Origin of the sequence: Knoellia remsis, assembly GCF_003002895.1 — a bacterium.
GTDB lineage: Bacteria > Actinomycetota > Actinomycetes > Actinomycetales > Dermatophilaceae > Knoellia > Knoellia remsis.
Genome location: NZ_PVTI01000001.1, coordinates 228,804 through 276,785, shown reverse-complemented (window position 1 = coordinate 276,785; position 47,982 = coordinate 228,804). Strand labels below are relative to the sequence as shown.

At 71.5% G+C, this 47,982-nt stretch carries 46 protein-coding genes (1 of these 46 cut by a window edge); 11 read left to right on the top strand and 35 right to left on the bottom strand.

Translation table 11 applies throughout. The features are described from left to right. The 3 genes from BCF74_RS01280 to BCF74_RS01270 form a co-directional block, all read left to right on the top strand. The coding region (locus tag BCF74_RS01280) for an HNH endonuclease signature motif containing protein (protein ID WP_218279172.1) at positions 1-575 on the top strand (575 nt) is incomplete at its 5' end. A 76-nt stretch (positions 576-651) separates the two neighbouring features. Then, a complete protein-coding gene (locus BCF74_RS01275; protein WP_245889148.1) occupies positions 652-978 on the top strand; it encodes a PadR family transcriptional regulator in 327 nt (108 codons plus the stop codon). Then, positions 975-1,355, top strand: a complete 381-nt coding sequence (locus BCF74_RS01270; protein ID WP_106296126.1) for a hypothetical protein — start codon at positions 975-977, stop codon at positions 1,353-1,355. Before BCF74_RS01275 ends, BCF74_RS01270 begins: the two co-directional genes overlap by 4 nt. Positions 1,356-1,365: 10 nt before the next feature. Here BCF74_RS01270 and BCF74_RS01265 read toward each other — a convergent pair whose 3' ends face one another. Then, a complete protein-coding gene (locus tag BCF74_RS01265) occupies positions 1,366-2,310 on the bottom strand; it encodes a sugar kinase (protein ID WP_218279171.1) in 945 nt (314 codons plus the stop codon). Between the two features lie 26 nt (positions 2,311-2,336). Continuing rightward, positions 2,337-2,993, bottom strand: a complete 657-nt coding sequence (locus BCF74_RS01260; protein ID WP_218279170.1) for a bifunctional 4-hydroxy-2-oxoglutarate aldolase/2-dehydro-3-deoxy-phosphogluconate aldolase — start codon at positions 2,991-2,993, stop codon at positions 2,337-2,339. Between the two features lie 107 nt (positions 2,994-3,100). On the opposite strand from BCF74_RS01260, the gene BCF74_RS01255 reads away from it, so the two are divergent. From BCF74_RS01255 to BCF74_RS01230, 6 genes are read left to right on the top strand one after another with little or no spacing between them, the layout of a single operon-like run. Next, positions 3,101-4,402 (top strand): sugar ABC transporter substrate-binding protein, encoded by a 1,302-nt coding sequence (locus BCF74_RS01255; protein ID WP_106296125.1) that lies wholly within the window; start codon positions 3,101-3,103, stop codon positions 4,400-4,402. After that, complete coding sequence (locus BCF74_RS01250) at positions 4,399-5,346, top strand: carbohydrate ABC transporter permease (protein ID WP_106296124.1); 948 nt, start codon at positions 4,399-4,401, stop codon at positions 5,344-5,346. Before BCF74_RS01255 ends, BCF74_RS01250 begins: the two co-directional genes overlap by 4 nt. Before the next feature lies 1 nt (position 5,347). Next, positions 5,348-6,271, top strand: coding sequence for a carbohydrate ABC transporter permease (locus BCF74_RS01245; RefSeq protein ID WP_106296123.1), 924 nt, complete (start codon positions 5,348-5,350; stop codon positions 6,269-6,271). Beyond that, positions 6,258-7,190, top strand: coding sequence for a dihydrodipicolinate synthase family protein (locus BCF74_RS01240; protein WP_106296122.1), 933 nt, complete (start codon positions 6,258-6,260; stop codon positions 7,188-7,190). Before BCF74_RS01245 ends, BCF74_RS01240 begins: the two co-directional genes overlap by 14 nt. Next, entirely contained in the window at positions 7,187-8,350 is a 1,164-nt protein-coding gene (locus BCF74_RS01235; protein ID WP_106296121.1) for a mandelate racemase/muconate lactonizing enzyme family protein, read from the top strand. The genes BCF74_RS01240 and BCF74_RS01235 overlap by 4 nt, the downstream gene beginning before the upstream one ends. 13 nt (positions 8,351-8,363) lie before the next feature. Continuing rightward, a complete protein-coding gene (locus BCF74_RS01230) occupies positions 8,364-9,173 on the top strand; it encodes an SDR family NAD(P)-dependent oxidoreductase (RefSeq protein WP_170070088.1) in 810 nt (269 codons plus the stop codon). Between the two features lie 12 nt (positions 9,174-9,185). Here the strand turns inward: BCF74_RS01230 and BCF74_RS01225 are convergent, their stop codons facing one another. From BCF74_RS01225 to BCF74_RS01200, 6 genes are all read right to left on the bottom strand, one after another. After that, positions 9,186-10,007, bottom strand: a complete 822-nt coding sequence (locus BCF74_RS01225; protein WP_106296119.1) for an SMP-30/gluconolactonase/LRE family protein — start codon at positions 10,005-10,007, stop codon at positions 9,186-9,188. Further along, positions 10,004-11,230 carry an ROK family transcriptional regulator gene (locus tag BCF74_RS01220; protein ID WP_106296118.1) on the bottom strand — a complete coding sequence of 409 codons (1,227 nt, stop codon included), beginning with the start codon at positions 11,228-11,230 and terminating at the stop codon, positions 10,004-10,006. The genes BCF74_RS01225 and BCF74_RS01220 overlap by 4 nt, the downstream gene beginning before the upstream one ends. 46 nt (positions 11,231-11,276) lie before the next feature. Then, on the bottom strand, positions 11,277-12,272 hold the full coding sequence (locus BCF74_RS01215; protein WP_146132842.1) for a LacI family DNA-binding transcriptional regulator: 996 nt from the start codon (positions 12,270-12,272) through the stop codon (positions 11,277-11,279). A gap of 31 nt (positions 12,273-12,303) precedes the next feature. After that, positions 12,304-13,740: a family 16 glycosylhydrolase gene (locus BCF74_RS01210; RefSeq protein WP_106296116.1), complete on the bottom strand. Its 1,437-nt coding sequence runs from the start codon at positions 13,738-13,740 to the stop codon at positions 12,304-12,306. Between the two features lie 68 nt (positions 13,741-13,808). Next, the gene (locus tag BCF74_RS01205) at positions 13,809-15,233 is read right to left on the bottom strand and encodes a family 16 glycosylhydrolase (RefSeq protein ID WP_106296115.1); all 1,425 of its coding nucleotides are present in this window, start codon (positions 15,231-15,233) and stop codon (positions 13,809-13,811) included. Between the two features lie 119 nt (positions 15,234-15,352). Next, positions 15,353-16,741, bottom strand: a complete 1,389-nt coding sequence (locus BCF74_RS01200) for a replication-associated recombination protein A (RefSeq protein ID WP_106296114.1) — start codon at positions 16,739-16,741, stop codon at positions 15,353-15,355. Positions 16,742-16,828: 87 nt separating this feature from the next. Here BCF74_RS01200 and BCF74_RS01195 point away from each other — a divergent pair, with 87 nt between their 5' ends. Further along, complete coding sequence (locus BCF74_RS01195) at positions 16,829-17,653, top strand: alpha/beta fold hydrolase (RefSeq protein ID WP_106296113.1); 825 nt, start codon at positions 16,829-16,831, stop codon at positions 17,651-17,653. After that, complete coding sequence (locus BCF74_RS01190; protein WP_106296112.1) at positions 17,650-18,417, top strand: GNAT family N-acetyltransferase; 768 nt, start codon at positions 17,650-17,652, stop codon at positions 18,415-18,417. Before BCF74_RS01195 ends, BCF74_RS01190 begins: the two co-directional genes overlap by 4 nt. 44 nt (positions 18,418-18,461) lie before the next feature. Here the strand turns inward: BCF74_RS01190 and BCF74_RS01185 are convergent, their stop codons facing one another. The 27 genes from BCF74_RS01185 to BCF74_RS01060 form a co-directional block, all read right to left on the bottom strand. Further along, positions 18,462-18,836, bottom strand: a complete 375-nt coding sequence (locus BCF74_RS01185) for a PH domain-containing protein (RefSeq protein ID WP_106296111.1) — start codon at positions 18,834-18,836, stop codon at positions 18,462-18,464. Positions 18,837-18,954: 118 nt separating this feature from the next. Continuing rightward, entirely contained in the window at positions 18,955-19,968 is a 1,014-nt protein-coding gene (locus BCF74_RS01180) for a GTP pyrophosphokinase (RefSeq protein ID WP_281257153.1), read from the bottom strand. Then, on the bottom strand, positions 19,965-20,627 hold the full coding sequence (locus tag BCF74_RS01175; protein WP_106296110.1) for an HAD family hydrolase: 663 nt from the start codon (positions 20,625-20,627) through the stop codon (positions 19,965-19,967). Before BCF74_RS01175 ends, BCF74_RS01180 begins: the two co-directional genes overlap by 4 nt. Position 20,628: 1 nt before the next feature. Continuing rightward, positions 20,629-22,422 carry an aspartate--tRNA ligase gene (gene aspS / locus BCF74_RS01170; protein WP_106296109.1) on the bottom strand — a complete coding sequence of 598 codons (1,794 nt, stop codon included), beginning with the start codon at positions 22,420-22,422 and terminating at the stop codon, positions 20,629-20,631. A 214-nt stretch (positions 22,423-22,636) separates the two neighbouring features. Continuing rightward, the gene (locus BCF74_RS01165; protein ID WP_106296108.1) at positions 22,637-23,122 is read right to left on the bottom strand and encodes a LysM peptidoglycan-binding domain-containing protein; all 486 of its coding nucleotides are present in this window, start codon (positions 23,120-23,122) and stop codon (positions 22,637-22,639) included. Positions 23,123-23,268: 146 nt separating this feature from the next. After that, entirely contained in the window at positions 23,269-23,697 is a 429-nt protein-coding gene (locus tag BCF74_RS01160; RefSeq protein ID WP_106296107.1) for a YchJ family protein, read from the bottom strand. Between the two features lie 4 nt (positions 23,698-23,701). After that, entirely contained in the window at positions 23,702-24,865 is a 1,164-nt protein-coding gene (locus BCF74_RS01155) for an acyl-CoA dehydrogenase family protein (protein ID WP_106296106.1), read from the bottom strand. Continuing rightward, on the bottom strand, positions 24,862-26,907 hold the full coding sequence (locus BCF74_RS01150) for an acetyl/propionyl/methylcrotonyl-CoA carboxylase subunit alpha (protein WP_106296105.1): 2,046 nt from the start codon (positions 26,905-26,907) through the stop codon (positions 24,862-24,864). The genes BCF74_RS01155 and BCF74_RS01150 overlap by 4 nt, the downstream gene beginning before the upstream one ends. Beyond that, positions 26,904-28,505 carry an acyl-CoA carboxylase subunit beta gene (locus BCF74_RS01145; RefSeq protein ID WP_106296104.1) on the bottom strand — a complete coding sequence of 534 codons (1,602 nt, stop codon included), beginning with the start codon at positions 28,503-28,505 and terminating at the stop codon, positions 26,904-26,906. Before BCF74_RS01145 ends, BCF74_RS01150 begins: the two co-directional genes overlap by 4 nt. A gap of 25 nt (positions 28,506-28,530) precedes the next feature. Continuing rightward, positions 28,531-29,670, bottom strand: a complete 1,140-nt coding sequence (locus BCF74_RS01140) for an acyl-CoA dehydrogenase family protein (protein WP_106296103.1) — start codon at positions 29,668-29,670, stop codon at positions 28,531-28,533. Further along, on the bottom strand, positions 29,667-31,478 hold the full coding sequence (locus BCF74_RS01135) for an acyclic terpene utilization AtuA family protein (RefSeq protein WP_106296102.1): 1,812 nt from the start codon (positions 31,476-31,478) through the stop codon (positions 29,667-29,669). Before BCF74_RS01135 ends, BCF74_RS01140 begins: the two co-directional genes overlap by 4 nt. Beyond that, positions 31,475-32,296: a TIGR03084 family metal-binding protein gene (locus BCF74_RS01130; protein ID WP_106296101.1), complete on the bottom strand. Its 822-nt coding sequence runs from the start codon at positions 32,294-32,296 to the stop codon at positions 31,475-31,477. Before BCF74_RS01130 ends, BCF74_RS01135 begins: the two co-directional genes overlap by 4 nt. Then, the gene (locus tag BCF74_RS01125) at positions 32,293-32,967 is read right to left on the bottom strand and encodes a TetR/AcrR family transcriptional regulator (protein ID WP_245889147.1); all 675 of its coding nucleotides are present in this window, start codon (positions 32,965-32,967) and stop codon (positions 32,293-32,295) included. Before BCF74_RS01125 ends, BCF74_RS01130 begins: the two co-directional genes overlap by 4 nt. A 188-nt stretch (positions 32,968-33,155) precedes the next feature. Further along, the gene (gene pip, locus BCF74_RS01120; RefSeq protein WP_245889146.1) at positions 33,156-34,157 is read right to left on the bottom strand and encodes a prolyl aminopeptidase; all 1,002 of its coding nucleotides are present in this window, start codon (positions 34,155-34,157) and stop codon (positions 33,156-33,158) included. Positions 34,158-34,171: 14 nt separating this feature from the next. Next, positions 34,172-34,834 (bottom strand): NUDIX domain-containing protein, encoded by a 663-nt coding sequence (locus BCF74_RS01115; protein ID WP_342747526.1) that lies wholly within the window; start codon positions 34,832-34,834, stop codon positions 34,172-34,174. Further along, positions 34,831-36,540: a CTP synthase gene (locus BCF74_RS01110; protein ID WP_106296100.1), complete on the bottom strand. Its 1,710-nt coding sequence runs from the start codon at positions 36,538-36,540 to the stop codon at positions 34,831-34,833. Before BCF74_RS01110 ends, BCF74_RS01115 begins: the two co-directional genes overlap by 4 nt. Positions 36,541-36,615: 75 nt before the next feature. Then, complete coding sequence (locus BCF74_RS01105; protein ID WP_218279169.1) at positions 36,616-37,698, bottom strand: glycosyltransferase family 4 protein; 1,083 nt, start codon at positions 37,696-37,698, stop codon at positions 36,616-36,618. Continuing rightward, a complete protein-coding gene (murJ, locus tag BCF74_RS01100; RefSeq protein ID WP_106296099.1) occupies positions 37,695-39,353 on the bottom strand; it encodes a murein biosynthesis integral membrane protein MurJ in 1,659 nt (552 codons plus the stop codon). The genes BCF74_RS01105 and murJ overlap by 4 nt, the downstream gene beginning before the upstream one ends. Then, positions 39,350-40,168, bottom strand: coding sequence for a hypothetical protein (locus tag BCF74_RS01095; protein WP_106296098.1), 819 nt, complete (start codon positions 40,166-40,168; stop codon positions 39,350-39,352). Before BCF74_RS01095 ends, murJ begins: the two co-directional genes overlap by 4 nt. Then, positions 40,165-41,118, bottom strand: coding sequence for a copper transporter (locus tag BCF74_RS01090; protein WP_106296097.1), 954 nt, complete (start codon positions 41,116-41,118; stop codon positions 40,165-40,167). Before BCF74_RS01090 ends, BCF74_RS01095 begins: the two co-directional genes overlap by 4 nt. Then, positions 41,115-42,296, bottom strand: a complete 1,182-nt coding sequence (steA, locus tag BCF74_RS01085) for a putative cytokinetic ring protein SteA (RefSeq protein WP_106296096.1) — start codon at positions 42,294-42,296, stop codon at positions 41,115-41,117. Before steA ends, BCF74_RS01090 begins: the two co-directional genes overlap by 4 nt. A 72-nt stretch (positions 42,297-42,368) precedes the next feature. Continuing rightward, positions 42,369-44,072, bottom strand: a complete 1,704-nt coding sequence (gene recN, locus BCF74_RS01080; RefSeq protein ID WP_106296095.1) for a DNA repair protein RecN — start codon at positions 44,070-44,072, stop codon at positions 42,369-42,371. Positions 44,073-44,083: 11 nt separating this feature from the next. After that, positions 44,084-45,016, bottom strand: coding sequence for an NAD kinase (locus tag BCF74_RS01075; RefSeq protein WP_106296094.1), 933 nt, complete (start codon positions 45,014-45,016; stop codon positions 44,084-44,086). Beyond that, positions 45,009-45,950, bottom strand: coding sequence for a TlyA family RNA methyltransferase (locus BCF74_RS01070; RefSeq protein WP_245889145.1), 942 nt, complete (start codon positions 45,948-45,950; stop codon positions 45,009-45,011). The genes BCF74_RS01075 and BCF74_RS01070 overlap by 8 nt, the downstream gene beginning before the upstream one ends. Beyond that, positions 45,847-46,329 (bottom strand): hypothetical protein, encoded by a 483-nt coding sequence (locus BCF74_RS17640; protein ID WP_245889144.1) that lies wholly within the window; start codon positions 46,327-46,329, stop codon positions 45,847-45,849. Before BCF74_RS17640 ends, BCF74_RS01070 begins: the two co-directional genes overlap by 104 nt. Then, the gene (locus tag BCF74_RS01065; RefSeq protein WP_106296092.1) at positions 46,326-47,183 is read right to left on the bottom strand and encodes a hypothetical protein; all 858 of its coding nucleotides are present in this window, start codon (positions 47,181-47,183) and stop codon (positions 46,326-46,328) included. The genes BCF74_RS17640 and BCF74_RS01065 overlap by 4 nt, the downstream gene beginning before the upstream one ends. A gap of 67 nt (positions 47,184-47,250) precedes the next feature. Beyond that, positions 47,251-47,982: the 3' portion of an HAD-IIA family hydrolase gene (locus BCF74_RS01060; protein ID WP_106296091.1), read on the bottom strand. 165 nt of this gene lie beyond the right edge of the window; the window shows 732 of its 897 coding nt (coding positions 166-897); its start codon lies beyond the right edge, outside the window; the stop codon is at positions 47,251-47,253.

The following is a 47,982-nucleotide window of genomic DNA, read 5'->3' as shown; positions in this document are numbered from 1 at the left end:
GCGTTCCGGCCGCGATGGCCCGCCTCGTGAGGCTGCGTGACGGCACCTGCCGGTTCCCCGGCTGCACCGCCTCCGCGAGACAGACCGACCTCGACCACGTCATCCCCTGGCCCCAAGGACCCACCCACCCGGGCAACCTCATCGCGCTCTGTCGACATCACCACCGCATCAAGCAACGCCACGACTGGCGCGTCCGACTCGACCCCGACGGCACCGCCACCTGGACCGACCCCACCGGCCGCGAGTTCACCACCCACCCCGTCGACCATTTGCGCCTCGCCACCGTGCACCCCAGCACGCCCGAAACCGAGAACACCAGCGACACCACGACAAGCGAGCAGCCCAGCACCCTCGAGACCCTGCTCGACGACCTCCTCGACACCGACCGCCGGACCCCCCACGGCCGCCACGCCCACCGCCGATACGCCGCCAGGAACTGCCGCACCTACGACCACCGCGGACAGCCCCTCTTCCACGACACCCGCACCGACCTGCACAACGGACTGCTCAAAGGCCGCACCGTGCTCGTCGACCTTCCGCCCCCAACACCGGAACCCGAGACGATCCCCTTCTGAAACAAGCTTTCTCGTCGCTGCGGTCCACGGGGCGCGGGGGCTTCCCTCCCGCGCCATACCTAGGTAGAGTTAGACCATGGTGGCATCGACGCCGCGGATGACCGGCCCCACGAGGGCCGTCCTCGACGTGCTTCTCGCCGCACCCGACGCCGATCACTACGGCCTCGCGATCGGTGCCGCAACCCGTCTGCCGAGCGGCACCATCCACCCGATCCTCGCGCGCCTCGAAAGCGCCGGCTGGCTCACCAGCTCATGGGAGGATATCGACCCATCCGAGGCAGGCCGCCCTCGGCGCCGGCTCTACCGGCTCACCCATGACGGCCGAGCCGAGGCTCGTGCCGCCCTCGCCGCCGCCGAGGCGCGCCGCGCCCGCCTCCCCTCACCGGCCCCGAGCACGCCATGACGCGGCTCGCGGCGGCCATCATCGCGATGGCCACACGGCTCCTCCCGCAGCAGGAGCGACGCCGCTACGCCGAGGAGCTCGACACCGACATGCGGTCGCTGCCACGGTCACGTCGAGTCACGTATGCCGTGTCGGTCCTGCTCGCTGCCCCTCGCCTGCGCTGGCACCTTCTCACCCGGCTCGCCGAAGGACCCGCGCCCGCCTGCTTCTTCGGCCTGCACGACGACCGGACGACCCACCCGAACCCGGAGTCCCACATCGTCATCTCGCGAGAGTGCCGACGGTGTCATCGCATCACCGACCCGCGCCAGTACGAACCACGCCGACGGGTCAACGACCTGCGCGCGTGGTACTCGGCGGGCAGCAGCCGCACCTGAACGAGGAACCTCACGGTTCATCAGCGGTCAACCTCCCCCGGGACCCCGGACGTAGCTCATCACGACGTGGCAGCCCCTCCCAGTCACCGCGCGTCGAGACCCCGACCGCCGCGACCGAGACCGCTCGCGCCAACGCATCCTCGACGGCCAACCCGTCCAGGTGTCCGGACAGGTAGCCGACGACGAAGGCGTCTCCGGCACCGAGCGGGTCGACCAGCGTGACAGCCGGCGGGGTGGCCTCGACAGTGCCCGCAGCCGTCGTCACCGTCGCGACACCACCGCCATCGGTGACAGCGACAACCGAGGGCCCCTGCTCGAGCAGCTCCTCCGCCGTGGTCACGCCGAGCAGCTCGACCTCGTCGGCCGAGGCGAAGACGATGTCGCACGACGCCACCACCCTCGAGAGCGCGGTGGCCGCGTCAGCGCGCGACCAGAGACCGTCGCGGTGGTTGACGTCGAGCGAGACCGTCGCGTTCACCTCACGGGCACGGGCGACGAGTCGCTCCACGGCCCCAGCGCAGGATGGCGACAGGGCAAGCGTGATGCCGGTGACGTGGACGAGCGAGACACCGTCGAAGTCGAGAGCGTCGACATCTCCGGTCGACAGCGCGGAAGCAGCCGAACCGGCGCGCCAGTACTCGCCGCGCACCCTTCCGCTCGTGCGCTGTTCACGCAGCATGAGTCCGGTCCGGCGCGACTCGTCCACCCGGGCGACGAGATCCAGGCCCTCACCGCGCAGGGTCGTGACGACGAGGCGCCCCAGCTCGTCGTCCCCGACGCGGGTGAGATAGGTGCAGTCGTGTCCGAGGCGGGTCAGCCCGATGGCCACGGTCGACTCCGCTCCGGCCGTGGACAGCTCGAGCAGGCCCGCATGCCGCAGCGGTCCGGGCCGGGTCGCTGACGCCGTCGCCATCGTCTCGCCGACGGTGATCGTGCGCCCTCTCTCGCGGTTCACCGTCGACGACTCTCCCACCCCGCCGCTCACGACTCGTCCTGCGGCACGCTCGCTCGAGTGCCGTCGACCCAGGCGCGGGCACGACTCCGCAACGCCTCCAGACCGCCGGTCTCGATGGCGTCGCCGACCAGAGGCGAGCCGACGCCGAATCCCACCGCTCCGGCCGCGATCCACTCGCCCACGTCGGTGAGGCCGATGCCACCGGTCGCGATGAACGGCACGTCCGGCAACGGAGCCCGCAGCGCCGACAGGTACCCAGGTCCGAGATGGCTCGCCGGGAAGAGCTTCACAGCCGTCGCACCCGCGTCCACCGCAGCCACGACCTCCGATGGCGTCATCGCCCCGGGAACAGCCTCCAGCCCCCGGTCCACCGCGGCCCGGATGAGGTCGACATCGGTGTGTGGGGACACAACGAATCGCGCACCGGCACCCACCGCCGTATCCAAGTCGGACACCGAACGCACGGTTCCCATCCCGACGTACGCACCCGGCATACGAGACAGGTCCTCGACGACGTCAGCACTTCCGGGCGTCGGGACCGTGACCTCGACACAGGTCACCCCGCACTCCACCAGCGCAGCGGCGGCGGAACCGAGATAGGCGCCCGTGCCCGACCGCAGGATCGCCAGGACGGGCATCGTGGCCAGCTGATCGAGCAGCGAGGACGTCACGACCGGGCCCACACGGACCGACCTCCTCCGCAACTCACCCAGACGAGGGCCTTGCGCTGCCCACACCCGCCAGTTATTTTCTTCATGTCAGCAAGTAAAGCACTTTCTCAGGAGCCGCAATGGTGCGTGCACGCAGAGCAGTTGGACTCACGATCGCGGTCGCCGCGGCCACCGCACTCACGGGGTGCGGTGCCAAGGTCGGCGACGACGCGCAGGACTCCGCAGCCAAGGACCAGCCCGTGGTCGTCTGGTCGTCGTGGGCCCAAGGCACCTCGCAGCAGAAGGTCTACGCCAAGGCTTTCGAGGACTTCACCAAGGACACCGGGATCAAGGTCGAGGCCCTCTTCCGCGGACCAGAGGTGTGGGCCACGCTCAAGACGGCCGTCCCCGCCGGACAAGGACCCGACGTCCTCCCCGCCGACGCCTCCCGCATCGGCGACTACGACTTCCTCACCGACGTCACACCCGTCCTCGACGCCAAGACGCCCGAAGGCGCGAACGTCGGTGACGGCATCTCCAAGAACCTCAAGACCGTCACGTCCGACCCCGACGGTGTGCCGCGCATGATCGCGGACGAGATCCTTGCCTACGGCATCTGGTTCAACGCCGCCAAGAACCCGGGCATCGCCTCCTCTCCCCCGAAGACCTGGGACGAGTTCGTCGCCGCAGCCCAGAAGTCCAAGGCCGCCGGCACGCCGGCGATCTCGCTCGACGGCACCCAGGCCCGTCAGACGTCCCGCTGGTTCTCGTGGGCGCTCCTCCGCCTCGCCGGCGCCGGCGCCTTCCGTGAGCTCGGTGCCGACAAGACCGGCGCCGCGTGGGACAAGCCCGAGGTCACGAAGGCCGCCGCGCTCGTCCAGGGCCTCGTCAAGGACGGCCTCTTCCAGCCCGGGTTCGAGGGTTCGAAGTCGCCGGCCGCCCAGAACGCCTGGGCCAAGAACGAAATGACCTTCCTCCTCCAGGGCAGCTGGGTCCCCGACGAGACCGGTGCCATGCAGGCTCCCGGCTTCGACGCCCGCTACTTCGCGTTCCCGACGATCGAGGGCGGGTCCGGCAACGAGCTCGTCCAGATGGGCGCCCTCGGCTGGTCGATCAGCAACAAGGCCAAGAACACCGAAGGAGCACAGCAGCTCCTCGCCTACCTCCAGGGTGAGAAGGTGCAGCAGGCCATCGCCGACGAGGCCAACAACATCCCCGCGCAAAGCACCGCCACTCCCCCGGAGCGGCTCGCCGACTTCCGCACCGCCATCGACGAGGCCGGGCAGGTCACCGTCACCGACGACAACGCCCCCGCCGTTGGACAGTGGTGGGACAAGGTCATGACCCCGCTCATCAGCGACCTCATGAACGCCAAGGTCACCCCCGAACAGTTCGCCAGCCGCGGCAAGGCCGAGACGGCCACCTTCTGGCGCAACTCGTGAGCATCCTCCCCTCGGGGCTGCGACGCCGCCGCGCGCCGCAGCCCCGAACCGGCGCTGCCGCCGTGCGGTCGACGGCGCCGTCACTGTGGCCGTTCGTCCTGCCTGCGCTCGCTGTCTACGTCGTGCTCTACCTCGGGCCGGCTCTCTTCGGCGTGTATGTCAGCTTCATGCGCTGGGAGGGCCTCGGGTCTCCGATGACCTTCGCCGGGCTGGCGAACTACCGCCGCATGCTCGCCGACTCGGGGATGCACACCGTGCTGCTCAACACCCTGCTGCTCATGGTCGTCGGCCTCGTCGGCATCGGGATCGTCACCCTCATCGCGATGCTCGTGCTGCAGCGCATGCGCGGCCGGCGCATCGTCCGGGTCGTCGTCTTCGTGCCATACCTCATCTCCCCCATCGCGATCGGTGTCGCGTTCGGCTTCCTCCTCGACCCGCAGGGGCTGCTCAACGTCAGCCTGTCCTCCCTCGGGCTGGACTCACTCCGCCAGTCCTGGCTCGGCCCCGACCTCGTCTTCAAGTGCGTCATGGCTGCCGTCACGTGGACCCTCTCCGGGCTCGCGATCGTGCTGCTCCTCGCCGTGATCGACTCCATCCCGGCCTCGCTCTACGAGTCCGCCGACCTCGCCGGCGCCACCGCTTGGCAACGGCTCTGGTACGTCACCCTGCCGATGTCACGCGGCGTCCTCGGCGTCGTCGTCACCCTCTGCCTCATCCAGCTCATGAAGGTCTTCGACATCGTCTACACCCTCACCGGCGCCAGCGGCACCCCGCCGTACAGCGCCCGCACCTTCGCCGTCGAGCAGTACGTCACGATGTCGCCCTTCGGTGGCCGACCGGACTTCGGCTACGGATCCGCGCTGGGTGTCGCGTTCGTCGTCCTCGTCACCATCCTCGTCGTCCTGCTGCGGCGGCTCCTGCGCTCCGAGCCGGTGGAGTACTGACATGGCCGAAACCACCACTGCCCCAAGGCCGCCCGCGAACTTCCGTGCCGGCCCGGGGCCTGCATCCCGCTTCTTCGGTGACGTCCTCCTGCCCGGCGGTGCCAAGGCGGTCCTCTGGCTCTGGGTGGGCTTCAACGTCCTGCTGCTTCTCTGGGTCCTCGTCACCTCGCTCAAAACGGACTCCGAGGTCTTCGACTTCCTCTCGGCCCCGAGCCGTCTCGCGTGGGAGAACTTCACGCGCGCCTGGGCCGACTCCGGCTTCGGCCGCGCCTTCGCGAACACCGTCGTGTATGCCGTGGCCACCGCGGCGACGTCGGTCCTGTTCGCTGCCCCCGCGGCATACGGAATCGCGCGGTCCGGCCGCAAGGCCGGTGGCTGGCTGCTCGTGTTCTTCTCGCTCGGTATGACGATCCCGCACCAGATCGTCCTCGTCCCCTACGTCGTCATGAACGCCCAGCTCGACACGCTCATGGTCGACTGGGTGACGGGCTGGTGGGACCAGCGGATCTTCGTCGTCGCGGTCTCCGTCGCGTGGCAGATCCCGTTCAGCGTCTTCGTGCTCGAGGGCTACTTCCGCAGCCTGCCGAGCGAGCTCGAGGAGGCCGCGACGATCGACGGCGCATCCCGGTGGACGACGTTCCGCGAGGTGATGCTGCCGCTCGCCGGGCCGGCCGTGCGCACGGTGTTCGTGCTCAACCTCATCACGGCGTGGAACGAGACCCTGCTCGTCCTCGTGCTCATCAACGACCCCGCCAAGTCGACTCTCGGCCCCACCCTGCTCAACACGTTCGGGTCGCTGCAGAACCAGAGCAGCTGGGGTGTGCTCTTCGCCGGTGTGGCGGTCGTGACCCTGCCCATCCTCGCCGTCTTCGTCTGGACGGCGGGACGCATCCTCGAAGGAGTGACCGCCGGTGTCGACAAGTAGGAGCCCACGCGGACTCGTCCCCGTCCTCCAGCTGCCCTTCCACGCCGACCAGAGCATCGACCTGACGAGCTTCGACCGGCTCGTCGACGACACCCTGTCGCACGGCGTGGGCGGAGTCTTCTTCCCCGGCATCGCCTCGGAGTTCTACACCCTCGACGACAGCGAGCGCGCGCTGCTCACCCAGCGGCTCGTCACCCGCACCCGTGACCTCGACGACGTCCTGGCCGTCGTGAGCATCACCGACCAGTCGACCGTGACCGTCCTACGGCGCGCCCACGAGGCGCTCGAGTGGGGTGCGGACCTCGTCAACATCATGACGCCGCGGTTCTGGCCACTGCCCGCGAGTGCCGTGGAGGACTTCGTCGACGAGGTGCTCGCCGACCTCGCCCCGGCTCCAGTGATGATCCAGCACGCCTCCGACGTGTCCACCGTGAGCCTCGGCCCCGCACGGCTGCAGGAATGGGCGCGACGGCACCCGAACCTCGTCAGCGTCAAGGTCGAGGTCGACCGTCCGGGGCCGTTCATCGGCGCGCTCGTGCACGGTGACCCGCCCCTCGATGCGCTCGTCGGCCGTTCCGGGCTGCACCTCATGGATGCGCTCGACCACGACACCTCGGGGGTGCAGCCCGTGACGGGGTTCGTTGAGGTCTACGCCGCGATCCTGCGCGCCTGGCACGACGGCCGCCGCGGTGAGGCGCGCGACCTCTACCAGCGACTGCTGCCCTACATCATCGTGTGGGAGTCCGAGCCCGGGCTGATGATCAGTGTCGCGAAGGAGGTCGCCTTCCGTCGTGGTCTCCTCGACACGGCCGTATGCCGTTCTCCCGCACCGCAGCTCACGCCCGACCTGCACGCGTCGGTCGAGGCGTTCCTCGACGAGTTCACGGATCTCCTCGCTCCCGTGGGGGCACGCCGATGAGCAGCATCGTGGACATCACCATGCATCGCGTCCCGGTCACGTGGCGCACGACGTGGGTCTTCGTCGAGGTCACCCTCGACGACGGCCGCACCGGCTGGGGCGAGGCCTCGGACGCGCACGCCGTCGAGATCGCCGTGCCGCGGTGGGACGAGCTGACCGCGGCCTACCTCGGCCTCGGCCTCGGCGACGCCCTGGCCCGACTCGCCACCGAGGTCACGGCAGCCGGCCTGGCGATGGGAGCCTCGCGCGCCCTGCCCGCCGACTCCACGCTGCTCGGCGGGCTCGACCAGGCGCTGTGCGACCTCGACGCGCAGCTGGCCGGCGTCCCGCTGGCCGCGCACCTCGGCGGCCCGACCGGGCCGTCGTCGATCCCGCTCTACGCCAACATCAACCGTGGGGTTCGCGAGCGCACACCACGGGAGTTCGCCCGGGTCGCGCGCGATGCGGTCCAGGCCGGTTTCGCGGCGATCAAGTGTGCCCCGTTCGACTTCCTCGTCGGTGACCGTCGCGTCGACACCGGGCTCCGTCTGGTCGAGGCCGTCCGTGAGGAGATCGGCGGCGACGTCGACCTCATGCTCGACGCCCACCACTTCGTCAGCCACGACGAGCTGCGGGCCGTGCGGTCCCGCGTGCTCGACCTCGACCTGCGATGGATCGAGGACATCGCATTCATCGACGATGCCGACTCGGTCAAGCGCGCCAAGGACATCCTCGACATCCCCCAGGCCGCGGGCGAGTTCGCCACGCGCCCCGACCAGGTCGTCACCGCCATCGAGTCAGGAGCACTCGACGTGTTCATGCCGGATGTGAAGCACTCCGGCGGTGACCGCCGCGCCGTGGAGCTGGGACGACTCGCCGCGGAGCGAGGCCTCGAGGTGTCGATCCACAACCCCACCGGGCCCGTCGCGACGGCACACTCGGTCGCGGCCTCGTCGGCCTTCCCGACGGCCCGCATCCTCGAGTGCGCCTTCGGTGAGGTGCCATGGCGGATGGAGCTGCTCACCGACCCGTCACTGGAGTCCTCGGGCCGGGCGAGGACCACTGACGCCCCCGGCCTCGGTGTGGCCGTGGACGCGGACGTGCTGCAGCACCACCAGCGTCGTGTCACCGAGGTCGGAGTCGCCCATCCCGGGAGCCTTGGCCTGGACTCGCTCCGCTAGGCATGCTGGCCCCGTGAGCAGATCCGTCATCGTCACCGGCGCCGCTCGTGGCATCGGCCGCGCCGTCGTCGACCTCCTGTCCGCCGACGGTGTCAACGTCGTCGGAGTGGATCGCGAGGACGCGCCTCGCGACCTCTGCAACGACAGCCGGTCCACCTGGGTCGCCGGCGACGTGACGAACCCCGCCGTCATGCGCGCGGCCATGTCGTCCGCGACGGCCCGTGGCCCTCTCACCGGACTCGTCGTGTCGGCAGCGTTGCAGTCCTGGTGGTCGGTGCTCGAGCTCGACGAGACGCGCTGGCGCGACACGCTCGACGTCAACCTCGTCGCGCCCGCCCTGTGGGCTCGGGCGGTCGCCACGACGGTGCGGTCGAGTCGCGGCGACACGGCCGGGACCAGCGCGACCGGCGCCTCCGCGGGACCTGGCGCGCCCCGTGGGCCGGGCGCGTTCGGCGCCGCGATCGTCCTCATCTCGTCGGTGCACGCGCAGGTAGCCGGCACGGGCGGGGCTGCCTACTCAGCATCCAAGGCTGGGCTCGAGGCACTCGCGCGGTCACTCGCCGTCGAGCTCGGACCGGACGGGATACGCACCAACGTCGTCGCGCCGGGGTTCATCGCGGTCGAGCGCAACGCGGCGCGGCACGCCTCCGAGCAGGACCTCGCGCAGCGCGCGGCCGAGAACCCGCTCGGTCGCGTGGGGCGTCCGGAGGATGTCGCCGAGGTCGTCCGGTTCCTCCTCGACGACCGGGCACGCCACGTCAACGGTGCGGTCGTGCCCGTCGACGGCGGCCAGCTGGCGGGACTCGGACCCTACGACGCCTGAGTCCTGGTCAGGTCAGGCCCCGTCCGGGCGGGCCACGAACAGCGACCCCGATTCGGGATGCTTCCGCAGCTGCTCCGGCGTGAGGTCCTTGCGCCCGGTCGTGATCCACAGCTCGAGGGGATCACCGGGACCGCTCGCACACGCCACGCTCGTGACCCGCGGACAGTCCACCGTGACCGTGCGGCGCACCTCACCAGCAACCAGCTCGACCACCGAGCCGGTGAAGATCTCGGCCAGCCACAGCCCACCGTCGGGGGCGACGCAGAGCCCGTCCGGAGCGCCCGGTGCCCGCGCCGCCCATTCCTCGAGCGCCCCGACCTCTCCCGTGGCCGGGTCATGCCTCGCCCAATGCACGACACCAGTGCCGGTGTCGGCGACGTACATCACCTCTCCATCCGGCGACCAGTCCATCCCGTTGGCCACCTCGAGACCGGACCACACGAGGTCGAGCCGCTCAGCGGCATACCGGAAGACGCTCGAGTCGGTCCCCCGCGGGGTGACCGTCCCGAACCAGAGGCGCCCGGCAGCGTCGATCGCCCCGTCGTTGAGCCGCGAGTCGGGCGCGGCGCCGGTGACCTCGACGACGCGCCGCGCGCCACCGGCGCCGACGTGGACGATGTCGAGGCCCGCGCCCACGAGGAGGCCATCGACGACGGCGACGGCGAACCCCACTGGCGGCATCGTCACCCAGAGGATCTCGGTGCGACCGGAGCGATCGGTGCGCAGCACGTGCCCGGCCCAGATGTCGACCCAGAGCAGCCCGTCCCCGTCCCAGAAGGCGCCCTCACCGGTGAACCGACGGTCGTTCCCGAGCAAGCGTGCGCGGGTCGTCATGCGCTCGGTGCCGCGAGCTGCGACAGGTCCCGCTCCGCGGCGGTCGGGTCATCGAACCAGGCAAGCAACGGGGGCGCGGCCGCCGCGAGCAGCAGCGGATGGTCACCGAGGTCGGACGCGACGATCTCCGGGTGCGGCCCCGCCGTGTCCGGCCGACGGATCGCGGCCCGTCGGACGATGTCGAGGTCCCTCTCGCCGAGGTCATGCAGTCCGGCGAGCACGAGCCGGTCCGGGCCGACGACGTCGACGAGGTGCGACGAGAGCATGCCGATCATGGCCAGCCGGTCATCGCGCAGTGCCGAGGCGCGCGGGTCCCCGGAGGCCGCGAGGGTGTCGACGTCGGACACCGAGGTCACCGAGAGACCATCGGCCCGTGCGCGCTCGAGGAGACGGGCTTCGGAGAGCTCCACCTGTGCACAGCCGTGGCGCCCACACGGGCAGACAACACCCTCGCCGTCGGCACGCACCGGCAGATGGCCCACCGAACCCGCCGCCGACAATGGCCCGCGCAGGAGCCGACCACCGACGAGGACCGCGGCGTCGGTGACGTTGCCGACGTGCAGCTCGACGAGCGTGTCCGTCCCGAGCGCAGCTCCGAAGTCGGCTTCCGCGAGGGCGAGCCCGCGCACGTGCGACTCGACGCTCAGCGGGCCCACGGCTGCGCCGGCCAGCCGACGCTGGACGTCGACGTCGACCCAGCCGAGACCGGGATGCTCCACGACGCGCCCCTGGTCGACCCAGCCACCGATGCCGATGCCTGTGCCGACGACGCGAGTGCCGGAGTCATCGACCTGTTTCACGGTTCGCCGCAACAGCGACCGGGTGGCCGCGAGGACCGCCGAAGGGGTCAGGTCTCGATGGAAGTGCTCGGTCGCATGGGTGACGTGCCCGGCGAGGTCGACGACCCCGACACTGGTCCGGTTCGCGCCGATGTGCGCCGCGAGGATGACCCGGCGATCCGACCGCAGCGCCAGCGGACGACGGGGCCGTCCGCGCGTCGCGGAGCGGGGCACGTCATCGAGCTCGTGGACGAAGTCGGCGTCGAGCAGGCGGCCGACGAGGCGCGTCACCGCACCTGCACTGAGCCCGAGCCGCTCGGCCAGCTCCGCCCGCGCGGCCGGACCCTCCCTCAGGACTCCGACCAGGGCAGCGACGTGCGCGCGACTCAGGTCGGACACGACGCGCGGCCGGCGCCGTTCCGACCCGGCCTGTGGTGCTGCCATCGGCTCCGCCTCAAATAGTTCTTGGTGTGAAGAAAACCATAGCGGGCTAGCCGGGACGGCGCAGAACCCAGTGCAGCTCGAGCTCGGTCACCGGCAGCGACGGGTCGGTGATGCGGTCCGCCATCCGCCGCCCCATCCGAGCCATCTCGCCCTCGGCGATGGTCACCCACGACAGCTCGGGCTGAGTCTGCAGGTCCCCCACCGGGTCGACTCCGACGACCTCGACGTCGCGGGCACCGGCCGCCTGCGTCGCCCAGAGCGCACCGGCTGCCGAGGGGCCGTTCATGGCATAGATCGCCGTGGGCGGCTCGGGCAACGCGAGCAGCTGCGTGGTCTCGGCATAGGCGAGGTCGTAGCGGTTGCGAGCGAAGCGGACGAGGGACTTCACCGGTTGCTGTCCCGCGGCGTCGACCGCGTCGAGGTACGCCCGCAGCCGCTCGTTCGGCGCATGGTGCTCCTCGTCGTGCGAGCGTCGCAGCACCCCGATCCGCCGATGCCCGCGGGTGAGCAGGCCCTCCACCATCTCGCGACAGGCGGAGTACTCGTTGCTCACGACGACGTCGTATGCCGGTCGGCTGGGCGCTTCTCGGCTCGCCACCATGAGCGTGGTCCCCAGGCGCGCGATTGCTGCCAGGTCGCTGTCCTCCCGGCCCGGCCAGTCCTCGACGAAGGCGGCTCCGGCGAAACCCCGACGAAGGTGCTCGGCCCAGCGCTCGTGTGCCAAGGACACCGTGACCGCACCCAGGGCGCCGACGGCGTCGGTGATGGCATCCGTGACCGCGCCGGCCCACCTCGACCCGGGGAAGTTGAGGACCACAGCGACGAGGTCGGTCGTCCCGCGCGCGAGACTGCGCGCCGAGAACTGCGGCACGTAGCCGAGCCGGTCCGCGACCTCGGTGATGTGCGCGCGGGTCCGGTCGCTCATCCGGGCCGGGCCGTCGAGCCGGCCACTCAGGGCGAACGACGCCGTGGCGGTGGACACCCCGGCTGCCTCGGCGACGTCCTTGAGCGTCGTTCGCCGAGGCAGCCGGGAGGTCGTCACGCCTCCGTGTCTACCACCTGCAGTGGCCGACTCAGGCGAGCGGCGCAACCTTGTCGAAGGCGTAGATGTCGCGGATCGACCACTTCTTCTCGGGATTCTGCCCGGTCTGGCGAATCATGAGGTAGCGCCCGACGACGGGCCGCCCGAAGACGACGTCGGACACGACGTCGCCCCGTCCGGAGGCCAGCGGGTTGCCCCACGCCGGGTGGTCGGGGTTCCGCCAGGCCGGCGGCGCGGAGGCGGAGTAGATCTCGAACTCCTCGGCCCACTGGCCCTCGGTGTCCAGGCTGCCCCCTCGCTGCGGGTACGCCTGTGGCGCGACGATGCGCAGCTGGCGCACGCGCTGGGTCACCCCGAGGTCGATCATGAACCACTCGTCACCGCGCTGCGGTGCGGCCGAGCGCCAGAAGTCGCCCCAGCCGTGGCCGGAGTAGACCTTGTTGACCTTCTCCGACCAGCGGGTCCCGTCGGTCGAGCTGGCGCTGAGGTGCCACGGCCCGCGGTCGAACCCGGTCCAGTGGTTGACGGGCGCATCCATCTCCGGGTGCTGGTAGACGCGCACATAGTCGACGTCGTAGATGCCCGTCTCCCCGTTCGGCGGCATGTGCCCGGCTGCGCTGAGCATGAGGTACATCGGCGTGCTCGCGATGCGCCGGTCTGCGGCGGTGACGCGCCCGGTCTCGATGTCGTCGAGGTAGAACGTGTAGCCCTCCGGGGTCCGCAGGCACGACACCGTGTGCCACACGTCGGTCTCGAGGTTGAAGTTGAGCCACTTGTCGACCCACCCGGCGCCCGAGCCGTCGTCATCGAGGTTGCAGACGGCCCAGTTCCACCCGCGCAGACCGCTGGACTCGAGGATGTCGACCTCGGCACCCCAGCCGGTGGGGAGGGCGTTCTTGAACCGGCTCCGGTCGTGGTCTCGGTTGTCGGAGTCCCCGATGGCGTCCAGCCAGAAGGCCGGGACGAAGGTCCAGCCGGCGGGACGGATGTTCTGTCGGAACCGAGCCTCGAAGTAGCCGTAGGTGAAGGTCTGGTGCCAGCGACTGCTGACGCCACCGGTGGCTCGCGGAACGGTTCGCTCGTTGACCGTCTTCTCCTTGTTCTCCGCGATGATGCGGAGGAACCCGTCGCCGAGGCTCACCTGTGAGCCGGCGTAGCAGTAGTTGTCGCCGGGGTGGATGTAGTCGGACCGCTTGGACCGGAAGCCTCGGGTCCAGTTGCGGGGGTCGAGGTGCGGCTTGTCGAACTCGTCGCGCCAGGTCAGCTCGTACCCCTGGGACAGGAAGGACGCGGCGGTCGCCGAGTGCGGGACGACGCCGTCACCGGCTGACCGGCGTGCGCCGCCCGGCAGGGCCGCAGGGGCGGCAGCGGCAGAGGAAGACGAGGCAGCGGTGGCGGCAGCGACGCCGGCCGCGCCGACGGCGCCCGCGATGACGCCGCGACGCGACGGACTCTGGGGGTTGTGCATGGGATCTGCTCCTTCGTGGGACTGGTGCGTGCGGGGTGCGGGTTCGTCAGGAGGTGGACGGGGTGCGGTCAGGCCAGGGGTCCGACCCGGTCGAAGGCGTAGATGTCGCGGATCGACCACTTCTTCGCGGGGTTCTGACCGGTCTGGCGGATCATGAGGTAGCGACCGACGACGGGCCGGCCGAAGACAACGTTCGAGACGACCTCGCCCCGTCCCGTGGCGATCGGCCGGGCCCACGCCGGATGGTCCGGGGCACGCCATGCCTCGGGCGCGGACGCCGAGTAGATCTCGAACTCCTCGGCCCACTGGCCTTCGGTGTCCAGGCTCCCGCCGGTCTGCGGATAGGCCTGTGGCGCAACGATTCTCAGGTGGCGGACGCGCTGGGTGATGCCCAGGTCGATCATGAACCACTCGCCGCCACGTTGGGTCTGCGCGGACCGCCAGAAGTCGCCGCCCCCACCATGACCGGTGTAGATCTTGTTGACCTTCTCCGACCAGCGGGTGCCGTCGGTCGAGCTGGCGCTCAGATGCCAGGGGCCACGGTCGAAACCGGTCCAGGTGTGGTTCGGAGCGTCGATCTGCGGGTGCTGGTAGACGCGCACGTAGTCGACGTCGTAGATCCCGGTCTCGCCGTTCGCGGGCATGTGCCCGGCCGCACTGAGCATGAGGTAGTGCGGCGTCGCCGCGATGTCTCGGCGATCGCTTCGCGCCACGTGCTGGGTGACGTCGTCGTCGATGTAGAAGGTGTAGCTGTCCGGGGTCCACAGCAGGGAGGCGGTGTGCCAGACCCCCACCTCGTTGTTCTCCCAGTGCGCCCCCGAGATCGACCCGATCCCGGACCCGTCGTCGTCCCCGGTGTGCACTGCCCAGCTCTGACCCATTCGGCCGCTGGACTCGAGGATGTCGAGCTCGTTGCCCCAGCCTCGAGGGATGGCCTTCTTGAACCGGCTGCGGTCGTGCACGCGGTTGTCCGAGTCGCCGATCGCATCCATCCAGAAGGCCGGCACGAAGGTCCACCCGGCAGTGCGCACGTTCTGGCGGAACCGGCATTCGAAATAGCCGTAGGTGAACGTCGCGTGCCACCGCGAGCTCACCCCACCGGATGCGCGAGGCACGGTCCGCTCGTTGACGGTGACGTCCTTGGTCTCCGCGACGATCCGGAGGTGCCCGTCCCGCACGCTCACCTGCGAGGCGGCATAGGCGTAGTAGTCGCCTGGGTGGATGTAGTCGGACCGCTTGGACCGGAATCCGCACGTCCACTTCGTCCGGTCCAGCACGGGCCGGTTGAACTCGTCACGCCACGTCAGCTCGTACCCCTGGTCGAGGAGGGACTGGGCCGTGGGTGACGTGGGGGCAACCGCGCCGGGACCGGTCGGCGGCACGGCTGCAGAGCGGGCCGCAGCAGGAGCTGCCGCGGTGGTGGCGACGACGCCCGCGGCACCTGCGGTGCCGGCGATCACGGCGCGACGGGACGGGCTGGATGACGGCGTCATGAGATCTCCTTTGATCGGCTGACGGTTGCGATGACACTCTGCCTAATCGCTTAGGCATTCGAATCTAAGGCCATCTCGCCGACCTGTAAAGAGGCCGCCTCGACCGGCCCGCCCCACGGTCAGCGTCGTCCGAGGCGCTCCTTGAGCCAGGCCCAGCGGTCCTTCAACCGCGCCTCGAAACCGCGGTCCGTCGGCTGGTAGTAGTCGGTCCGGCCGTGCAGGTCATCGGGCAGATACTGCTGTGCCGCAACGGCATCCGGCTCATCGTGCGCATAGATATAGCCCTTGCCGTGCCCGAGACGGGACGCACCGGCATACCCACTCCCCCGCAGGTGCGGCGGCACCGCACCACCACGTCCGGCGCGCACGTCCGCGATCGCGGCGTTGATCCCGGCATACGCGGCATTGCTCTTCGGCGCGAGCGCGTTGTGGACGACGGCCTGCGCGAGGATGATCCGCGCCTCCGGCATCCCGATCTGCGCGACTGCGTGCATCGCGGCGACCGCGGTCTGCAGCGCCGTCGGGTCGCCCATCCCGACGTCCTCGCTCGCCGCGATGACGATGCGCCGCGCGATGAACCGGGGGTCCTCACCGGCCTCGAGCTGACGCGCGAGATAGTGCAGGGCCGCGTCGACGTCAGAGCCACGCATCGACTTGATGAACGCCGACGCGACGTCGTAGTGCTGGTCGCCGGTCTTGTCATAGCGCACCATCGCCTGCGACACCGCCTGCTCGGCGTGCGCGAGCGTGATCTCCAGCGGCTCGCTGTCGTCCCGCCCGGCCGGCGCGTCGTCCTGTGCGACGCCCGCCGCCGCCTCGAGCGAGGTCAGGGCTCGCCGCGCGTCGCCCTGCGCGATGGCGACGAGGTGGTCGCGCGCCTCGTCGGAGAGTGCGTATGCCGCGTCGAGACCGCGCGGGTCGCTCACCGCCGCGTCGAGGACGTCAGCGACCTGGGCGTCGTCGAGCGAGCTGAGGGTGATGAGCATGGAGCGCGACAGCAGCGGCGAGATGACCGAGAAGCTCGGGTTCTCCGTCGTCGCGGCGACGAGGATGACCTGGCGGTTCTCGACGCCGGGGAGCAGGGCGTCCTGCTGCGCCTTGCTGAACCGGTGGATCTCGTCGAGGAAGAGCACGGTCTGCCGGTCGTAGAGGTCGCGGTTGCGGGCGGCGGCCTCCATGACCGCACGCACGTCCTTGACGCCCGCGGTCACGGCGGACAGCTCGACGAACTCACGCCCCGCCGCCGTGGCGACGAGGTGCGCGAGCGTCGTCTTGCCGGTGCCGGGCGGGCCCCAGATGATCGCACTCAGCGGGCCGGCCGTCCCGCCGGACCCCTCGATGAGCCGGCGCAGCGGACTGCCGGGACGCAGCACGTCGGCCTGACCACGCACCTCCTCGATCGAGGCCGGCCGCATGCGCACGGCGAGCGGCGGCAGCAGCGACTCACCCACGCCCGACGCCGCCGAGACGTCGTGCGCGGACGCGAAGAGGTCGTCGCCGGCAGGCATCTCGCCAGCGTATCCGGCGGGTGCGACATCGAGACCGCGTGCCTAGGCTGAAGACGTCCGAGACGCCCACTCCGGAAAGGGACGCCCATGTCCGACTCGACCTCGACCCAGGCCCCGACGATCCACCACGAGGACACCGGCGGTGACGGACGTCCGGTCGTCCTCATCCACGGCTGGCCCCTCTCCGGCGCCTCGTGGAAGGACACGGTCCCCGCGCTCACCGACGCCGGGTACCGCGTCATCACCTACGACCGCCGCGGCTTCGGCCAGTCGTCCCCCGCGCCTGACGGCCGCTACGACTACGACGCGCTCGCGTCCGACCTCGACTCCCTGCTCACCGCCCTCGACCTCACCGACGTCACCCTCGTCGGCTTCTCCATGGGTGGCGGCGAGGTCGCCCGCTATGTCGGCAACCACGGCACGGACCGGCTGCGCAGCATCGCCTTCCTCGGAGCCATCCCGCCGTGGCTGCTCAAGAGCGACGAGAACCCCGACGGTGGCCTGCCCCGGGAGGACGCCGAGCAGATGCAGCAGGACCTGCGCGCCGACCGCGAGGAGTTTCTCGACGAGTTCATGACGAACTTCTTCAGCGCCGACGGCGACCTCAAGGTCACCGAGGACCAGCGTCAGGACGCCCTCGGGATGGCCGCCCAGGCGGACCTTGACGCCATGACCTCCTGCATCGAGTCGTGGCTCACCAACTTCACCGGCGACCTTGCCAAGGTCACCGTGCCGACCCTCGTCGTCCACGGCGACTCCGACGCCATCGTGCCGTTCGAGGTCTCGGGCAAGCGCACCCACGAGCAGGTCGCGGGCAGTGACCTCGTCGTCATCGAGGACGGCCCGCACGGGTTCCTCGCGAGCCACCCGGACCAGGTCAACACCGCACTGCTCGACTTCCTGCAGAAGTGAGCGATGGAGGATCGCGGGTCGCCGAGCTCGCCACGGCAGCAGAGCTCAGGGCCGCGAGTGGTGACCACCCCTTCCTCCGGTTCGACCTCGCGACGACCTTCGAGCCTCCGGCGCTGCACCTCACCGGCTCGGAGGTCGTCGCGTGGTTCCAGGTCTGGGGCGACGGCCGTCGCGGCGTCGTCGTCCTCGGTGCCGACGACGGCGTCGCCCACCTCGCCGCGACCGACATGTTCGCGACCTGGGTGGCAGCGAAGGCGCCGAACCACGTCACGGCTCCCGCGACGGCATACGAGCCCGTTCGGGACGCACTCGGGCTGCGCGGCGGCAATGCCTGGGACCGCATGTGGACCACGACTCCCCCGCCGACCCTGCCCGCGGAGCGGGACATCACGTGGTTCGACGGCGACCCGGCCGAGCTCACCGCCTTCATCAAGGCACACAACCCGCACCCGTTCGCGCTGCCCGGCCAGCACGAGGGCATGCGCTGGGCAGCGTTGCGCGACAAGGACGCTCGGCTCATTGCCTGCGGCGTGAGCGAGCCGGGCAACACCGACGTCCCGCTCATCGGCGGGATCGTCGCCGACTCCACGCTGCGGGGACGTGGGCTGGGAGCCGCGATGACGGCATACCTCACCCGCGACGGGATCGACCGCACGGGCGCGTCCACCCTCGGCGTCTTCGCCGACAACGACCATGCCCGAGTGCTCTACGAGCGGCTCGGGTACGCGACGAGCCTGCGCGCCCGGACGGGGTTTCCCCTCTGACGCGCGGGGCAGCGTGACCGCCGCCCGAACGCAGCCGTGATCCCTCAGCGTGCGTTGAGTACCGCCCACGCGATGAGCTGGTCGATGCGGCGCACGTCCGCGCCCTTCCCGAGCTTGACCTTGATGTGGCCCGCTCGCGTCCACAGCTCGATCTCTGCGTTGACGTCGAACAGCTTGCCCGCGTTCTCCGACGACCACATGTTGATGGCCGAGTAGGGCAGCGAGTAGATCTCGACCTTCTTGCCGGTGAGTCCCTGCGCGTCCCGCACGATGAGCCGTTTGGTCGTGAACACTGCGCTGTCCCGGAACGTCTTGAACGCCGTCACCGCCTGCTCCCCGTCCACCAACAGCTCGCGCACGTCGTCCGGCACCGGGATCTCGTTCATCAGCGTCCATGCCGCGATGCTGGCCGTTTCCATGTCAGTCCCCTTGTCGTCGTGGGCACGCGCCCCTGGTGAGTGCCGTCAGCCCGCAGGCAGTGTCACAGAGTGGCGGAACTCGGGCGGCCGGTTTGTGCAGTTCCGTCCTAGTCGAACCTCACGTCTGGGGCGGGCGGACCTTCTCGAGGCGGGCGGTGAGCGCGTCGACGCGATGGGCGTTGCCGTGCAGCTGGATGTAGCGCGTCCCGAAGACGGCGAGCAGCGCGTCGTCGAGGCGGCGCACCGCACCGGCCGGGTAGCGGTAGTCCATCCGCGCGTTGATGCCGTCGAGGTCGATCGTGCCGAGCAGCCCGGCCAGCTCCTCGAGCGAGGTGATGCCGAGCTCGAGCAGCAGCCCCGAGATCCACGAGTAGTGGTCGGTGCGCGACCAGCCGGCTTCGTGGAACAGCCCCGCGAGGAAGCTCGCGAGGTCGGCGCCACTGATGCGCGGGTCGTCGCCGGCGGCCGCGGGCCCCTGGTCGCCCATGCTCGCCTGCAGCCGGTCGCGGATCGCCGTGAACTCGCGGTCGGCGAGCTCGAGCAGCCCTGCGGCGAGGGTGAACCGGCGGTCGAGGTCGGACACGTCCGCGTCCGGCACCGTGCCCTTGTAGCGGACGTCGTGCTCGAACTCGGCCCACGCGTGCTGGAGGATCGTGCGCAGCTGCACCGACGCGGTGCGTCCCGCGAGGTGTGCGTATGCCGGGTCGAGGCGGTCCGCGTCGAGCGTCACCAGGAGGTGCCGGCTCGAGTAGCCGAACCGCCCCTCGCTCGCGGTCTCCTGACCCATGTCGCGGTCGTCGAGGACGGCGAACTGGGTCGAGAGCAGGCTCGCCACGGCCGTGACGTCACCCTGGAGGTAGGTCACCACGCGGACGCCGACCTGGTCGGTGATGTCGGTGAGCGGGTCCGGGTGCAGCAGGGCCCCCTCGGCGTCGACCCGCGACGCCTTGCCCGCGAACGAGGCGACGCTCTTGGCCCGGCCGGTCACGCTGACGTAGTTGATGCCGGCGTCGTCGAGCATCGCGATGACCATGCGGACGAGCTGGTCGGCGACCTGACGCAGCTCGGGCTGGCGGGCGGCATACGCCTGCACCGCGTCGCGCACCACGGCCTCGGGAGGCGCGTCGCTCACGGCGACCACCCGAGGTCGGCGCGCAGCCCGGCCACACCCGTCGCCGGGTCGTGGTGCACCGCGCGGATGCCGAGCGAGCGCGCCGTCTCGATGTTGGCGGCGTTGTCGTCGACGAAGCCGACCCGCTCCGGCGTGTCCTCGAGGCCGAGGTCGGCGAGAATCCGTTGGAAATAGGCGGGTTCGGGCTTCATCGTGCCCATGTCGCACGAGTGGTACGACCGGGCGAAGACGTCGTCGTAGCCGAAGTTCGCGCGCAGGAACGCCTTGCGGTGGTCCTGCTGGTTCGTCGCGAGCATGCAGGTGACTCCCGACGCGGCGATGTCGCGGACGAGGCCCACGGCGTCGTCGTCCCGCTCGACCATCTCCCAGAGCGAGAGCAGGTCGTCGACGCTCGCCGTGACCTGCGGCCACTCGGTGAGCAGCTGGGTCAGCGCATCGCGGAACCGCATGTCGCCCTTGAGCGCGGGAACCTCCGACCTGAACAACGCCTCCGCGAACCCGTCGCCGCCCCACTGCTCGAGCTGCGGGCCCCAGAGGTGCTTCGGGTGCTGGAGCACGCCGTCGGCGTCCCAGAGCAGCACCGACACCGGCGCGCTCGGGTCGAGCGGTGGCACGACGACGTCGTCGACCGTGCCGACCGCTTCGGACGCCGACGTCACGTCAGGCCTTGTCGCCCGCGTCGCTGGGCTTGGCGTCGACACCGGCCTCCTTGCGCTGCTGCGCGGAGATCGGCGCCGGGGCGTCGGTCAGCGGGTCGTAGCCGCCGCCCGACTTCGGGAAGGCGATGACGTCGCGGATCGACTCGTAGCCGCCGAGCAGCATGACGATGCGGTCCCAGCCGAAGGCGATGCCGCCGTGCGGGGGCGCGCCGTACTGGAAGGCGTCGAGGAGGAAGCCGAACTTCTCCTGGGCCTCGTCCTCGGACAGCCCCATGACCTTGAAGACCCGCTCCTGCACGTCGCGGCGGTGGATACGGATCGACCCACCGCCCAGCTCGTTGCCGTTGCAGACCATGTCGTAGGCGTAGGCCAGCGCCTCGCCCGGGTTCTCGTCGAAGGAGTCCTCGAACTCCTTCTTCGGCGAGGTGAACGCGTGGTGCACGGCGGTCCAGGCGCCGCCGCCGACGGCGACGTCACCCGCAGCGACGGCCTCGGACGCCGGCTCGAAAAGCGGCGCGTCGAGCACCCAGAGGAAGCTCCACGCCGACTCGTCGATGAGCCCGACCCGCTTGCCGATCTCGAGGCGCGCGGCCCCGAGCAAGGCGCGCGTCGACTTCGTCGCGCCGGCGCCGAAGAAGATGCAGTCACCGGGCTTCGCGCCGACGTGCTCGGCCAGGCCCGCCCGCTCGGACTCGGACAGGTTCTTGGCCACCGGCCCACCGAGCTCCCCGTCCTCGCCGACCAACACGTAGGCCAGACCCTTGGCACCGCGCTGCTTGGCCCACTCCTGCCAGGCGTCGAGCTGCTTGCGCGGCTGGCTCGCGCCACCCGGCATGACGACGGCTCCGACGTACTCGCTCTGGAACACCCGGAACGGCGTGTCCGCGAAGTACTCGGTGCACTCGACGAGCTCCTGCCCGAACCGCAGGTCCGGCTTGTCGGAGCCGAAGCGGCGCATCGCGTCGGCATACGTCATCCGCTCGAAGGGCGTGTCCAGCTCGACGCCGATGAGCTTCCAGATCTCGGAGACGATCTCCTCACCGAGCGCGAGCACATCCTCCTGCTCGACGAAGCTCATCTCGATGTCGAGCTGGGTGAACTCCGGCTGCCGGTCGGCGCGGAAGTCCTCGTCGCGGTAGCAGCGCGCGATCTGGTAGTAGCGCTCCATGCCGGCGACCATGAGGAGCTGCTTGAACAGCTGCGGGCTCTGCGGCAGCGCATACCAGGAGCCGGGCGCGAGCCGCGCGGGGACGACGAAGTCGCGCGCACCCTCGGGCGTCGACCGGGTCAGCGTCGGGGTCTCGATCTCGACGAAGTCACGGGCCTCGAGCACTCGCCGGGCAGCGGCACTGACCTTGGAGCGCAGCCGCAGGCCGGCACCCGCCGACGACGCGCCCGGACGGCGCAGGTCGAGGTAGCGGTGCTTGAGGCGGGCCTCCTCGCCGACGCTGACGCGCTCGTCGATCTGGAACGGCAGCGGCGCGCTCGTGTTGAGCACCTCGATGTCGGACGCGACGACCTCGACGGCACCCGTGGGCAGCTCCGGGTTGACGTTCTCCTCGCTGCGGGCGACGACGGTGCCGGTCACCTTGACGACGAACTCGGCACGCAGGTCGTGCGCGGCACCGGTGAGGACCTCGTCGCGCGCGACGACCTGCACGACCCCGCTCGCATCGCGCAGGTCGATGAACGCCACCCCACCGTGATCGCGACGCTTGGCCACCCAGCCGGTGAGCGTGACGGTCTGGTCGATCTGGTCGGCACGCAGGGTGCCGGCCTCGTGGGTGCGGAGCACGGGAGGTCCTTCTCGTGGTGGGTGGTGTCTCGTATGCCGCGTGGCGCGGCACCCGGGTATGCCGCGTGGCGCGGCACCCGGGTCATCCTACGGAGGTGCGCGGCCGGCATACGAACGGGTTTGGGCCCGTTCACCCGCGCAGCGCGCGGAACGCCGAGCGCCGCGCCACCGTGGACGGTGACGCGGCGCTCGAGGGGAACCGACGCAGGGTGCGTCAGTCCGGGATGATGAACTTCTGGCCCGGGAAGATCAGGTCGGGGTTCTCGATGTTGTTGACCTTGGCGATCTTCTTCCAGCTGACGCCGTAGCGCTCACCGATCTCGGAGAGCGTGTCGCCCTTCTTGACGGTGTAGGTGCGCTGCGCCGGGGCGGCCGGCTTCTTCGGCGCGGGGGCCGGGGCCTTCTTCGGGGCGGGGGCCGGGGCCGGAGCCGGAGCCGGAGCCTTGGGGGCGGTGCCCGCACGCTCGGCGGCCTCCTTGGCGGCGGCGTCGGCCTCCGCCTTCTTCTTCGCGGCCTCGGCAGCAGCCTCATCGGCCTCCTTCTTGGCCTGAGCAGCCTTCTCGCCGCTCTCCTTGCGAGCCTTCTCCGCAGCCTCGTCAGCCTTCTTCTTGGCTTCGTCGGCCTGCTTCTTGGCCTCGTCGACGGCGTCGTTGTCGTCGTCGAAGCCGAGACCCTTCTTGAGGTCGTCCAGGAAACCCATGGGGGGCGGTCCTTCCGGTGCGATCCGGCCCCGACGACACTCGCCGCTGGGGCACCCCTCAGTCACGGGGGGCGCTTCGACGCTAACCAAAAGTCGGGCCGATGTGCGGTTCAGCGCCGGGTCAATCGGCGGATGGCACTCGTCGTTCAACCGGCCGTCGTCGTGGTGTCGCCGTCGCGATAGAACCAGCGTCCGGCCCGGCGGGTGAAGCGGCTGCGCTCGCGCACCACGCCCCGCTGGCGGGTGGCGCCGACCCCGGACATCCAGTGCGCGGTGAACTCGACGACCCCCTCGTCGTCGCTCGCGACCGTGGGGGCGTCGACGACCTCGAGCCCGACCCACGCGAGGGCCGGGTCGATCTCGACCTGTTGCGGCCGGGTCGCCGGGTGCCATGTCCGGAACACGTGGTCGGCGTTGCCGGTCGCGTATGCCGTGTAGCGGGACCGCATGAGCGTCTCGGGGTCCGGCGGCCAGGCGGAACCGTCGAGGTACGGCCCGCAGCAGTCGGCCAGCGTCGCACCGTCCGGACAGCCGCCGCAGGGGCAGGGCGCGCTGCCGTCGGGTCGTGGGATCACCCGCTCAGTATGACTTGGGCAGCCCGAGCGAGAACTGGGCGACGAAGTTGAGCACCATCTCACGGCTCACTGGCGCGATGCGCGACAGCCGCGAGCCGGCGAGCATGTCGACGAGGCCGTACTCGACGGCGAGCCCGTTGCCACCGTGGGTCTGGATGGCTTGGTCGACGGCCTTGCAGACGACCTCGCCGGCGGCGTACTTCGCCATGTTCGCGGCCTCTCCGGCCGCCATGAAGTCGCCGCTTGCGAGGAGGGCCGCGGCCTTCTGGGTCATGAGCCGGGCCATCTCGATCTCGATGTGGATCTCGGCGAGTGGGTGGGCGATCGCCTGGTGGGTGCCGATGGGCTTCTCGAAGACCTCGCGGTCCTTGGCGTACGCGACCGCCTTGCTCAGGGCGAGGCGAGCGGTGCCGGTCGCGAACGACGCCGCCATGATGCGCTCGGGGTTGAGTCCCGCGAAGAGCTGCATGAGTCCGGCGTCCTCGTCGCCGACGAGCGCGTCCTGGGGCAGCCGGACTCCGTCGAAGAAGAGGGTCCACTGCTTCTCGGGCGAGGTGATGCCCATCTCGATGGGCGCCTTGGTGAAGCCGTCCGCGTCGGTCGGCACCATGAAGAGCGCGGGCTTGAGCTTGCCGGTGCGCGCGTCCTCGGTCCGGGCGACGACGAGGACGTGCGAGGCCTCGTCGACGCCGGAGATGAAGGTCTTGCCACCGGAGAGCAGCCAGTCCTCACCGTCGCGGCGGGCCGTCGTCGTGATGCGGTGCGAGTTCGACCCGGCGTCGGGCTCGGTGATGGAGAACGCGTAGGTCGCGCTGCCGTCCGCGATCCCCGGCAGCCACCGCTTCTTCTGCACGTCGGTGCCGAACATCGCGATGATCGAGCCGACGATGGCCGGCGAGACGACGATCATGAGCAGCGGCGCGCCCGCGGCGGCGAGCTCCTCACACACGGCGGCGAGGTCACCGATGTCCCCGCCGCCGCCCCCGAACTCCTCGGGCACGGCGACACCGAGGTAGCCCAGGCGCCCTGCCTCGTCCCAGAGCTCGGTCGACTTGCGGCCCTCCTTCGCGGCGGTGCGGAAGTACTCGGGGCCGTACTTCGCACCGAGCTCTGCGACCGCCTTGCGCAGGTCCCGTCGCTCCTCGGTCTCGGTGAAGAGGGTGCTCATGAGGGTTCTCCTTGCTCGGATGGGGTGATGACGGCGAGAACGGCACCGGCGCCGACCTGGTCGCCGGCGGAGACCGACACCTCGCCGAGCACGCCGTCGACGGGCGCCTCGACGGAGTGCTGCATCTTCATCGCCTCGAGGACGAGGACGACGTCGCCGCGGGTGACGCTCTGGCCGGGCTCGACCGCGACCCGGACCACCGACGCCGGCATGGGTGCGAGGAGCGACCCCTCGGCAACCTGCTCGGCCGGGTCGACGAAGGTCGGGACGGGCGTGAGGCTCACTCCCCCACGCGGTCCTTCGACGTCCACGTCGGCCAGGTCCTCGGAACCCAGCCGGACGGCATACGTCTCGCGAACACCGTTGTCCGACAGGACAACTCGCGTCGGCGAGACGTCGACGACATCGACCCCGTCGATGTCGTCGACGAGACGACCGCGCTCTGCGGCATACGTCACGACCATCTCGCGGTCGCCGTCTCGGTAGGCGCGTGTGCGTGGCTGTGACGGGACGTTGCGGAAGGCCGTCGGGATGCGCGAGAGCACCCGCGCCTCACGGCTCGCCCGGGATGCCTGGGCGAGCGCGGCCGCGAGGGCGAGGCGGCGCAGGTCGTCCTCGCCGACTCCGGCGCCGGTCCACGTGTCGAGGCGCTCCTCCACGAGACCTGTGTGGAGCTCCGCTGCGACGACGGCGTCGTCGTCGACCATGGCCCGGAGCAGATCGACGTTCGTCCGCACGCCGCGCAGCCCGAGCTCGGCCAGGCCGCGCGAGAGCAACCGCAGCGCCCGCGTGCGGTCGGGGGCGTAGGCGATGAGCTTCGCGAGCATCGCGTCGTAGTGGATGCCGACCTCGCTGCCGACCTCGACGGCCGTGTCGAGCCGCAGTCCGTGCGTCGTCGTGCCGTATGCCGCGACGCCGCCGAAGCGGGTCGCCGACAGTCCGTCCGTGGCCGGGTCGAGACCGAGCGAGCGCACGGTGCCCGTCTGCGGCCGCCAGTCGGCGGCCGGGTCCTCGGCGTAGACCCGCACCTCGACGGCGTGGCCGGACGGCTCGGGCGGCTCACCGATGAGGGCGGTGCCCTCGGCGACGGCCAGCTGGAGGGCGACGAGGTCGAGGCCGGTGACCGCCTCGGTGACGGGGTGCTCGACCTGGAGGCGGGTGTTCATCTCGAGGAAGTAGGCGCGGCCGTCGTCCTCGTGCGCGCGGTCCACGAGGAACTCGACGGTGCCCGCACCGACGTAGTCGACCGCCTTGGCCGCGGCGTGCGCTGCTTCATGCAGGGCGGCGCGCACGGGGTCACTGACCCGCGGTGCGGGTGCCTCCTCGAGCACCTTCTGGTGTCGGCGCTGCAGGGAGCAGTCGCGGTCGCCGACGACCCAGATCGTGCCGTGGGTGTCCGCGACGACCTGCACCTCGATGTGCCGGGCGCCGAGCAGGTAGGGCTCGACGAAGACCGTCCCGTCACCGAAAGCCGACTCCGCCTCCGACGACGCCGTCTCGATCGCGCTGTCGAGTGAGTCACGGTCCTCGACGATCCGCATACCGCGACCGCCACCACCAGCGGACGCCTTGACGAGCAGGGGGAAGTCGTTGTCCTGCAACGCATCCCGGTCGACTGACAGCGTGGGCACACCGGCCGCGACCATGAGCTCCTTGGCCCGCACCTTGGAGCCCATCGCCTCGATCGCGTCCGGTGGCGGGCCCACCCAGGTCAGCCCGGCGGCGATGACGTCCCGCGCGAAGTCGGCGTTCTCGGAGAGGAAGCCGTAGCCCGGGTGCACGGCATCGGCACCCGCACGCTGGGCCGCCTCGATGACGAGGTCGCCGCGCAGGTAGGTCTCACCCGGGGCGTTGCCAGGCAGGTGCACGGCGCGGTCGGCGTCGGCGACGAAGGGCGCGTCCGCGTCGGCGTCGGAGTGCACGGCGACGGTCGTGATGCCGAGGTCGCGGGCGGTGCGGATGATGCGGCGGGCGATCTCGCCGCGGTTCGCGACGAGCAGCGTGCGGATGGGCGAGGAGCCCAGCGTCTCGGTCGTCGTCATGGCCGGAACACTCCGTAACCCTCGGCGCCCCGGACGGGACGGGTGTGGATGGCGGACAGGCAGATGCCGAGGATCGAGCGGGTGTCGCGCGGGTCGATGACGCCGTCGTCGTAGAGCATCCCCGAGGTGAAGTACGCGAGTGACTGCTCCTCGATCTGCGCCTCGATGAAGGCCCGCATGGCCTTGTCGGACTCCTCGTCGACGGTCTCGCCGCGAGCCTCGGCGGCCTGCCGCGACACGAGCGAGATGACGCCGGCGAGCTGCGCCGGACCCATGACGGCGGACTTCGCGTTCGGCCAGCTGAACATGAACCGCGGGTCGTACGCCCGACCGCTCATGCCGTAGTGGCCGGCGCCGTAGGAGCCGCCGATGACGATCGAGATGTGTGGGACGGTCGAGTTGGAGACGGCGTTGATCATCTGGGCGCCGTGCTTGATGATGCCGCCCTGCTCGTACTCCTTGCCGACCATGTAGCCGGTCGTGTTGTGCAGGAACAGCAGCGGGGTGTCGACCTGGTTCGCGAGCTGGATGAACTGCGTCGCCTTCTGCGCCTCCTCGCTGAAGAGCACACCCTGGGCGTTGGCGAGGATCCCGACCGGGTAGCCGTGCAGCTGGGCGAACCCGGTGACGAGCGAGCTGCCGTACAGCGGTTTGAACTCGTCGAACTCCGAGCCGTCCACGAGGCGTGCGATGACCTCGCGCGGGTCGAAGGGGACCTTGAGGTCGGAGGAGACGATGCCGAGGATCTCCTCGGCGTCGAAGAGCGGCTCGGCGTAGTCGCTCACCGGCGCGGCACCGGCCTTGCGCCAGTTGAGCCGCCGCACGATCGAGCGGCCCAGCCGGATCGCGTCCCGCTCGTCCTGGGCCAGGTAGTCGGCGAGGCCCGACGTGCGCGCATGCATCTCGGCCCCACCCAAGGACTCGTCATCGGACTCCTCCCCCGTGGCCATCTTCACCAGCGGCGGCCCGCCGAGGAAGACCTTCGCCGCCTCCTTGACCATGACGACGTAGTCGCTCATACCGGGGATGTAGGCGCCGCCCGCGGTCGAGTTGCCGAAGACGAGCGCGATCGTCGGCGTCCGCGCGGCACTGGCCCGGGTGAGGTCGCGGAAGCCGCGGCCCCCGGGGATGAAGATGTCCTTCTGCGTCGGCAGGTCGGCGCCGCCGGACTCGACGAGGTTGATGCTCGGCAGGCCGTTCTCCTGCGCGATCTGGGCGGCCCGTCCGGCCTTGCGCAGCGTGCTCGGGTTCGTCGAGCCACCCTTCACGGTCGGGTCGTTGGCGATGATCATGCACTCGACGCCCTCGACGACCCCGATGCCGGTGACGAGCGAGGCCCCGACGGCGAAATCGGTCCCCCAAGCGGCGAGCGTCGACAGCTCGAGGAACGGGCTGTCCGGGTCGAGCAGCAGCTCGATGCGCTCACGGGCGGTGAGCTTGCCCCGCTTGTGGTGCCGGTCGACATACTTCTGCCCACCACCGGCGAGCGCCACCGCGTGCTGCTCCGCGAGGTCGGAGACCCGCTCGAGCATCGCCTCGCGGTTGGCGAGGTAGGTCGCCGACGTGGGGTCGACGCTCGTCGTCGCTGTGCTCACCATCTCAGTCCTTCCGTATGCCGTGTGGTCAGTACCCGAGGAGCCGCGCGGCGAGGTCATCGAGCACCTCGGTCGCACCGCCGCCGATGCCGAGGATCCGGGAGTCGCGGTAGTGCCGCTCGACCTCGCTCTCGCGCAGGTAGCCCGCTCCGCCGTGCAGCTGGACCGCCTTGTCGACGACGAAGTCGCACGCCTCGACGGCCTGGTTCTTCGCGAGGACCGCCTCGAGCACGGGCTGCTCGCCGGCGGCCGCCTTCTCGATGGCCCGGTGGGCGTACTCGCGCGCAGCGTCGGTGACACGGTGCATGTCGACGAGCGTGTGCCGCACCGACTGCCGGGTGATGAGCGGTCGTCCGAACGTCTCCCGTTCGCGGACGTAGTCGACGGTGAGGTCGAGGGCTCGCTGTGCCGTCGCATACGCATGGGTCGCCAGCCCGAGCCGCTCCCCGACGAACTGCTGCATGATCAGCGCGAACCCGCCGTTCTCCTCGCCGACGAGGTTCGCCACCGGCACCCGCACGGCGTCGAAGGACAGCTCGGCGGTGTCCGAGCAGTGCCAGCCCATCTTGCGCAGCGGCCGGCTCACGGTGAACCCGGGTGAGTCCTTGTCGATGACGAGCAGGCTGATGCCGCCGTGCCCGGGACCGCCGGTGCGCACCGCGGTCGTGACGAAGTCGGCACGCACCCCCGAGGTGATGAACATCTTCGAGCCGGTGACGACGTAGTGCTCACCGTCGCGCTCGGCCCGGGTCGTGAGGCTGGCGACGTCGGAGCCGCCGCCCGGCTCGGTGACGGCGAGCGAGCCGATGAGCTCCCCCGCCAGCGTGGGCCGGACGTAGCGGTCGATGAGGTCGGTGTTGCCGGAGGCGACGATGTGCGGAGTGGCGATGCCATGCGTGAAGAGCCCGGCGAGGACCCCGCTCGAGCCGCCGCCGGCGAGGATCGCCTCGCTGAGCACGGTGACGTCGACGACGTCGCCGCCCTCACCCCCGACTTCCTCGGGGAAGCCGACGCCGAGCAGCCCGGCGGCCGCGGCCTCCTTGTGCAGGCTGCGCGGCAGCTCGCCGTCGTCCTCCCACTGCGCGAGGTTGGGGGCGATGTGCCGCTTCGTGAACGCCGTGACGCTCTCGGCGAGCGCCTGTCGTTCCGGGGTCGTCCAGGCGCTCATGCGTCCTCCGTGGTGTCCAGCAGGTCGGTGGGTACGTCGACAACTCGGGCGCGCAGCCACTCGCCGACGGCCTTGCCCTGCGGGTCGAACCGGGTGGACGCGGCGACGCCCTCGCCGAGCAGCCCGTGCAGGACGATGTTGACGCCGGCGAGGTTCGCGAAGGCGTGGACCTCGACGTCGAGCCCCGCGGCCTCCGGCAGCAGCTCACGCACCCGTTCCGGGGTGAGCAGGTCGACGAGCCACTCGTATGCCGCCTCGCGCCGTTCCGCGTCCCCGTCGCCGAACGTGGCCGGCACCCAGACGCCGACGTTGGCGTCGCCGCCCTTGTCCCCGGCCCGCGCGTACGCGACCTCCCCCAGCGCCACCCGCCGCACCCCCGACTGATTGCCGATTCCGTTCGCCCCCACCCCCGACTGATTGCCGATTCCGTGCGCGACACCACCCGACTGATTGCCGGTTCCCGGCAGTTGTTCGTATGCCGTGGGCGCCGGGATGTCCTCCCGGGTCCCGTCCGCGTGAACCACCGTGTGCGGAACCTCCGCTTGCTCGACGAAGGCGGCCGTGTGCACCCCGAACGGCACGCCCGAGGCGGGTGGGCGGGTCAGGGTGAACCCGGCATACGAGGCGAGCGCGAGCTGGACGGCGATGTCGCTGAACGCGCGCCCCACGGCCTCGGGGTCCTGCGACGCGACGCTGAGCCGCAGGATCGAGGTCGCCGCCGCCTGCGTGGCAGGGTCCGGCGAGTCGGTGCGGTCGAGGTGCCACTCGACGCTGCTGGGGCGGCGACCGGTGCGCGCCTCCATGGCGTCGAGGGCCGCCTCGACCTGGGCCTTCACGAGCTCGGCCTTGCCCTCGATGTCGAGGCCGGTGAGGACGAGCTCGGCGGTGTTGCGGAACCCCCCGAAGGTGTTGACCCCCACCTTGAGCGTCTGCGGCGGCGGTGCACCCACCACGCCTCTCACCCCGACCCGGTCCGTCCCCTCCTGGGTGAGGCGCACGGAGGTGAGGTCGACGCTGACGTCAGGGCCGGCATACCAGGGGCCCTGGATCTCGTAGAGGAGCTGCGCGGTGACGGTGTCGACGCTGACCTCGCCGCCTGTCCCGGGGTGCTTGGTGATCACCGACGAGCCATCCGAGGCGACCTCCGCGATCGGGAAGCCCGGCAGGAACGGCGCCGCCACCGCCCCGCGCGTGAGACCCGAGAAGTTGCCGCCGGTGGCCTGCGTCCCGCACTCGATGACGTGCCCCGCGACGACGGCGCCGGCGAGTGCGTCGAGGTCGCCGCGGCCCCAGCCGTGGCGCCAGATCGCCGGTCCGACCACGAGCGAGGCGTCGGTGACCCGGCCGGTGACGACGACGTCCGCGCCGGCCTCGAGGGCGCGGGCGATCCCGAAGGCACCGAGGTAGGCGTTGGCCGTGAGCGGCGTCCCAAGGCCGAGCTCGTCGGCGCGCTCCATGAGGTCGTCGCCCTCGACGTGGGCGACTCGGACGTCGATCCCGTTGTCCCGAGCGGCGATCCGGATCTTCTCGGCAAGCCCGGCAGGGTTGAGCCCGCCGGCGTTCGCGACGATGCGGACGCCGCGTTCCTTCGCCACGCCGAGGCTGTCGGTGAGCTGGGCGAGGAAGGTCTTGGCGTAGCCGAGCTCGGGGTCCTTCATCCGGTCGCGGCCGAGGATGAGCATCGTCAGCTCGGCGAGGTAGTCGCCGGTGAGGACGTCGAGGTCGCCACCCTCGAGCATCTCGCGCATGGCAGTGAACCGGTCGCCGTAGAAGCCCGAACAGTTCCCGATCCTGATCGGGCCGCTCATGACGCGCCCTGCGAGCGCGGCTTCGGGTCCTGCCCCGGCGGGCCGGCGAAGGCCTGGACGATGTCGAGCCAGTGGTCGGCGTGCGGGCCGTCGGCGCGCACGTCGGCGTCGTCGCGGTGGATGCGGCGCGTCGCGAGCCGGGCGAAGTCGTATGCCGTGCCGGTCACCTTTTCGGGCGCGTCCGGAGCGCCCCAGGTCCAGATGTCGCCGCGCGGTCCGGCCAGCTCGACCCGGATGTCGACCGGCGGCGGCTCCTCCCCGCGCATGGCGTGAGCGAAGCCTCGGGTGATGACGCCGAGGTGGGCGACGTGACGCACCCGGTCGGTGACGGGGACGGTCACGCCGAGCGCGTCGGCGACGTCGTGGCCGTGTGCCCATGTCTCCATGAGCCGGGCGGTGGCCATCGAGGTCGGGCTCATCGGCGGGCCGAACCAGACGACCTTCTCACCGGCCGGAACGGCGCGCAGGGCTCCGGCGAGCGCATCCCGGCCGGTGCGCCAGCGCGCGAGGAGCTCTGTCGGCGGCAGCTCACCCCACTGCGCCGCGGCGGCGTCGACGACCTCCATGCCGTGCGTGCTCGCGGCCTCGGACACCGCGGCCGCGAAGGCCTCGGCGTCGGTGGCAGCGGTGCGGGCGATGTCGTCCGTCCACGCGAGGTGCCCGACCTGGTGGGCGATGGTCCATCCCGGCGCGGGGGTCGGGGTCGCCCACTGCTCCGGTACGAGCTCGCCGACCCACGCGTCGAGCTGCGCCGACTCCGCTGCGAGGTCGCTGAGGACGGCGTCGAGGGTCGTCCCGGTGGACGAGGTGGCGGTCATGCCTTCGTTCCCTTCTCGATCTCGGCGTCGAGGACCCGTGCCCACGCGTCGAGGATGCGGCCGCGGCGGGCCGTGTCGTCGGACATGGCGGCGGCGAGGCCGAGGCCGCGCATGAGGTCGAGCGTCGCCTGGACGAGCTCGCGGTTGCGGCCGACGGTGTCGTCGATGCCCAGCAGCTCGAGGGCATAGGCGTGGGTGACCCGACCGGTGCGGCGCTCAAGAGTGGCGACCGCCTCGTGCAGCGCCTCGTCGGTGCGTGCCGCGACCCACAGCTCGAGGGCGGCGAAGAAGACCGGCCCGGTGAAGTGCTCGGCGAGCAGGCCGAGCACGGCGCGGGTGCGGTTCTTCGTCGGCAGGTCAGCGAGCGCGGCGTTCATCTCCTGTCGGCGGACCTCGGAGAGGTGCTCGACGGCGGCGATGACCAGGTCGTTCTTGCTCGGGAAGTGGTGCAGCTGCGCGCCGCGCGAGACGCCGGCCCGACGGGACACCTCGATCGTCGTCGTGCCGCCCCAGCCGTGCTCGACGAGGCACTCGACGGTGGCCTCCATGAGCCGCTGGCGCATCGCGCGTGTGCGTTCGACCTGCGGCGTCCGCCCCGTCGACCCGGACCCGTCAGTGGCACCGGCACCGGACGTCGAGGACCCGTGGGCGGGCGCCGGCGCACTGCTCATGCCGACGATCCTGCGTCTCTCACCAACAAACAGTCAACCCTGCTTGTAAGTGTGAGAGGTCACACCCCACTGATTGCGCACACTTCGCATCCCGACCCCGCCACGTGCCGATTCCCCCAGCACGCACGACCCCACTCATTGCCGATTCCCGGCAGGTTCGCGCCGGCGCACCTACCTGAAACCGGCAATCAGTCGTCGGTACGAGGTCCGGCCGACGCGCCGACCCGCTCACCGAGGCGTGCCACGGCGGCGCGCAGCTCGGCGGACCACGAGCCCCCGCCATGGCTGGCGTCGCCGACGACGACCAGCTCCGCGTCCGGCCACCCCTGGGCGATCCGCCAGGGGATGTCGAGGGGGCTGCTGATGTCGGTCCTGCCGTGGACGAGAGCACCGGGAATCCCGGCGAGGCGAGGCAGGTCCCTCATCAGCTGTCCATCCTCAAGGAACCCGGCGTTCCCCCAGTAGTGCGTCACGAGCCGCCCGAACGCGAGTCGAAAGGCAGGGTCGTCGTAGCGGGGATCGTGGGTCGCGCCCGGGAAGGTCGCGACGTGCGTGTCCTCCCAGTCGCACCAGTGCTTCGCGGCCTTCTCCCGCACTCCCGGGTCGGGGTGGTGCAGCAGGCGCGAGTATGCGGCCGCAAGGTTGTCGTCGCGCTCAGCCTCCGGTACACCGGCAACGAACCGCGCCCACTCGCGGGGGAAGACCCGACCCATGTCTCGAGTGATCCACTCGACCTCCCTGGCGCTGGTGTTGGTCACGGCGCCGAGGGCCACCGCCGTCACGCGATGAGGGTGCGCCTCGGCGTATGCCAGGCCGAGTGTCGCACCCCAGGACACCCCGACCACCATCCAGCGATCGACACCAACGTGCTCACGCAGCCTCTCGATGTCGGCGACCAGGTGCGGTGTGGTGTTGGTGGACAGGTCGACCACGGGCTCCGCAGCGCTCGGGGTCGACCGGCCCGAGTTGCGCTGGTCGAACAGCACGATGCGAAACACCTCGGGGTCGAAAGTCTTTCGTCGCGTGGGCCCGGCGCCGCTGCCCGGCCCGCCATGGAGGAACACGACGGGAATCCCCTCCGGGTTGCCGGACTGCTCATAGTGCAGCCGGTGCCCGTCACCGACGTCGAGCATCCCCTCGTCGAACGGATCGGACATCTGCCACGGCTCGGGAAGGCGCACAGCCGTCATCCAAGCAGAACGCCTCAGTGGTGGGGGCGGTCGAGCCAGGTCGCGTCGTGGGGTCGCAGGCCGCTCCAGTCGCGACCGCGTTCGACGTATGCCGCGAGCGCGGCGGCAGCGAGGACGCCGTTGCGGATCCGACCGGCGAGGACGGCGTCGACGAGAGTGTCGAGCGCGACCCAGCGCACCGGCATACCGTGCTCCTCCGCCTCGCGGGTGTGCCGCTCCCCCTCGGGCACCTCACCGAGGTCTCGCGCGAGAAAGACGCGGATCGCCTCGTCGAGGCCGCCCGGCGAGGGTCGCACGTCCAGCAGGACATCCCACCGCGCCGCCGTGAGGTCGGCCTCCTCGTGCAGCTCACGAGCCGCCGCGACCCACGCCGGCTCCCCCGGCACGTCGAGCAGGCCGGCCGGCACCTCCCAGTCACGCGACCGGATCGGGTGGCGGTACTGCTGGACGAGACAGACCCGCTCGTCCTCGTCGAGGGCGAGCACCGCAACCGCGCCAGGGTGGCGGACGTACTCGCGCGTGTGCACCCCGGCCTCCCCGAGGTCCACGGAGTCGCGCACGACGTCCCACACCCGGCCGGACATGACGACCTCACTGTCCGTCACGGGCGCGGGGTCGAAGGCGTCGGCCAGGGCCTCGTCGCCCACGAACTCGCCGCCCACGGGATCCTCGGTCACGAGACCTCGGCGTCGACCGGCACCTTGGGTCGCTCGACCTCGACGAGCCGCGACGCCCGCTGCTCCTCGATGGCGGCGCCGATCAACCCGGCGAACAACGGGTGGGCCCGCGTCGGTCGCGACTTGAACTCCGGGTGTGCCTGTGTCGCAACGAAGTACGGGTGCTCGTCACGCGACAGCTCGACGAACTCGACCAGCCCGAGCTCGGGGTGGGTGCCGGAGATCCGCAGCCCGGCCTCCTCGAGCTGGGCGCGGTAGTCCTCGTTGACCTCGTAGCGGTGACGGTGCCGCTCGTCGGCCGTCGTCGCACCGTAGAGCTCGGCCACCAGGGACCCCGAGCGCAGATCGGCCCGCTGCGACCCGAGCCGCATCGTCCCACCGAGGTCCCCGGCGCCATCGACGAACGCCTTCTGCTCCTCGATCGTGGCGATGACCGGCGCCGGCGTCTCCGGGTCGAACTCGGTGGAGCTCGCCCCCTCGATGCCGGCGACGTCGCGGGCGTACTCGATGACCATGCACTGCAACCCAAGGCAGATCCCCAGAGTCGGCACGCCGTGGGTCCGCGCCCAGCGCAGCGCGCCGACCTTGCCCTCGATGCCGCGCACGCCGAACCCGCCGGGGATCAACACCGCGTCGACACCGCCCAGCGCCTTCTGCGCCCCGGCCTCGGTCTGGCACTCGTCGCTGGCGACCCAGCGGATGCGCACCTTGGCGTCGTGGTGGAACCCTCCGGCGCGCAGCGCCTCGGTCACCGACAGGTAGGCGTCCGGCAGGTCGATGTACTTGCCGACGAGCGCGACCTCGACCTCGTGCTCGGGGTGGTGGACGCGGCCGAGCAGCTTGTCCCAGTCGGTCCAGTCGACGTCACGGAAGATGAGCGAGAGCCGCCGGATGACGTAGGCGTCGAGGCCCTCGCGGTGCAGCACCTTGGGGATGTCGTAGATCGACGGCGCGTCGACGGCCGCCGCGACACCCTCGGTGTCGACGTCGCACATGAGCGAGATCTTGCGCTTGATCGGCTCGGGAATCTCCCGATCGGCCCGCAGGACAAGGGCATCGGGCTGGATACCGACCTGACGCAGCGCCGCGACCGAGTGCTGCGTCGGCTTGGTCTTGAGCTCCCCGCTCGGCGCGAGGTAGGGCACGAGCGAGACGTGCAGGAAGAAGACGTTGTCGCGGCCGAGGTCGTGACGCACCTGGCGCGCGGCCTCGAGGAACGGCAGCGACTCGATGTCGCCGACGGTGCCGCCGATCTCGGTGATGATGACGTCGGGAGCCTCAGCGTCGTCGACGCCCGGCGCGCCGGCCGCCTGGGCGCGCATGCGCTCCTTGATCTCGTTCGTGATGTGCGGGATGACCTGGACGGTGTCGCCGAGGTACTCGCCGCGTCGCTCCTTGGCAATGACCTGGCTGTAGATCTGGCCGGTCGTGACGTTCGCCTTGCCGACGAGGTTGCGGTCGAGGAACCGCTCGTAGTGCCCGACGTCGAGGTCGGTCTCGGCACCGTCGTCGGTCACGAAGACCTCACCGTGCTGGAACGGGTTCATCGTTCCCGGGTCGACGTTGAGATAGGGGTCGAGCTTCTGCATCGTCACGCGCAGACCGCGCGCCCTGAGCAGGAAGCCAAGGCTCGAAGCCGTGAGGCCCTTGCCGAGCGAGGAGGCGACGCCCCCGGTCACGAAGATCTGTTTCGTCTGAGCCACCACGGACTTCAACAATACGTCATCGACGGGGGTGCCTTCGACAGGGAGCCGCGCGACGCGCGGGTGGTCTCCTCAGGGTCAGAGCACCGAGTCGTATGCCGTGAGCGCGGCTTCCAGCGCGTCCTCGCCGTCGGGGAGCTCCCCTGCGCGGCCGATGGCCCGGGACCGCAGGTCGTCGCGGACGGCCCCGTGCAGCAGGACGTCGGCGAGCGCCCTGGCCATCGAGGTCGGGTCGCCGACCGGCACGAGGATCGCGGCATCGCCGAGCACCGCCCCGGTACCCCCGGCGTCGGTCGCGACGATGGCGGCTCCGGAGTGCAACGCCTCCTGCAGCCCCACGGGCTGGCCCTCCCACCTCGCGGTCGAGACGACGGCGTCCGCGGCGGCGATGAGGTCGGGCACGTCACCTCGCTGCCCGAGAAGCCGGATCGGCACCCCGAGCGCGTCGATACGCGCCTGCAGCCGCTCCCGGTGCGGTCCGTCCCCCGCGACCACCGCGACGACGTCGAGGTCGTGCCGCTCGAGCAGCTGGGCCATGGCGTCGACGAGCAGGTCGAGGTCCTTCTGCGGCGCCAGTCGGGCGACGGTGACCAGCAGCAGGGTGCGGGGCGCGACACCGAGGTCGTGCCGGACGGCATACCGGTCCCGCGTCGCCTCAGGGGGTGGCGGAGCAGCGATGACGGCCAGCTCGGCGCGGCGCGCCCCGAGGCGGCGCTGCGTCTCGACGATGTCGGCGGAGACGCCGAGCACGAGGTCCGCGCGGCGCGCCACGACCCGCTCGAGCACGGCGTGCACTCGCCCGGCGAGGCCCCCACCGGGTGAGGCGTTGTGCAGGGTCACGACGAGCGGCACCCCGAGCCCGGCGAGGGCGAGAGCGGTGAGCGCTCCGACGCGAGCGCCGTGGGCATGGACCACGTCCGCACCGGCACACACCTCTCGCAGGAGGGCGACGGCGCCGGCATCGCGCTTGGGGTGCGGCCGGTCGGCAACCGAGAGCTCCACCGTCGCCGCTCCCGTCTGCGCGATCTCGAACTGGGCGAGCTCACCGGCCGGCGCCAGGACGACGACCTCGTGCCCCGCGGTGACGAGCCCGGCGACGAGGTCGTGGACGTGGCGACCGGTCCCGCCGGCGCTCGTTCCCATGACGAGGGCGACCTTCACGACTGTGCTTCCTTCCGTCGACGAGCGCGACCGCGGTCGCGCAGCTCGCGCATGCCCTGCCGGTCGGCGACGGCCATGACGAGCAGGTGGACGAGCATCGTCACGCCGCCGACCGCGATCCCGACGAGCAGGGTGACGACGATGCCGTCGGCGTCGACGCTGCGCGCCACCGTGTCACCGACGGCGATGGCGACCGCAGTCGCGACGACCGCCGCACCGAGGGTGCGCCCGGCACCTCGGATCGCCTCGGCGCCCCACGAGCGCCAGGTCAGGACGGCGAGAAGCACGGCCGACGTCGTCATCCCCACGGTCGATGCGACGCCGAGCACCCCGAGGGTGGTCGCGGCGTCCGAACCGTCCGGGATGACCGCGAACGGGACGAGCCCCGCGATCAGCCATCCGGCCGCGACGGCGAGCGCCGCGTGGACCGGCTGACCGCGCACGTACAGCGCCCGGGTCAGCAGGGCGGCAACGCTGAACCCCACGAGACCAGGCGCATAGGCGACGAGCGCCCCGGGCAGCGCCGCGAGCGCCTCCCGCCCCGGGCCGGAGCTGCCCCGGTCGAGGGCGAGGAAGAACTCCCCCACCGGCTTCGACACCGCCATGAGCGCGGCCGCGGCCCCAGAGGTGAGCAGCAGGATGCCGCGGAGGCTGCGCGCGAGCGTGGCCGACCCATCGGCGACCGTCTTCGCGGCCGCGCCGTCCGCGGCTGCGCCCTCCGTGTGGGCGAGTGCCGGGAAGGCTGCGGTCGCGATGGGCACGGCGAGGACGGCATACGGCAGGAGGTAGACGGCCTGGACGTAGGCGTAGATGTTGACGGCACCCGTGTCGAGCGTGCGCTTCTGCGTGAGCCACAGGGTCAGCGCGACGGCCGCCTGCTGTGCGGCAAGAGCGATGACGCCCGCGGCCGCGAGCCGGGCCGCGCGCCGGCCCAGCCCGCCGGGGAAGGCGAAGGTCGGCCGCAGCCGCACCCCCGCGCGCAGCGCCGGAACGACGAGCGGCAGGCTGAGCACGACGACTCCAAGCGTGGTGCCACCCGCCAGGACCCAGACTGCGGACTCGTCGACGACGTCGGGGCCGACGGGTTCCGGCACCATCCGCCCGTAGATGACGTAGGCCGTCATGACGACGATGCTGGACAGCAGCGGCGCGAGCGCCGCGGCGAGGAAGCGTCGATGCGCCTGGAGGACACCCGCCAGCACGACACCGATGCCGTAGAGCGCCACCTGCGGGGCGAAGATGCGCAGCATGTCGGTGCCGAGGGCGACGCTGCCCGGCTCCTTCGAGTCGTCGAGGAGCAGCTCGCTGAGCCATGGCGCCGCGACGAGGACGATGACGGTGAGGGGCACGAGGACGGCGACGGCCCAAGTGAGCAGCGCCGAGGCACTCCGGTCGGACTCCTCACGCTCCCCCGCGCCGAGACGGCCGGCGACGAGCGGCACGGCGATGGCGGCGAGCGCCCCGCCGGCCGCGACCTCGTAGACGACGTTGGGCAGCGTGTTGACCGTCTGGTAGGTGTCCCCGACCGGGCTGGCACCGACACTGCCGGAGAAAACGAGGGTGCGCACACTCCCGGCGATGCGGGCGAGCAGGGTCGCGACGGCGACGACGAGGGCGGCGCGCGCCAGCGACTGCCCGGCCGCGCGGGCCGTCATGCGCGACCCCAGCGGTCGAGGCGCCGCAGCACACGGTTCTCGTCGATGACCCGGCTGAAGGAGACCCGTTCGGACGCCACCGTGAGCGCCGCCGTGACGCCCAGCGCGACGAGCCGGCCCCGCCAGCCGAACCGCTCCACGACCGCGAGCCCGACGAGCGCGCCGGCAGCATTGGCACCGGTGTCCCCGAGCATGGCCTCCCCGCGCAGGTCCGCCGGGGCGCAACCGGCGGCTGCCCCGATGGCGGCCGCGGCAGTGCTGGCGCCGGGCGCACCGGGTATGCCGGCCAGTGGCGTCGCGGCGAGAACGGTCGCCTTGAGTGCCCGGCCGGGTCGCAGGTCGAGCAGGTTTGCGACGTTCGCGGTGCCAGCGACGGCCGCACCCCCGATGAGGGAGGCCACGAGCGACCGGTCCTCCCGCCCACGGTCCGCGAGCAGGGACGCGGCCAACCCTGTGGCGGCGAGCCCGACGATCTTCACGGCACCGGTCGTCACCTCGCCACGCGCGAGCGCCCCGAGGTGCCCCTTGAGGCCCTTGCTCGAGGAGTCCCCAGCGAGGTCGTCGAGGGCACCGAACCCCCCGGCCCCGAGAGCTGCGACCACTCCCGCACCCGCCGGGGCACCTCCGGCGACGCACCCCGCTGCCGCGGCCACGGCATACGCAGGGCCCTCGAGCAGCGTGACCGGGCGCCCGGCGTGGTTCGTGCGCTCCCAGCGACCGGTCAGCGAGCGAGGCAGCCGCGACCGCACGGCCATGGCCCCAGCGGCCGTACCTGCCGCGACGACAGCGGCGAGCGCGGTGCGGCGTGCACTCATGACGCGGGAACCGGCGGGTAGCCCGCGGACACCCCGTCCCCGACGCCGTACTGCCCGACGCCACCGGCGAGCTGCTGGTCGAGGGCATAGACGACACTGACCCGCCCCAGCGGGACGCTGAGGTCGTCGACCGTCGACAGGTCGCGGGTGATGGCGGCGTCACCGCGGGCCGCACGCACGACCGAGGACGCACCCTGGAACCCGGAGACACCGACGTCGCTGGCGAGCACCGCCCCGTTCCCCGCTCGGTCCAGAGCCGCCGCCAGTGACGCGAACCGGCGCGCGACCAGGTCGCGGCGCTCCACGACACCCCCACTCACCGGGGCGCCGACGACCACGGCGGCATCGGCCCGGACGAGGTCGGCCGTCTCGAGGTCGACGAGTCCGGCGTCACCGAGCCGCTCCAGAGCGGCCTTGGCAGCATCGGTCGGTGCGGCGGCGTCCTTGGCGAGCAACGCGCTGGCGAGTACGTCGTCGAGCGGCGACCCCTGTCCCTCGGTGGCCTGGGGAAGTCCCATGGACCGCCGCAGGTCGGTCGCGAGCTGAGACTGCTGAGCCGACGCGTCGTCCCCCTCGGGCACCCACGAGTCGTCGACGCTCGTGCGCGACACCACGGTGGCGCCCGACGCCCCGAGCGCGTCGGCGACGGCACTGACCTGGTCGGCTTCGGCATTCGGCAGGGACACGAGGGCGACCTTGGTGCCGGTGAGGGTCCCGCCCACGAGTCTGGCGAGCGCGTCCTCGGTGAACTCGTCGCGGACGACCCCGGCCTTCTGGGCGGCGTCGAGGTCGGCCCGCAGCTGCGTGCGGTCCTCACGCAACTGGGTGACCTCCTCGGTGAGGGTGTCCCCGATCGTCCCCTTGAGCGGCCCGGCACCGAGCACGATCCCCACAGCGAGCGCCATGAAGATCGAGACGATCGAGACGAGGTGGTAGCGGAAGTCGATCACGTGACAATTCCTCCGAGAGCGGACCAGAGATCGTCGAGGCGGGCGCCGAGCACCTGGAGGAACACGCGCCCCCCGGGTGTCGCCCACAACGCGGCGAAGAGGGCGGCGAGCCCGACGAGGACCATGGCCACGAGCCACAGCCCCGAGATGCGTGAGCGGTAGAGCCGGCTCACGCCCTTGGCGTCGACGAGCTTGCCGCCGACCCGCAGCCGGGTGAGGAACGTGCTCGCCATGCCGGCGCGCCCCTTGTCGAGGAACTCCACGAGCGTGGCGTGGGTGCCGACGGCGACGATGAGCGTGGCGCCCTTGTCGTCGGCGAGCAGCATCGCGACGTCCTCGCTCGTCCCCGTGGCGGGGAAGACGACCGGCTCGACGCCGAGCTCGCGAACCCGCTCGAGCCCCGGAGCCCGCCCGTCGCGGTAGGCGTGCACGACGACCTCGGCGCCGCACCTGAGCGTGGCGTCCGAGACCGAGTCCATGTCGCCGACGATGAGGTCGGGCGTGTGCCGCGCCTCGATGATGGCGTCCGCTCCCCCGTCGACGCCGATGAGGATCGGCTTGTACTCGCGGATGTAGGACCGCAGCATCTGCAGGTCCTCCTTGTAGTGGTACCCGCGGACGACGATGAGGACGTGGCGGCCCTCGAGGTCGGTCTCGATGTCGGGCACGCCGACGCCGTCGAGAAGCAGTGCCCGCTCCTGCTTGAGGTACTCCATCGTGTTCGCGGCGAACGCCTCGAGCTGGTCGTTGAGCCCCGCGCGGGCGTCGCCCATGGCCTCGACGACGGACTCCGAGTCGAGCAGCGTGCCGGTCGCGACGAGCCGGTCACCGGCTTTGAGGGTGTTGCCGTCGAGGTGGACGGGGGTGCCCTCGGCGAGCTCCATGACCTCCTCACCGACGGCGTCGAGCAGCGGGATGTCGGCGGCGAGCAGGATCTCCGGGCCGAGGTTCGGGTAGCGCCCCGAGATCGACGCCGCGGCGTTGACGACGGCGGCGGGACGGCACGCGACGAGCGCCTCGGCGCTGACCTTGTCGATGTCGACGTGGTTGATGACGGCGACGTCCCCCGGCTGGAGCCGTTTGGTCAGGTCCTTGGTGCGCTTGTCGACGCGCGCGGTTCCCTCGACCTCGCCGAGGTCGGGATCGCGTTCGCGTCGGAGTCGGGTCATGAAGGGCATCCCGCCCATCCTCCCACGCACCGATGGCCCCATCCGACACACCGGCCGGTGGCGGAGCGTCGCGCCGTCGGGTCAGGCCTCGACGGCTCGTCCGAGGCCCTCGAGCAGGTCGCGTGCGTGCTCCCGGGCCGCGTCGGTGACCGTGCCCGAGAGCATCCGCGCCAGCTCGTCGACCCGGTCGCCACCGGAGACGCGCCGGACGCCGCTGCGGGTCACCTGGCCGTCGTCGGACTTGGCGACGACGAGGTGGTGGTCGGCGTGCGCGGCGACCTGGGCGAGGTGGGTGACGACGATGACCTGCGACGACTCCGCGAGCCGGGCCAGCCGCGCGCCGACGTCCAGCGCCGCCTTGCCCCCGACGCCGGCATCGACCTCGTCGAAGACGAACGTCGGCACGCTGCCGACCTCACGCGCGGTCGCGACCTCGATCGCCAGCATGACGCGCGACAGCTCACCACCCGAGGCGGCCTTGGTGACGCTGCGCGGTGAGCTGCCGACGTTGGCGGCGAGGCCGATCTCGACCTCGTCTCCCCCGTGCGGCCCGAGCCGGCCGGCGTCCCGCACGTCCACGACGACCTGCGCCGACCCCATCGAGAGGTGCGACAGCTCCTCGCCGATGCTTGCGCCCAACGCGTCCGCAGCCGTGCGGCGGGCGCCGGTCAGCGCGGCCGCCAGCTCCACCCGCTCGGCGCTCAGTCGCTCGACGTCCTGCTCGAGCTCGACGATGCGCTCGTCGGCGTTCTCGAGGTCGAGGACGCGCCGGGCCGCCCGCTCCCCCCAGGCCAGCACGTCGTCGACGGTGTCCCCGTAGCTGCGGGTCAGGTCGGTCAGCTCGGCCCGCCGCTGCTGGACGAACTCCAGCCGGCCGGGGTCGAGGTCGACGTCCGCGACGTATCCGGCGAGGTCCGAGGCGAGCTCGGTCACAAGATGCGAGACGTCGACGAGCCGCTGCTCGAGGGCGGCGAGCTCGGGGTCGTTGCCACTCACCGGGGTGAGCGCTGCCCGGGCCCGAGCGAGCGCCCCCATCACGCCGTCGTCGGACCCCGCGTCGACGTCATCGCCGCCGGTGAGCACTGCCTGGGCCTCGGCCGAGCCGCTGCGCAGCTCCTCGGCGTGCGAGAGCCGCTCGTCCTCGACGCGCAGCGCAGCGTCCTCCCCCGGCTGCGGCTCGAGCGCCTCGATGCGTTCGAGCCCGCGCCGCAGCAGGTCGAGCTCCTGGGCCCGCTCGCGCTCGGCCGCGCGCAGGGTCTCGAGCTCGCTCACCGCAGCCGCGTGCGCGGCATACACACTCTCGTATGCCGTCCGCGCGCCTCCCACGGCCTTCCCACCGAAGGCGTCGAGCAGCTCGCGGTGCTCCTCGGGGCGGCGCAGCCGCCACTGGTCGGCCTGCCCGTGGACGGCGACGAGGTGTTCGCCGAGCTCACCGAGGACACCGACCGGGGCCGACCGTCCGCCGACGTGCGCCCGCGAGCGTCCCTCCGCGTTCACCGTGCGGACGAGGACGAGCCCGTCGTCGACATCGCCGCCCGCCTCACCGGCTCGCAGGGCGGCCGGAGTGTCCGCCGCGACATCGAAGACGCCCTCGACGACGGCGCGGTCGGCGCCCTCACGCACAAGACCGGAGTCGGCGCGAGCGCCGAGAAGCAGCCCGAGGCTGGTCACGACCATGGTCTTGCCGGCACCGGTCTCGCCGGTGAGGACCGTGAGCCCGGGGCCGAGCTCGATGACGGACTCGTCGATGACGCCGAGGTCCTGGATGCGGATCTCCTGGAGCACGTGCGGCCTCGTCAGTCCGTGCGTCGTTCGGCCTCGGCCGCGCGACGGGCCGCACCGCGCCACCCGTGGACGGAGAGGTCGAACTTCTCGACGAGGCGGTCGGTGAACGGTGAGGCCGTGAAGCGGGCGAGGCGCACCGGGTCGGCGCTGCGCTGCACCTGGATGCGGGCGCCGGGCGGCAGGTCGACGGCCCGGCGTCCGTCGCACCAGACGACGCCGGTGCCGACGGTGCCGGGGACGAGCTCGACCGCGAGCCGGCTGTCCGGCCCGACGACGAGCGGTCGCGCGAAGAGCGCGTGTGCGCTGATCGGGACGAGGAGCAGGGCCGCGACGTCGGGCCAGACCACCGGCCCGCCCGCGGAGAACGCGTAGGCCGTCGACCCCGTCGGTGTCGCCATGACCACGCCGTCGCACCCCCACGTCGACAGCGGACGGCCGTCGATCTCGACGGTGAGCTCGATCATCCGTTCCCGTGAGGCCTTCTCGACGGTGACCTCGTTGAGCGCCCAGCTCTCGAAGACGGTCTCGCCGTCGCGCATGGCCGTGACCTCGAGGGTGGTGCGGTCCTCGACGGTGTAGTTGCGGGAGACGATCCGCTCGACCGTGTCGTCGAGGTCGTCGCGCTCGACCTCCGCGAGGAAGCCGACGTGCCCGAAGTTCACCCCGAGCAGCGGCACCCCCGAGCCACGGACGAGCTCGGCCGCGCGCAGGATCGACCCGTCGCCGCCGAGGATGACGACGAGCTCGCACCCGGCGGTGGGGTCGTCCGGATCGGACCGGACGACCTCGGGCGCGCCCTCGAGCGGCGTGCCGCGGGTCTCGTCGCCGATGACGGCCACGGTGATCCCGGCGGCGGTGAGCCGGCGGACCACCCCCAGCGCGTGGTCGTGCACCTCGGGGCGGGCCGGGTGGACGACGAGGAGGATGCGGCGCGGTTCACTCATGGTCGTCCCTCCTCAGCGGTACGTCGGGTGGTGTCTCGGGGGTGGCCAGGTGCCGGATCACGGCACGCAGCTCGTCCGGGTCCATCGTGCCCGAGACCCCTGACCGTGCCCACAGGAGGTACTCGACATTGCCCTCGCCACCCGCGATCGGGCTGTGCACCAGGCCGCGGACACCGAACCCGGAGTCCTGCGCCGCGTCGACGACGGCGGCCAGCGCCTCCCGGCGATGACGTGAGTCGGTGACGATCCCGTTCTTGCTCAGCCTCCCCCGCCCCACCTCGAACTGCGGCTTGACGAGCAGCACGAGGTGCCCGCCGTGACGGGTGAGCTCGGCGAGCGTCGGCAGGACGAGGGTGAGGGAGATGAACGACAGGTCCCCCACGACGACGTCGAACGTGCCGAGGTCGTCCGGTCCGACGTCACGGATCGAGGTGCCGCTGCGCTCGACGACCCGCACGTCATCGGCGACCTCGGCCGCGAGCTGGCCGTGACCGACGTCGAGCGCCGTGACCCTCGCGGCGCCGCGGGCGAGCAGCACCTGGGTGAACCCTCCCGTCGAGGCGCCGACATCGAGGCAGTCCGCCTCCCGGGCCGAGAGCCCGTCGTCGCCCCACGTCGTGAAGGCGTGGTCGAGCTTGTATGCCGCCCGCCCCACCCAGCGCGGTCCCGCACCAGTCACCGTGATGTCGGCGTCGTCACCCGCCGTGGTCGCGGCCTTGCGCGCGGTGCGGCCCGCGACGGTGACGTGTCCGGCCTCGATGAGCTCGCGCGCCTCGCCGCGGGAACGGGCGAGCCCGCGGCGGACGAGCTCGGCGTCGAGACGGCCGATGTCAGCCCCCGAGGTCGCTGAGCCGACCCTGGAGGGTGCGCTGGACCTGCTCGCCCCGCTCGATCTGCGCGTCGAGGTCGTCCGCAGGGGCCTCGGCGAGGTCACGCAGGGCGGCGTCGATGACGAGGTCGCCCGTCTCGGGTGCCTCGTCACCGAGCGAGCCTGCGTCCTCCGTGAGGTCGTCCTGCGTGACGTCGTCCTGCATGACGTCATCTCCGGTGACGTCGTCGCCAGTGAGCTCGTCACCCACCGGCTGCTCCTGCGCCTCGTCGTCGGGTGCCTGCGCCCCGTCCGCGTAGGCCGGGTCATGCTGGTTGTCTGTCGCCTCGCCATCGACCGATGCCCCGGCCTGTGACACCTCGTCCACGGCTGCGCCCTGGGTGAAGTCCTGGCCGGACGGCGTCCCGGTCTGCGAGGACACCTCGTCCACGGCTGCGCCCTGGGTGAGGTCCTGGCTGGTCGGCGTCTCGGGCTGCTCGGTCACGAGGAGGACGTCCCGGTGCTCTTGCGGGCCGTGCTCTTGCGGGCCGTGCCGCTGCCCGTGCGCGCCGTGCTCTTGCGAGCCGTCGTCTTCGCCGCGGAGGCGCGCGAGGTCTTCTTGGCCGGGGCCTTGCGCGCGGCCGACGTCTTGGCCGCCGACTTCTTCGCGGTGGACTTCTTCGCCGCCGACCTCTTCGCCGCCGACCTCTTTGCCGTGGACGTCGTCGTGCTCTTCCTCGCGGTCGACCGTGCCGACGACGCGGTGCTCTTCGCGGCGGTCGACGTCTTCGCGGCCTTCTTCGTCGCCTTCTTTGCCGTCTTCTTGGCCGGCGCCGCGGCCGTGGACGTGCCCTTCTTCGCGCTCTTCTTTGCCGCGGACGACTTCTTCAGGGCCGAGCGGGCCGGCCGCCGCGAGGGAGCCTTGGTCGCCGCGGCGGCGGTGTCGGCGACGGCGTCCTCGGTGACGTCGGCCACCCGGCTCGCGCCGGCGGCCGCGGTCGTCGTCGCGGCGGAACCGCGAGTCGCGAGGTTCGACGCGAGGTACTCGACCTGGCTGCGCAGCGCCTGCACGGTGTCGTTGACAGCCGCGACGTCACGCTGGAGGGATGCGATGTCGAGCCGGCCGACGGCCTTGTCCACCTCGGAGCGGACGAGGGCGACCATGTTCTTGCGGTTCGCGTTCGCCGCGGACATGAGGTCGTCGGCGAGCTTGCCGGCCTGCTTGCTCACCTTCTTCGGGGAGAGGTCGCTGTTGGTCAGCGCGACGAGCTCGGTCGCTGCTTCCTTCGCCGCGCCCTTCGTCATCTCCCCCAGTCCGGACGCGAACTGGACGTATCCCTGGATCGACCGCTTGGCCATGGCTCCTCCTGAAGGCTCGGGGTGTTCCGACCCACGCTACTCGGCGGGGCCGAGTCGTGGCGGACCGTCAGGTCACGAGCTGGGCGAGGTCGGACGGCAGGTTCTCGCTGTCCTCGCCGCGGTCACGACGCTCCCACTCGGCGCGCAGCGCCGTGGAGACCCGCGCGAGCTCCTCGACAGGTGCGTCCAAGGCGCGAAGGTCGCGGGCGACATACGTCGGTCGGCACTGCGGCGGCGCGAGGACGGCGTCCGCGATTCCGTGGACGCCGGTGAGGACGAACAGGGAGTCCATCCCCGCGCTGTGGGCGCCCTCGATGTCGGTCTCGAGCCGGTCGCCGATCGCGAGCACCCGCTCCGGTGGCACGCCGAGGCGTTCGGCGCACATGAGGTAGAGCGGCTCGTCCGGTTTGCCGGCCACCACCTCCGGCCCGCGGCCGACCGCCGCGCCGACGGCGAGCACGAGTGCACCGTTCCCGGGCGCCTCACCGTCCGCGGTGGGCAGCGTGTGGTCGGTGTTCGTCGCGACCCACAGGGCGCCGCGCTGGATCGCGTATGCCGCCTGCGCCAGATCCGTCGCGGTCACCTGGGCGCCGTAGCCCTGCACGACCGCGGCAGGGTCGTCGGCCACGCTGTGCACCGGCACGTAGCCGCGCTCCCGCAGCGCAGCAGCCACACCGTCGCCCCCGACGGCAAGCACACGCGCACCCGCCTGAACGTGTCGCTCGAGCACCCAGGCTGCGGCCTGGCTGCTCGTCGCGACGTCACCGTCCTGCACGTCGAGCCCGAGCCGGCGCAGGTG

Coding starts and splice junctions, on each gene's coding strand:
- BCF74_RS01245 (WP_106296123.1), top strand. CDS start 5,348: ATGGCCGAAACCACCACTGCCCCAAGGCCGCCCGCGAACTTCCGTGCC.
- BCF74_RS01205 (WP_106296115.1), bottom strand. CDS start 15,233: ATGACGCCGTCATCCAGCCCGTCCCGTCGCGCCGTGATCGCCGGCACC.
- BCF74_RS01075 (WP_106296094.1), bottom strand. CDS start 45,016: ATGAGTGAACCGCGCCGCATCCTCCTCGTCGTCCACCCGGCCCGCCCC.
- BCF74_RS01270 (WP_106296126.1), top strand. CDS start 975: ATGACGCGGCTCGCGGCGGCCATCATCGCGATGGCCACACGGCTCCTC.
- BCF74_RS01135 (WP_106296102.1), bottom strand. CDS start 31,478: ATGAGCGGCCCGATCAGGATCGGGAACTGTTCGGGCTTCTACGGCGAC.
- pip (WP_245889146.1), bottom strand. CDS start 34,157: ATGACGGCTGTGCGCCTTCCCGAGCCGTGGCAGATGTCCGATCCGTTC.
- BCF74_RS01065 (WP_106296092.1), bottom strand. CDS start 47,183: ATGGCCAAGCGGTCGATCCAGGGATACGTCCAGTTCGCGTCCGGACTG.
- BCF74_RS01200 (WP_106296114.1), bottom strand. CDS start 16,741: ATGCCTGCCGGCGACGACCTCTTCGCGTCCGCGCACGACGTCTCGGCG.
- murJ (WP_106296099.1), bottom strand. CDS start 39,353: ATGACGGCCCGCGCGGCCGGGCAGTCGCTGGCGCGCGCCGCCCTCGTC.
- BCF74_RS01275 (WP_245889148.1), top strand. CDS start 652: ATGGTGGCATCGACGCCGCGGATGACCGGCCCCACGAGGGCCGTCCTC.
- BCF74_RS01235 (WP_106296121.1), top strand. CDS start 7,187: ATGAGCAGCATCGTGGACATCACCATGCATCGCGTCCCGGTCACGTGG.
- BCF74_RS01155 (WP_106296106.1), bottom strand. CDS start 24,865: ATGAGCACCCTCTTCACCGAGACCGAGGAGCGACGGGACCTGCGCAAG.
- BCF74_RS01130 (WP_106296101.1), bottom strand. CDS start 32,296: ATGACCGCCACCTCGTCCACCGGGACGACCCTCGACGCCGTCCTCAGC.
- BCF74_RS01095 (WP_106296098.1), bottom strand. CDS start 40,168: ATGAGTGCACGCCGCACCGCGCTCGCCGCTGTCGTCGCGGCAGGTACG.
- BCF74_RS01150 (WP_106296105.1), bottom strand. CDS start 26,907: ATGACGACGACCGAGACGCTGGGCTCCTCGCCCATCCGCACGCTGCTC.
- BCF74_RS01255 (WP_106296125.1), top strand. CDS start 3,101: ATGGTGCGTGCACGCAGAGCAGTTGGACTCACGATCGCGGTCGCCGCG.
- BCF74_RS01125 (WP_245889147.1), bottom strand. CDS start 32,967: ATGAGCAGTGCGCCGGCGCCCGCCCACGGGTCCTCGACGTCCGGTGCC.
- BCF74_RS01210 (WP_106296116.1), bottom strand. CDS start 13,740: ATGCACAACCCCCAGAGTCCGTCGCGTCGCGGCGTCATCGCGGGCGCC.
- BCF74_RS01140 (WP_106296103.1), bottom strand. CDS start 29,670: ATGAGCGCCTGGACGACCCCGGAACGACAGGCGCTCGCCGAGAGCGTC.
- BCF74_RS01195 (WP_106296113.1), top strand. CDS start 16,829: ATGTCCGACTCGACCTCGACCCAGGCCCCGACGATCCACCACGAGGAC.
- BCF74_RS01220 (WP_106296118.1), bottom strand. CDS start 11,230: ATGGCAGCACCACAGGCCGGGTCGGAACGGCGCCGGCCGCGCGTCGTG.
- BCF74_RS01165 (WP_106296108.1), bottom strand. CDS start 23,122: ATGGGTTTCCTGGACGACCTCAAGAAGGGTCTCGGCTTCGACGACGAC.
- steA (WP_106296096.1), bottom strand. CDS start 42,296: ATGCCCTTCATGACCCGACTCCGACGCGAACGCGATCCCGACCTCGGC.
- BCF74_RS01185 (WP_106296111.1), bottom strand. CDS start 18,836: ATGGAAACGGCCAGCATCGCGGCATGGACGCTGATGAACGAGATCCCG.
- BCF74_RS01145 (WP_106296104.1), bottom strand. CDS start 28,505: ATGGTGAGCACAGCGACGACGAGCGTCGACCCCACGTCGGCGACCTAC.
- BCF74_RS01225 (WP_106296119.1), bottom strand. CDS start 10,007: ATGACGACCCGCGCACGCTTGCTCGGGAACGACCGTCGGTTCACCGGT.